The organism is Citrobacter sp. CK195 (assembly GCF_030333365.1).
Taxonomy (GTDB): Bacteria; Pseudomonadota; Gammaproteobacteria; order Enterobacterales; family Enterobacteriaceae; genus Citrobacter_B; species Citrobacter_B koseri.
On the sequence record NZ_JAOWGB010000026.1, the window covers coordinates 643,967 to 701,637 of the forward strand.

The 57,671-nt window shown below is 55.7% G+C and carries 45 protein-coding genes (2 of these 45 running past the window's edge); 17 read left to right on the forward strand and 28 right to left on the reverse strand.

Going from position 1 to position 57,671, the window contains the following annotated elements; genetic code table 11:
- From aroB to OGX93_RS20525, 7 genes are all read right to left on the reverse strand, one after another.
- Positions 1-539 carry the 5' portion of a 3-dehydroquinate synthase gene (gene aroB, locus OGX93_RS20495; RefSeq protein WP_012135497.1) on the reverse strand. It extends 550 nt beyond the left edge of the window, so the window shows 539 of its 1,089 coding nt (coding positions 1-539); the start codon lies at positions 537-539; its stop codon lies off the left edge, out of view.
- 58 nt (positions 540-597) lie between these two features.
- Positions 598-1,119 carry a shikimate kinase AroK gene (gene aroK, locus OGX93_RS20500; protein ID WP_012135498.1) on the reverse strand — a complete coding sequence of 174 codons (522 nt, stop codon included), beginning with the start codon at positions 1,117-1,119 and terminating at the stop codon, positions 598-600.
- Positions 1,120-1,427: 308 nt separating this feature from the next.
- A complete protein-coding gene (hofQ, locus tag OGX93_RS20505) occupies positions 1,428-2,666 on the reverse strand; it encodes a DNA uptake porin HofQ (protein ID WP_286448941.1) in 1,239 nt (412 codons plus the stop codon).
- The gene (locus OGX93_RS20510) at positions 2,578-2,979 is read right to left on the reverse strand and encodes a DUF2531 family protein (RefSeq protein WP_110493721.1); all 402 of its coding nucleotides are present in this window, start codon (positions 2,977-2,979) and stop codon (positions 2,578-2,580) included. The genes hofQ and OGX93_RS20510 overlap by 89 nt, the downstream gene beginning before the upstream one ends.
- Positions 2,972-3,442, reverse strand: a complete 471-nt coding sequence (locus tag OGX93_RS20515) for a HofO family protein (RefSeq protein WP_110493720.1) — start codon at positions 3,440-3,442, stop codon at positions 2,972-2,974. Before OGX93_RS20515 ends, OGX93_RS20510 begins: the two co-directional genes overlap by 8 nt.
- Positions 3,426-3,965 (reverse strand): PilN domain-containing protein, encoded by a 540-nt coding sequence (locus tag OGX93_RS20520; RefSeq protein WP_181421281.1) that lies wholly within the window; start codon positions 3,963-3,965, stop codon positions 3,426-3,428. The genes OGX93_RS20515 and OGX93_RS20520 overlap by 17 nt, the downstream gene beginning before the upstream one ends.
- Positions 3,965-4,744 carry a type IV pilus biogenesis protein PilM gene (locus tag OGX93_RS20525; protein WP_110493718.1) on the reverse strand — a complete coding sequence of 260 codons (780 nt, stop codon included), beginning with the start codon at positions 4,742-4,744 and terminating at the stop codon, positions 3,965-3,967. The genes OGX93_RS20520 and OGX93_RS20525 overlap by 1 nt, the downstream gene beginning before the upstream one ends.
- Before the next feature lie 120 nt (positions 4,745-4,864).
- Between OGX93_RS20525 and mrcA the strand changes: the two genes are divergently transcribed.
- Complete coding sequence (gene mrcA / locus OGX93_RS20530) at positions 4,865-7,417, forward strand: peptidoglycan glycosyltransferase/peptidoglycan DD-transpeptidase MrcA (protein WP_047460696.1); 2,553 nt, start codon at positions 4,865-4,867, stop codon at positions 7,415-7,417.
- 93 nt (positions 7,418-7,510) lie between these two features.
- Here mrcA and nudE read toward each other — a convergent pair whose 3' ends face one another.
- Positions 7,511-8,071 (reverse strand): ADP compounds hydrolase NudE, encoded by a 561-nt coding sequence (nudE, locus tag OGX93_RS20535; protein WP_012135506.1) that lies wholly within the window; start codon positions 8,069-8,071, stop codon positions 7,511-7,513.
- A gap of 322 nt (positions 8,072-8,393) precedes the next feature.
- Here nudE and igaA point away from each other — a divergent pair, with 322 nt between their 5' ends.
- The 5 genes from igaA (at position 8,394) to pckA (ending at position 14,628) form a co-directional block, all read left to right on the forward strand.
- The gene (igaA, locus tag OGX93_RS20540; protein WP_047460690.1) at positions 8,394-10,526 is read left to right on the forward strand and encodes an intracellular growth attenuator protein IgaA; all 2,133 of its coding nucleotides are present in this window, start codon (positions 8,394-8,396) and stop codon (positions 10,524-10,526) included.
- A gap of 81 nt (positions 10,527-10,607) precedes the next feature.
- Entirely contained in the window at positions 10,608-11,276 is a 669-nt protein-coding gene (gene yrfG / locus OGX93_RS20545; protein WP_012135508.1) for a GMP/IMP nucleotidase, read from the forward strand.
- 10 nt (positions 11,277-11,286) lie between these two features.
- Positions 11,287-11,688 (forward strand): ribosome-associated heat shock protein Hsp15, encoded by a 402-nt coding sequence (gene hslR, locus OGX93_RS20550; RefSeq protein WP_049012025.1) that lies wholly within the window; start codon positions 11,287-11,289, stop codon positions 11,686-11,688.
- 24 nt (positions 11,689-11,712) lie between these two features.
- The gene (hslO, locus tag OGX93_RS20555) at positions 11,713-12,591 is read left to right on the forward strand and encodes an Hsp33 family molecular chaperone HslO (RefSeq protein WP_024131015.1); all 879 of its coding nucleotides are present in this window, start codon (positions 11,713-11,715) and stop codon (positions 12,589-12,591) included.
- 417 nt (positions 12,592-13,008) lie between these two features.
- Entirely contained in the window at positions 13,009-14,628 is a 1,620-nt protein-coding gene (gene pckA / locus OGX93_RS20560) for a phosphoenolpyruvate carboxykinase (ATP) (RefSeq protein WP_012135511.1), read from the forward strand.
- A gap of 206 nt (positions 14,629-14,834) precedes the next feature.
- Here the strand turns inward: pckA and envZ are convergent, their stop codons facing one another.
- Complete coding sequence (envZ, locus tag OGX93_RS20565) at positions 14,835-16,187, reverse strand: two-component system sensor histidine kinase EnvZ (RefSeq protein ID WP_012135512.1); 1,353 nt, start codon at positions 16,185-16,187, stop codon at positions 14,835-14,837.
- Positions 16,184-16,903 carry an osmolarity response regulator transcription factor OmpR gene (gene ompR / locus OGX93_RS20570; protein WP_001157751.1) on the reverse strand — a complete coding sequence of 240 codons (720 nt, stop codon included), beginning with the start codon at positions 16,901-16,903 and terminating at the stop codon, positions 16,184-16,186. The genes envZ and ompR overlap by 4 nt, the downstream gene beginning before the upstream one ends.
- A 226-nt stretch (positions 16,904-17,129) precedes the next feature.
- Between ompR and greB the strand changes: the two genes are divergently transcribed.
- The 5 genes from greB to feoC all read left to right on the forward strand — a co-directional run bounded on the left by greB (position 17,130) and on the right by feoC (position 23,272).
- Entirely contained in the window at positions 17,130-17,603 is a 474-nt protein-coding gene (gene greB / locus OGX93_RS20575; protein WP_012135514.1) for a transcription elongation factor GreB, read from the forward strand.
- 97 nt (positions 17,604-17,700) lie between these two features.
- Positions 17,701-20,034, forward strand: a complete 2,334-nt coding sequence (locus tag OGX93_RS20580) for a Tex family protein (RefSeq protein WP_286448939.1) — start codon at positions 17,701-17,703, stop codon at positions 20,032-20,034.
- A gap of 425 nt (positions 20,035-20,459) precedes the next feature.
- Entirely contained in the window at positions 20,460-20,687 is a 228-nt protein-coding gene (gene feoA / locus OGX93_RS20585) for a ferrous iron transporter A (protein ID WP_012135516.1), read from the forward strand.
- Positions 20,688-20,705: 18 nt separating this feature from the next.
- On the forward strand, positions 20,706-23,024 hold the full coding sequence (gene feoB / locus OGX93_RS20590; protein WP_200096949.1) for a Fe(2+) transporter permease subunit FeoB: 2,319 nt from the start codon (positions 20,706-20,708) through the stop codon (positions 23,022-23,024).
- Between the two features lie 11 nt (positions 23,025-23,035).
- Complete coding sequence (feoC, locus tag OGX93_RS20595; protein WP_012135518.1) at positions 23,036-23,272, forward strand: [Fe-S]-dependent transcriptional repressor FeoC; 237 nt, start codon at positions 23,036-23,038, stop codon at positions 23,270-23,272.
- An 83-nt stretch (positions 23,273-23,355) separates the two neighbouring features.
- Here the strand turns inward: feoC and bioH are convergent, their stop codons facing one another.
- On the reverse strand, positions 23,356-24,126 hold the full coding sequence (gene bioH, locus OGX93_RS20600; RefSeq protein WP_047460677.1) for a pimeloyl-ACP methyl ester esterase BioH: 771 nt from the start codon (positions 24,124-24,126) through the stop codon (positions 23,356-23,358).
- 37 nt (positions 24,127-24,163) lie between these two features.
- On the opposite strand from bioH, the gene gntX reads away from it, so the two are divergent.
- The 3 genes from gntX to gntT all read left to right on the forward strand — a co-directional run bounded on the left by gntX (position 24,164) and on the right by gntT (position 27,147).
- A complete protein-coding gene (gene gntX / locus OGX93_RS20605) occupies positions 24,164-24,847 on the forward strand; it encodes a DNA utilization protein GntX (RefSeq protein WP_112001448.1) in 684 nt (227 codons plus the stop codon).
- Between the two features lie 58 nt (positions 24,848-24,905).
- Positions 24,906-25,481 (forward strand): Fe-S biogenesis protein NfuA, encoded by a 576-nt coding sequence (gene nfuA, locus OGX93_RS20610; protein ID WP_012135521.1) that lies wholly within the window; start codon positions 24,906-24,908, stop codon positions 25,479-25,481.
- A 349-nt stretch (positions 25,482-25,830) separates the two neighbouring features.
- On the forward strand, positions 25,831-27,147 hold the full coding sequence (gene gntT / locus OGX93_RS20615; RefSeq protein ID WP_012135522.1) for a gluconate transporter: 1,317 nt from the start codon (positions 25,831-25,833) through the stop codon (positions 27,145-27,147).
- Positions 27,148-27,278: 131 nt separating this feature from the next.
- On the opposite strand, the gene malQ is transcribed toward gntT, so the two are convergent.
- Together malQ and malP are read right to left on the reverse strand one after the other, a co-directional pair.
- Positions 27,279-29,366, reverse strand: coding sequence for a 4-alpha-glucanotransferase (gene malQ / locus OGX93_RS20620; protein ID WP_275165920.1), 2,088 nt, complete (start codon positions 29,364-29,366; stop codon positions 27,279-27,281).
- A gap of 9 nt (positions 29,367-29,375) precedes the next feature.
- Positions 29,376-31,769 (reverse strand): maltodextrin phosphorylase, encoded by a 2,394-nt coding sequence (gene malP / locus OGX93_RS20625; RefSeq protein WP_286448937.1) that lies wholly within the window; start codon positions 31,767-31,769, stop codon positions 29,376-29,378.
- A 617-nt stretch (positions 31,770-32,386) separates the two neighbouring features.
- Between malP and malT the strand changes: the two genes are divergently transcribed.
- On the forward strand, positions 32,387-35,092 hold the full coding sequence (gene malT, locus OGX93_RS20630; protein WP_012135526.1) for an HTH-type transcriptional regulator MalT: 2,706 nt from the start codon (positions 32,387-32,389) through the stop codon (positions 35,090-35,092).
- Between the two features lie 44 nt (positions 35,093-35,136).
- Here the strand turns inward: malT and OGX93_RS20635 are convergent, their stop codons facing one another.
- The 3 genes from OGX93_RS20635 to glpE all read right to left on the reverse strand — a co-directional run bounded on the left by OGX93_RS20635 (position 35,137) and on the right by glpE (position 37,243).
- Complete coding sequence (locus OGX93_RS20635) at positions 35,137-35,895, reverse strand: DeoR/GlpR family transcriptional regulator (RefSeq protein WP_134768973.1); 759 nt, start codon at positions 35,893-35,895, stop codon at positions 35,137-35,139.
- Positions 35,896-36,010: 115 nt separating this feature from the next.
- Complete coding sequence (gene glpG / locus OGX93_RS20640; RefSeq protein WP_012135528.1) at positions 36,011-36,841, reverse strand: rhomboid family intramembrane serine protease GlpG; 831 nt, start codon at positions 36,839-36,841, stop codon at positions 36,011-36,013.
- Between the two features lie 75 nt (positions 36,842-36,916).
- Positions 36,917-37,243: a thiosulfate sulfurtransferase GlpE gene (gene glpE / locus OGX93_RS20645; RefSeq protein ID WP_012135529.1), complete on the reverse strand. Its 327-nt coding sequence runs from the start codon at positions 37,241-37,243 to the stop codon at positions 36,917-36,919.
- Between the two features lie 202 nt (positions 37,244-37,445).
- Here glpE and glpD point away from each other — a divergent pair, with 202 nt between their 5' ends.
- Positions 37,446-38,954: a glycerol-3-phosphate dehydrogenase gene (gene glpD / locus OGX93_RS20650; protein WP_012135531.1), complete on the forward strand. Its 1,509-nt coding sequence runs from the start codon at positions 37,446-37,448 to the stop codon at positions 38,952-38,954.
- Between the two features lie 136 nt (positions 38,955-39,090).
- Here glpD and glgP read toward each other — a convergent pair whose 3' ends face one another.
- The 6 genes from glgP to asd all read right to left on the reverse strand — a co-directional run bounded on the left by glgP (position 39,091) and on the right by asd (position 49,929).
- A complete protein-coding gene (gene glgP, locus OGX93_RS20655; RefSeq protein ID WP_248622800.1) occupies positions 39,091-41,538 on the reverse strand; it encodes a glycogen phosphorylase in 2,448 nt (815 codons plus the stop codon).
- A gap of 19 nt (positions 41,539-41,557) precedes the next feature.
- Positions 41,558-42,991, reverse strand: a complete 1,434-nt coding sequence (glgA, locus tag OGX93_RS20660; protein ID WP_012135534.1) for a glycogen synthase GlgA — start codon at positions 42,989-42,991, stop codon at positions 41,558-41,560.
- On the reverse strand, positions 42,991-44,286 hold the full coding sequence (gene glgC / locus OGX93_RS20665; protein WP_024131017.1) for a glucose-1-phosphate adenylyltransferase: 1,296 nt from the start codon (positions 44,284-44,286) through the stop codon (positions 42,991-42,993). Before glgC ends, glgA begins: the two co-directional genes overlap by 1 nt.
- 17 nt (positions 44,287-44,303) lie before the next feature.
- A complete protein-coding gene (glgX, locus tag OGX93_RS20670; RefSeq protein WP_286448935.1) occupies positions 44,304-46,277 on the reverse strand; it encodes a glycogen debranching protein GlgX in 1,974 nt (657 codons plus the stop codon).
- Entirely contained in the window at positions 46,274-48,460 is a 2,187-nt protein-coding gene (gene glgB / locus OGX93_RS20675) for a 1,4-alpha-glucan branching enzyme (protein WP_286448933.1), read from the reverse strand. The genes glgX and glgB overlap by 4 nt, the downstream gene beginning before the upstream one ends.
- A gap of 362 nt (positions 48,461-48,822) precedes the next feature.
- Entirely contained in the window at positions 48,823-49,929 is a 1,107-nt protein-coding gene (asd, locus tag OGX93_RS20680; protein WP_012135538.1) for an aspartate-semialdehyde dehydrogenase, read from the reverse strand.
- A 191-nt stretch (positions 49,930-50,120) separates the two neighbouring features.
- Here asd and yhgN point away from each other — a divergent pair, with 191 nt between their 5' ends.
- On the forward strand, positions 50,121-50,714 hold the full coding sequence (gene yhgN, locus OGX93_RS20685; RefSeq protein ID WP_286448932.1) for an NAAT family transporter YhgN: 594 nt from the start codon (positions 50,121-50,123) through the stop codon (positions 50,712-50,714).
- Positions 50,715-50,797: 83 nt separating this feature from the next.
- On the opposite strand, the gene gntU is transcribed toward yhgN, so the two are convergent.
- From gntU to ggt, 6 genes are all read right to left on the reverse strand, one after another.
- Entirely contained in the window at positions 50,798-52,138 is a 1,341-nt protein-coding gene (gene gntU / locus OGX93_RS20690) for a gluconate transporter (protein ID WP_047460635.1), read from the reverse strand.
- On the reverse strand, positions 52,138-52,668 hold the full coding sequence (gene gntK, locus OGX93_RS20695; RefSeq protein WP_024131019.1) for a gluconokinase: 531 nt from the start codon (positions 52,666-52,668) through the stop codon (positions 52,138-52,140). Before gntK ends, gntU begins: the two co-directional genes overlap by 1 nt.
- 139 nt (positions 52,669-52,807) lie before the next feature.
- Positions 52,808-53,803 carry a gluconate operon transcriptional repressor GntR gene (gene gntR, locus OGX93_RS20700; RefSeq protein WP_024131020.1) on the reverse strand — a complete coding sequence of 332 codons (996 nt, stop codon included), beginning with the start codon at positions 53,801-53,803 and terminating at the stop codon, positions 52,808-52,810.
- Positions 53,804-54,099: 296 nt separating this feature from the next.
- A complete protein-coding gene (gene yhhW / locus OGX93_RS20705) occupies positions 54,100-54,795 on the reverse strand; it encodes a quercetin 2,3-dioxygenase (protein WP_012135544.1) in 696 nt (231 codons plus the stop codon).
- Between the two features lie 123 nt (positions 54,796-54,918).
- Positions 54,919-55,956, reverse strand: a complete 1,038-nt coding sequence (locus tag OGX93_RS20710; protein WP_049012101.1) for an oxidoreductase — start codon at positions 55,954-55,956, stop codon at positions 54,919-54,921.
- A 576-nt stretch (positions 55,957-56,532) separates the two neighbouring features.
- Positions 56,533-57,671, reverse strand: the 3' portion of a protein-coding gene (gene ggt, locus OGX93_RS20715; RefSeq protein WP_286448931.1) for a gamma-glutamyltransferase. It continues 607 nt past the right edge of the window; 1,139 of the gene's 1,746 nt are visible here — the last part of the coding sequence; its start codon lies off the right edge, out of view; it ends in the stop codon at positions 56,533-56,535.

A 57,671-nucleotide genomic window follows, 5' to 3' on the forward strand; every position in this document is an offset into this window, starting at 1 on the left:
GATGCCAGCTCACGCGCAGGAAGCGTTTTCAGACAGTCGAGATCCACCACCACAGAAGCAGGCTGGTAGAACGCGCCGATCATGTTCTTGCCGAGGGGATGGTTTACAGCGGTTTTCCCGCCTACGGAGGAGTCGACCTGCGACAGCAATGTCGTCGGGACCTGGATAAAGCGCACGCCACGCTGATAGCTGGCGGCGGCGAAACCGGTAAGGTCGCCAATCACACCGCCGCCGAGGGCAACCAGCGTGGTATCGCGACCGTGCGGTTTTTGCAGTAACGCGGTGAAAACCGTATCAAGTACCGTCAGGCTTTTATACTTTTCGCCATCGGGCAGGGTAACGCTATCTACGTTAACCCCCGCCTGTTCAAGTACGCTACGGATCTTATCAAGGTAAAGGGGAGCCAGGGTTTCGTTGGTCACCAACATAACCTGATCGCCCGATTTCAGCGGTAAGAATGAAGCTGGTTCGTTAAACAAACCAGCCGCGATGGTGATAGGGTAACTACGTTCCCCGAGAGTAACTGTAATCCTCTCCATGACGCGACATCCACCTTAGTTACTTGTACCCGCTTACCGAGTATGTATTAAGCCAGAATCAGTTGCTTTCCAGCATATGAATAATCTGGTTTGCCACGACCTTAGCGCTCTGATCGTCGGTACGAATGGTCACGTCGGCAATCTCTTCATACAGAGGATTGCGTTCGTTGGCCAACGCTTCCAGAACTTCACGAGGCGGAGCTTCTACCTGCAACAGCGGGCGTTTCTTGTCGCGCTGCGTACGCGCAAGTTGTTTTTCGATTGTCGTTTCAAGATACACCACGACGCCACGCGCGGAGAGACGGTTACGCGTTTCACGTGATTTTACAGAGCCACCGCCGGTTGCCAGCACAATACCCTGTTTTTCCGTCAACTCGTTGATGACTTTTTCTTCGCGATCACGGAAGCCGTCTTCACCTTCTACATCGAAGACCCAGCCCACATCAGCTCCGGTTCGTTTCTCAATCTCTTGATCAGAATCGTAAAATTCCATATTGAGTTGTTGAGCTAACTGGCGCCCAATAGTGCTTTTTCCGGCACCCATAGGCCCAACCAGAAAGATATTGCGTTTCTCTGCCATTTTTTCGGTACTACTAAGACAATTCGTTAATGATAAACCCGCGTCGCAGACACCTTGCGCAGCAGGACATGAACTGAAACCTCATAAGATATTGCGAGAGTCAGACTGAAAATTATCTCAATACTCCAACGGGTTTGGCAACTGAATAAATTACCAAGACATATTGTAGACAACCCCGGAGGCAGCGTCGCCGGATAGCGACGAGAAGAACCAACTCTCAAATCGGTACTCCTTGTATGCTAAATACACCCCCACGTCAAATCCCTGAAACGTGTTCAGTGCAAAAACAGCGCGATTTCAGGCATAAATTATTCTGCCGCAACCAGTCTGGGGGTAATGAACACCACCAGTTCGCGCCGCTCGTTCTCTTTTCCATCATGGCTGAAAAGGGAACCAAGCCAGGGGATATCGCCTAACAGCGGGACGCTATCTTTAGCGGATTTGTTCTTGCGTGAAAAGATGCCGCCCAGCGCCAGCGTTTCGCCGCTTTTAACCTCGAACTGCGTGTCGATCTCCTGCTTATCGATCGCCAGCACTTCGCCATCCGCCTGCTGTAGCACCTGACCGGGAACGTTCTGGCTGATGTGAAGTTTCAGGCGAATGCGCCCCTTCGGCAAAACGGTGGGCGTCACCTCCATCCCCAGCACCGCTTCTTTAAACTCCACGGACGTCGCCCCGCTCTCGCCGCTGGAGACCTGATACGGGATTTCGCTCCCCTGCTTAATACTGGCGGGTTGCAGGTGCGAAGCCAGCAGTCGTGGACTGGCGATAATATCAAGTTGCTGCTTCTGCTCCAGGGCGGAAAGCTCAAGATCCAACAAGCGACCGTTGATGCGCCCGATGTTAAACCCGACGCGAGACGTGGCGGCCGCGACGGACAGATCGCTGGCAAGCGACGTCACCTGCCCTGGCGACCCGGCCTGTTGCGCGTCCGCCAGCGTCCACTTTACCCCCAGCTCACGCAGACTTTTTTCATTTATGGTGACGATATGCGCCGCCAGTTCAACCTGCTCAACGGGGAGATCCATTTGCGCCGCCCACGTTTCCAGCGCCGCCAGCGCAGCGTTGTTATCCCGAAGCAATAACCGGTTGGTGCGCTTATCTACCGTCATACTGCCTTTGGCGCTCAGCAGCTTTTCTCCCGCTTTTGCCAGTTCGGAGGCATCGGCGTATTGCAGAGAAATACTGCGATCCTCCAGCGGTAAGTTGGCCCGAAGCCTTGCCTGCTCGGCCTCCTGCCGCGCGGCGTTTTCGTTTTGCCAGTGAACCGAGTGAACATGCAGAATATTCCCCTCCTGGCGCAGCACCAGCCCGGCGCTTTTTATGACCGTCTGCACCGCCTGCTTCCACGGCACATCCGTCAGACTCAGCGACAGCGAACCGCTGACGTCAGGCGAGACCACCAGATTCTTCTTCTCCTGCGCGGCAAGCGCCTGCAATACCTGAACAACAGGAACATCATCCACCACCAGCGTCACGTTTTGCGCTTTCCCCGCCTGTACGGCGGGCATCACGGCGATCAACACTGCGGCTATCCATCGCTTCATTCACTTCTCCTTGTCGTTGCCACCGCCACTGCGACGGTTCACAGCCTTTACCGGTCTCAAGCGTTATGCTGTCTGCCGTCAGTCGGGAAATCGTCCAGCCGTTCTCCAGCACCTGATATTGTTCGACGCGCCGCCACTTCTGCTGGCTATCTTTGAGAATGCCAGTCAGGTGCTCTCCCTGACTCACCACGCCCTGGTAACGCCACATCGGCAGTTCAGCGATCCGGCATCGGTCCTCCGGCGATTTGAAGGGGTCGCGCATTCCGGTCAGCATCAGCAGGCAGCTACAGACCAACAGCCAGCGCTTAGTCATCAGTCAGCCGCTCCAGCTGTAGCGTCAACAGCAGTTCCGTCTCCTGCGGAACAAGCGAAAAGCGGTTGATGCGCATGCCACGCTCCGCCAGCCGACTGAACAGTTGTGGAACCGCCTCCCAGGTGGATGACAGCGCCAGCTCGCCTCCCTGCGCGGAAGGCTGCCAGTGAAGAAGGCGTACCGGAGAGCGCTGAAAATCCAGAGGGGAAAAAGGCACGCGCTTGCTGGCCGACGCTAAACGAGACATATCCATTGATGCGGCGATCTGGCGCAGGCTTCGCCACTGCCGGTCGATAGCCGCCCGCTGTTGCGCCAGCGCCGTTCGTTGCCGCTCCTGTTGCTGCGCGCCCGAAGAAAACGTGTATAAACACGCCAGTAATCCCAGCCCCAGGCTCCAGCCTAACCAGCAGAAGAGGCGGGTTCGCGGCAATAACCCGCACCAGAGGTCAAAAAGCGCGGCCATCTGCGAGGCTCCTTTTTAACGGGTAATGAAATTGCCAACGTCCCTGCGCATCCTGCTGCGTTGCCCCACTCCCGGCTAACGGGAAATCAGGATGACGACGCAGCGCGGTTTCCAGCGTGTTTAACGCGAGAAATGTCGTCGCGTATCCCTCAAGTTCCAGCGTTCCCTGCTGCCAGGATAACCGGGTTAGCCACGCCTGCTCGGGCAACAGCGCCGCCATCCCTTCCAGCACGCTCTGCCAGCGCCGCGTCTGCTCATATTCCGTTTGCCGCTGCAACGCTTGCTGCCACGCGGTCTGCCGCTGCTGTAAGCGGGGTTGGATCGCCAGCAGCGCGGCCGCGCGCTCTTTCTCTGCGATCGACCACTGCGCATCCACCCGCTTTTGCGCCGTGAGCGTAACCTCATGGATGCACCCCAGCGCGATGGTCAGCAGCAGTGAACCGCTGAACATGACGCTCCAGAATCGCAGACATTCGCGCCGCCGGGACTGACGCCAGGGCAAAAAGTTGACCGGATGACTCATCAGCGCGGCGCCCCCATTGCTAATCCCAGCGCGATGGCAAAGGTATGGCCTTCCGGCGGAACGGGAGGCTGGCGAATGGCAACCGCGCACCAGGGTTCGAAGCCGCCCGCGCCGCACACCGTCAGACTTTCCGGCGCAATGGACAACGTCGCGGCAAGGCTGTCGGCGCAGGCCGCCTCTTGTAGCGGTTTACGCCCCCACGCATAGCGCGTCGCCCACAGCCACTGTTCTTCGTCACGCCAGGCCAGACACTGCTGGTGCGCCAGCAGATAAGGAATAAAGCGCTGTAATGCGCAGGCATCCGGCGTAATCGCCGTCACCTGCATTTTCAGTTTTTGCGCCAGCGTTAATAAGGTCGCCACCTCCTTGCTTTGGGCGGCGGTCACGTTAAATGCCGGAGTCAGGGTATCTTCGCGATAGTCAAAGCGCAGGGCGTCGGGGGGCATATCCAGCTCACGCGCCATCGCGCCGGTCAGCCACGCCGTTTGTTCACGTTCGCGCAGCGCCATTTCCGGGCGCGGAAAATGCTTTTGCAGCGTCCGGCTGGCAGGGAAAGAGAGATAAATATGATGCCGGTGAGGAAGCGAACGACGCCACGGAAGCAACGCATCGACGAGCTGTTCAGGCTCGCGGAGATGTCCGTCAACGAAGGTGCGTTCCGCCAGCGGCACCCGCCACCAGCGTTGTAAAGACCAGCCTGACGCGCCGCGAACCACGGCGACAGCCAGCGCCTCATGCTGCTGAATATGAAGGCCAATTTGCCAGAACCTGAAAGCCATTGCTTATGATCTCCTTATCAATGGTCGCTCTTACGGGTATATCAATGCGTCTGGCTTGCCTTTATACTACCGCGCGTTTGTTTATAAACTGCCCAAATGACACTAAATGGGAAATCTCCAGTGAAGTTCGTAAAGTATTTATTGATCCTTGCAGTATGTTGCATCCTGCTGGGAGCAGGCTCGATTTATGGCCTCTACCGCTATATCGAGCCGCAACTACCTGACGTCGCGACCTTAAAAGACGTGCGTTTGCAGATTCCGATGCAGGTTTACAGCGCGGATGGCGAGCTGATCGCGCAGTATGGCGAGAAACGTCGTATCCCGGTCACGCTTGACCAGATGCCGCCGGAAATGGTTAAAGCCTTTATCGCTACGGAAGACAGCCGCTTTTACGAGCATCATGGCGTCGATCCGGTAGGGATCTTCCGTGCGGCCAGCGTCGCGCTGTTCTCAGGCCATGCCTCACAGGGGGCAAGTACCATCACCCAGCAGCTGGCGAGAAACTTCTTCCTGAGCCCGGAACGCACGCTGATGCGTAAAATTAAGGAAGCGTTCCTGGCAATCCGCATTGAGCAGATGCTGAGCAAAGATGAGATCCTCGAACTTTACCTGAACAAGATCTACCTCGGCTACCGTGCCTACGGCGTCGGCGCGGCGGCGCAGGTCTATTTCGGTAAGACGGTCGATCAGCTCACCCTGAGCGAAATGGCGGTGATTGCCGGTCTGCCGAAAGCCCCTTCCACATTTAACCCGCTCTACTCGATGGATCGGGCGACGGCGCGTCGTAACGTGGTGCTGTCTCGTATGTTGAGCGAAGGCTACATCACCCAGGCGCAGTACGATCAGGCGCGCGGCGAAGCGATTGACGCCAATTACCATGCGCCGGAAATCGCGTTCTCAGCGCCGTATCTGTCGGAAATGGTGCGCCAGGAAATGTACAGCCGTTATGGCGAAAGCGCCTATGAAGACGGGTATCGCATTTACACCACGATCACCCGCAAAGTACAGCAGGCGGCGCAGCAAGCCGTGCGTAACAACGTGCTGGACTACGACATGCGCCACGGCTATCGCGGGCCGTCGAACGTGCTGTGGAAAGTAGGCGAAACCGCCTGGGACAACAAAAAAATCACCGACACGCTGAAAGCCCTGCCAACCTACGGGCCGTTGCTGCCTGCCGTCATTACTGGCGCGAATCCGCAGGAAGCCACCGCGATGCTCGCTGATGGCACCTCCGTGTCGCTGCGGATGGAAGGCGTACGCTGGGCGCGCCCTTACCGTTCGGATACCCAACAGGGCCCGACGCCGCGTAAAGTGACCGACGCCGTACAGACAGGCCAACAAATCTGGGTTCGCCAGATGGGTGATGCCTGGTGGCTGGCGCAAGTCCCGGATGTGAACTCGGCGCTGGTCTCCATCAACCCGCAAAACGGCGCGGTTCTGGCGCTGGTCGGCGGTTTTGACTTCAACCAGAGTAAATTCAACCGCGCCACGCAGGCGCTGCGTCAGGTCGGGTCGAACATCAAACCGTTCCTCTATACCGCCGCGATGGATAAAGGTCTGACGCTGGCGAGTATGCTGAACGACGTGCCGATTTCCCGCTGGGACGCAGGCGCCGGTTCCGACTGGCGGCCAAAAAACTCCCCGCCGCAGTATGCCGGGCCAATCCGCTTACGTCAGGGTCTGGGTCAGTCGAAAAACGTGGTGATGGTGCGGGCGATGCGCGCGATGGGCGTGGATTACGCCGCAGAGTATCTGCAACGCTTCGGTTTCCCGGCGCAGAACATCGTGCATACCGAATCGCTGGCGCTGGGCTCCGCGTCCTTCACCCCGATGCAGGTGGCGCGCGGTTATGCGGTAATGTCTAACGGCGGCTTCCTGGTAGACCCGTATTTCATCAGCAAGATAGAGACCGACCAGGGCGGCGTGATCTTCGAAGCGAAGCCGAAAATCGCCTGCCCGGATTGCGATATCCCGGTCATTTACGGTGATACCCAAAAATCCAACGTGCTGGAAAACAATAACGTTGAAGATGTCGCCATCTCTCAGGAGCAGCAAAACGCCACCGTGCCGATGCCAAAACTGGAGCAGGCTAACCAGGCGTTAGTGGCGCAAAGCGGAATGCAGGAATATGCTCCACATGTGATCAACACGCCGCTGGCCTTCCTGATTAAGAGCGCGCTGAACAGCAACATCTTCGGCGAACCCGGCTGGATGGGCACCGGCTGGCGCGCGGGCCGCGACCTGCAACGTCATGATATCGGCGGAAAAACCGGGACCACTAACAGCTCGAAAGATGCCTGGTTCTCCGGTTACGGCCCGGGCGTGGTGACTTCCGTGTGGATCGGCTTTGACGATCACCGTCGCGATCTGGGGCGCACTACCGCGTCCGGGGCGATCAAAGACCAGATTTCTGGTTATGAAGGCGGCGCGAAAAGTGCGCAACCCGCATGGGATGCTTACATGAAAGCCGTGCTGGAAGGGGTTCCTGAAGAGCCGCTGACGCCGCCTCCGGGCATTGTGACGATCAATATCGACAGAAGCACCGGGCAACTGGCAAACGGCGGTAACAGCCGCGCGGAATACTTTATCGAAGGCACTCAGCCAACGCAGCAGGCGGTGCATGAGGTGGGCACCACCATTATCGATAACGGTGAGACACACGAACTGTTTTGATCTTTTGCCGGATGGCGACGCCTGAGACGTCTTATCCGGCCTACGTTTTGTTGTAGGCCAGGTAAAACGTCAGCCGCCATCCGGCAATATAAATTACAACCGCCCCTGCCCCTTCAGCCACTCACGGACCAGGAACAGCGCGCTGACGTTTCGCGCTTCACTGAAATCCGGTTCTTCCAGCAGATCCATTAAATGCGTCAGCGGCCAGCGCACCTGCGGCAGCGGTTCCGGCTCGTCGCCTTCCAGTGATTCAGGATAAAGGTCTTCCGCTATCACAATGTTCATTTTGCTGGAAAAATAGGACGGCGCCATGCTGAGCTTTTTGAGGAACGTCAGATCGTTCGCGCCAAACCCAACTTCTTCTTTCAGTTCCCGGTTCGCCGCTTCAAAAACGGTTTCGCCAGGGTCGATCAACCCTTTGGAGAACCCCAGCTCATAAGACTCCGTGCCCACGGCATATTCACGAATCAGAATCAGGTGATCGTCTACGATCGGCACAATCATTACCGCTTCACGAGTGGACGGACGCATACGCTCATAGACGCGGCGCACGCCGTTGCTGAATTCGAGATCCACACTTTCGACGTTAAACAGCCGGGATTTCGCGACAGTTTCAACTTTCAAAATGGTGGGTTTTTGTAATGATTTGCTCATCGTGAGAATCTATGCAGTGAAATCTGGTGCCATTGTGCGATATACAGCACGGTTTCGGCAATGTGAATTGCCGTTTATTTACATTTATGTAACGTAGTAAAAATTAATTCCCATTTAAAATTAAAAGTCAATAGGTTGAAATAACTCCAGGAATTTGCTGATATTCCGCTTTTGGTGGGTTTGCTATGATCCGCGTTCACTGGGATGCGCGTAAAAATGCTCAAGTTCAACTCCACGCTTGCCGATAGCCAACCACAGCATCACATTTATTCGACAGGGTGCGACTGACCACGCCTGACAGACTTAGTAAGATGGGGAAAGCATGAGCACCATTTTGATTTTCTTAGCTGCTTTGCTGGCCTGCTCTCTACTGGCAGGATGGCTACTCAGAGTAAGAGCCAGGCGGCAGAATCTGCCCTGGATCAGCGCCTTTTCAGACGCCGCGACGCGCAAGCTAACGCCGGAAGAGCGCAGTGCGGTTGAAAACTATCTCGACAACCTCAGTCAGATTCAGCAGGTGCCGGGGCCGACAGGCGCCAGTACCGCTCCCGTGTCGTTAACGCTGAATGCCCAGAGTAATAACGTCATTATTCTGACCCATTCCATTACGCGTTACGGCATTACGACCGACGATCCCAATAAATGGCGATATTACCTTGATTCCGTTGAGGTTCATTTACCGCCGTTCTGGGAACAGTACATCAATGACGAAAATAACGTTGAGCTGATCCATACCGATACGCTTCCTTTGGTCATCTCGCTTAACGGCCACACGTTGCAGGAGTACATGCAGGAGACGCGCGGCTATGCGCTACAGCATACCTCCTCCACCCAGGCGTCGATTCGTGGCGAAGAGAGCGAGCAAATTGAACTGCTGAACATTCGTCAGGAAACTCACGAAGAGTATGCGCTCAGCCGCCCTGCTGGGCTGCGCGAAGCATCGCTGATTGTGGCCTCATTCCTGCTGTTCTTCTGTTGCTTAATTACGCCGGATGTCTTCGTGCCGTGGATTGCGGGTGGCGCAATTCTGCTGCTCGCCGCAGGTCTCTGGGGGCTGTTCGCTCCGCCATCTAAAACCTCGCTGCGGGAGATTCACTGCCTGCGGGGAACCCCGCGTCGCTGGGGGCTGTTTGGCGAAAACGATCAGGAGCAGATCAACAATATTTCGCTGGGGATTATTGACCTGATTTACCCTGCCCACTGGCAACCCTATATCGCACAGGATCTCGGGCAGCAAACGGATATTGATATCTATCTGGATCGCCACGTCGCGCGGCAAGGGCGTTTTCTCTCCCTGCATGACGAGGTGAAAAATTTCCCGTTGCAGCACTGGCTGCGTAGCGCCGTTATTGCGGGCGGATCGCTGCTGGTGCTGTTTATGCTGCTCTTTTGGATCCCGCTGGATATGCCGATCAAATTCACCTTGTCGTGGATGAAAGGCGCGCAAACCATTGAGGCCACCAGCGTTAAACAGCTCCACGACGCCGGAGTTCGCGTGGGCGATACGCTGCATCTGAGCGGCAAAGGCATGTGTAATATCCATCAGCCTGGTAGCTGGACTGCGCAGCCGAACTCCCCTTTTATGCCGTTTGATTGCTCGCAAATCATCTGGAATGACGCGCGGACGCTGCCGCTGCCCGAGTCCGATCTCGTCAACAAAGCCACAGCGCTGACCCAGGCCATCAACCGCCAGCTGCACCCGAAGCCGGAAGATGACTCCCGCGTTAGCGCGTCGCTGCGTTCGGCGATTCAAAAGTCCGGGATGGTATTGCTGGATGATTTCGGCGACATCGTATTAAAGACCGCCGATCTGTGCGCCGCCGAAGACGAATGCGTGCGCCTGAAAAACGCGCTGGTGAACCTCGGCAACAGCAAAAACTGGGCCGCGCTTGTCAAACGCGCGAATGCGGGCAAACTTGACGGCGTGAACGTTCTGCTGCGCCCCGTCAGCGCGGAGTCGCTCGATAACCTGGTGACGACCTCAACCGCGCCGTTTATCTCCCGTGAAACCGCGCGCGCCGCACAGGCGCTTAACAGCCCCGCGCCGGGCGGCTTCCTGATTATCAGCGATGAAGGCAGCGATCTGGTTGATCAGCCGTGGCCGTCGATGTCCCTGTACGATTACCCCGCGCAGGAACAGTGGGGCGCATTCCAGCGCCTGGCGCAGATGTTAATGCAAACGCCGTTTAGCGCCGAAGGGATCGTCACCCGTGTCTACACCGACGCCAACGGCACGCAGCACATCGGCCTGCACCGCATCCCGGATCGTTCCGGTTTATGGCGCTACCTTGGCACGACGTTGCTGATGCTCACCATGCTGGGCTGCGCCGCTTACAACGGCATTCAGGCGTTCAGACGTTATCAGCGTAACCGCACCCGTATGGCGGAAATTCAGGAATATTATGAAAACTGCCTGAATCCAAAGCTGATCGCCTCCCCGGAAAGCCTCATCTGACAGCTCACGGTATGCTACCCTGTAGCGCATATCCGGCAAAAGCCGCCAGGATTTGGCGGCAATCTCATCTGGAGAATTCCCATGCATATTGATATTGCCTGGCAGGACGTCGATACCGTTTTGTTGGACATGGACGGCACGCTGCTCGATCTGGCATTCGATAACTATTTCTGGCAGAAACTGGTGCCGGAAACCTATGGCGCACAGCAGGGAATCACTGCACAGGAAGCCCAGGACTATATTCGCCAGCAGTATCATGCCGTGCAGCATACGCTAAACTGGTACTGTCTTGATTACTGGAGCGAGCGGCTGGGTCTGGACATTTGCGCCATGACGACGGCACAGGGGCCGCGCGCCGTGCTGCGCGAAGATACCGTGCCGTTTCTGGATGCGTTAAAAGCCCGCGGTAAACGCCGCATTCTGCTGACCAACGCGCACCCGCATAACCTGGCGGTGAAGCTGGAACATACCGGTCTGGCATCACACCTTGATTTATTACTTTCCACCCACACATTTGGTTATCCCAAAGAGGATCAGCGGTTATGGCACGCAGTGGCTGAAGAAACGGGAATAAGCGCAGAGAAAACGCTGTTTATCGACGACAGCGAACCGATTCTCGACGCCGCCGCCCAATTCGGCATTCGTTACTGCCTCGGCGTGACCAATCCCGACTCCGGCATTGCGGAAAAGCAGTATGCACGCCATCCGTCGTTGAATGATTACCGCCGACTGATCCCCTCACTGATGTGAAGGAGACGCCATGAAAGAAAAGCCCTCTGTTGAGGTCCGACTGGATAAATGGCTGTGGGCCGCACGCTTTTATAAAACCCGTGCATTGGCCCGCGAAATGGTTGAAGGCGGTAAGGTGCACTATAACGGGCAGCGCAGCAAGCCGGGCAAGATTGTCGAGCTGAATGCGACGCTGACCCTGCGCCAGGGCAACGACGAGCGGACGGTAATCATTAAAGGCATTACCGAGCAGCGCCGTCCGGCGAGCGAAGCCGTTACGCTGTATGAAGAAACAGCGGAGAGCGTGGAAAAACGCGAAAAAATGGCGCAGGCACGCAAACTTAACGCATTAACCATGCCGCACCCGGACAGGCGACCGGATAAAAAAGAGCGCCGCGACCTGTTACGATTTAAACACGGCGACAGTGAGTGACTGTCACCCGCAAGAGAGATGATTATGCCGCAACATGACCAATTACATCGTTATCTGTTTGAAAACTTTGCCGTGCGCGGCGAACTGGTGACCGTATCGGAAACCCTGCAACAGATCCTCGAAAACCACGCCTATCCGCAGCCGGTCAAAACCGTGCTGGCCGAGCTGCTGGTCGCCACCAGCCTGCTGACCGCCACGCTGAAATTTGCCGGTGACATTACCGTGCAGCTACAGGGCGACGGCCCGCTGAGCCTGGCGGTGATCAACGGCAATAACAACCAGCAGATGCGCGGCGTCGCTCGCGTACAGGGCGAAGTGCCGGAAAACGCGGATCTGAAAACGCTGGTGGGCAACGGCTATCTGGTGATCACCATTACGCCGGAAGAAGGCGAGCGTTATCAGGGCGTGGTCGGTCTGGAAGGCGACACGCTGGCAGCGTGTCTGGAAGATTACTTCCTGCGTTCCGAACAGCTGCCGACACGCCTGTTCATCCGCACTGGCGAGGTGGAAGGCAAACCGGCGGCGGGCGGAATGCTGCTACAGGTAATGCCCGCGCAGAACGCGCAGGCGGACGACTTCGATCACCTGGCGACGCTGACCGGAACCATCAAAACCGAAGAGTTGCTGACCCTTCCGGCTAACGATGTGTTGTGGCGTTTGTACCATGAAGAAGAGGTCACGCTTTACGACCCGCAGGACGTTGAGTTCAAGTGTACCTGTTCTCGTGAACGCTGTGCGGGCGCGCTGAAAACGCTACCGGATGAAGAAGTGGACAGCATCCTGGCGGAAGAAGGCGAGATCGATATGCACTGCGATTACTGCGGCAGCCACTATCTGTTCAACGCGATGGACATTGCGGAAATCCGCAACAACGCCTCCCCTGCCGACCCGCAGGTGCATTAATCACTAGTAAAAAGCCTGATGGCGAATCGCTCACCAGGCTTACTCATTTACAGGTCGGATAAGACGCATCCGCGTCGTCATCCGGCCTGCTCCGCAAAATTCCGCACTTTTTGTTCATTTTTTCCTTCGTGGTGAATCGATATTTTATATGTAAGGGTTTCGTAAATTTCTTACATGAATGCGATTACACTCACAACATTCCCGCAGAATACACTCATTTTTAACGTTTTAAGAACATTTTCCACAACAAAAAAGGGTTCTCTGCCATAATAAGCGCCGCTTCGTGACAGGAGTCACAGCGTTTTCGGTCAATCGTGATTTTGTCCAGATACGTAAATCTATGAGCCTCGTCGCGGTTAACAAACCCTAAAAAACCCTACAATTTCAGGTAATACATATTGGCTAAGGAGTAGTGACATGCGCGTTAACAGCTTAACCCCGCAAGATCTCAAGGCTTATGGTATCAATGACGTTCAGGATATCGTTTACAACCCCAGCTACGACCTGCTGTACCAGGAGGAACTCGATCCTACTCTGGAAGGTTACGAGCGCGGCGTATTAACGAATCTGGGCGCCGTTGCCGTTGATACTGGTATCTTTACCGGACGTTCGCCGAAGGATAAATATATTGTCCGTGACGACACCACGCGTGACACGCTCTGGTGGTCCGACAAAGGCAAAGGCAAGAACGACAACAAACCGCTGTCCCAGGAAACCTGGCAGCACCTGAAAGGGCTGGTAACTCAGCAACTCTCCGGCAAACGCCTGTTCATCGTTGACGCCTTCTGCGGCGCTAACGCGGATACCCGTCTCTCCGTTCGCTTCATCACGGAAGTCGCCTGGCAGGCGCATTTTGTCAAAAACATGTTCATCCGTCCTGCGGACGAAGAACTGGTGGATTTCAAACCAGACTTTATCGTGATGAACGGCGCGAAATGCACCAACCCGCAGTGGAAGGAACAGGGGCTGAACTCTGAAAACTTCGTGGCCTTCAACCTGACTGAACGCATTCAGTTAATTGGCGGCACCTGGTACGGCGGCGAAATGAAAAAAGGGATGTTCTCCGTCATGAACTACCTGCTGCCGCTGAAAGGCATTGCTTCCATGCACTGCTCCGCCAACGTGGGTGAGAAAGGCGACGTCGCGGTCTTCTTCGGGCTTTCCGGCACCGGGAAAACCACCCTATCCACCGACCCGAAACGCCGTCTGATCGGCGATGACGAACACGGCTGGGATGACGACGGCGTGTTTAACTTTGAAGGCGGCTGCTACGCGAAAACCATCAAGCTGTCTAAAGAAGCCGAACCGGAAATCTACAACGCTATCCGTCGCGATGCGCTGCTGGAAAACGTCACCGTTCGCGAAGATGGCTCCATCGATTTCGACGATGGTTCCAAAACCGAGAACACCCGCGTCTCCTACCCGATTTATCATATCGATAACATCGTTAAGCCGGTATCAAAAGCGGGCCATGCAACCAAAGTCATCTTCCTGACTGCCGACGCTTTCGGCGTGCTGCCGCCGGTTTCTCGCCTGACGGCTGACCAGACGCAGTACCACTTCCTGTCTGGCTTTACCGCTAAACTGGCCGGTACTGAGCGCGGCGTTACCGAACCGACGCCAACCTTCTCTGCCTGCTTCGGCGCGGCGTTCCTGTCGCTGCACCCGACGCAGTACGCTGAAGTGCTGGTCAAACGCATGCAGGCATCCGGCGCACAGGCGTATCTGGTAAACACCGGCTGGAACGGCACGGGCAAACGTATCTCCATCAAAGATACGCGCGCGATTATCGACGCCATCCTGAACGGCTCTCTGGATAATGCGGAAACCTTTAATCTGCCGATGTTTGACCTGGCGATCCCGACCGAGCTGCCGGGCGTAGAGACACGTATTCTTGACCCGCGTAACACCTACGCGTCACCGGAACAGTGGCAGGAAAAAGCCACCGCGCTGGCGAAACTGTTTGTCGAGAATTTCGAGAAATACACCGATACCCCAGCCGGTGAAGCGCTGGTCAGCGCCGGGCCGAAGCTGTAAAAAAACACGCCGGATGGCGGCTGCGCCTTATCCGGCCTACGGAGCATACGCTGTTGTAGGCCCGGTAAGCGTAGCGCCACCGGGCGCAATGCCGGATGGCGGCGGCGCCTTATCCGGCCTACGGAGCATACGTTATTGTAGGCCCGGTAAGCGTAGCGCCACCGGGCGCTGAGAAACGAAAAGGGAGGCATTTCGCCTCCCTTTTCTTATGCGTCTTTCGTCGAACCCGGCACGCGAGCGACCGGAATCGGCAGCCAGGCGCGAATAGAAAGCCCACCGCGCTCACTGGAGCCAATCTCCAGCATACCGTTATGGTTATCCACAATACGCTGCACAATCGCCAGCCCCAACCCGGTGCCGCTGGTGCTGCGCGCGCTGTCGCCACGTACAAACGGCTGGAACAGGTGCTTACGCTGTTCCGGCTTAATGCCCGGCCCATCGTCCTCAACCTGGAACCAGGCGCGATGCGGTTCCGTACCGCTGCTGACCTTGATCCAGCCATTGCCATAACGGGCGGCATTGACCACCATATTGGCGATCGCGCGTTTAATCGACAACGGATGCATTTTCACCTGAATACTGCCCGGTTGCAGCGCGGTATCAATTTCCCGCTCGTAGCCGCTTTCCGCCGCAATGACCTCACCCAACACGGCATTCAGATCGGCCATCTCCATCGGCATTTCCTGACCGGTACGCAGGTAATCAATGAATTGTTCGATAATGGCATTGCACTCTTCGATGTCCTTATTAATGGACTCCGCGAGATAGCCGTCCTCTTCACCCATCATTTCGGTAGCCAGGCGGATACGCGTCAACGGTGTGCGCAAATCGTGGCTCACGCCCGCCATCAGCAAGGTACGGTCATCAGCCAGTTGCTTCACACCCGCCGCCATATGGTTGAAGGCGCGGGTCACAGAGCGCACCTCCGACGCGCCATACTCGCGCAGCGGCGGCGGAATCATGCCTTTCCCCACCTGCAACGCGGCATGTTCAAGATCGACCAGCGGTCGGTTCTGGATACGAATAAACAACCATGCGCCGCCTATCGCCAGCAGCATAATCGCCAGCGTATAGCGGAACAGCGGGGAGAAATCGCCCTGATGGATTTCCGTCAGCGGCACGCGCACCCAGATATTGGGCGACAGCCAGGTTTTCAGCCAGACCACCGGCGAGCTTTTGTTGACCTCAACGCGCACTTCCGTCGGGCCGCCCAGCTGCTGCGCCATCTGATGGCTTAAGAATTCATAGTGTTGCGCCCAACGCAGCCCGGCCTCTTCGGCAGCCTCGTTGGAATAGAGAGAAATCCCCAGCTCACGATAGATTTCCCGGCGGAACGCAGGCGGCACCACCAGTTGCGTGCCGTCCTCCAGTTGCAGCTTGTCGGTCATCAGCATACGAACTTCGTAGGCCAGAACCTTATTAAACTGCTGGAGGCTCGGCAGAATCGCAAAGTTCAGCACCACCAGATAAGTCGTCACCAGGCTGACGAACAGCAAGGTGACGATGAGCAGTAGCGTGCGGGCAAATGAACTTCGCGGTGAGAAGCGCATTCGCCTCATGCTTTAGAACCGTCCGGTACAAAGACGTAGCCCAGGCCCCAGACGGTCTGAATGTAACGCGGATGCGCCGGATCTTCTTCCACCATGCGGCGCAGACGGGAGATCTGCACGTCGATGGAGCGTTCCATCGCAGAGTATTCACGACCGCGCGCCAGGTTCATCAACTTATCGCGGGAGAGCGGTTCGCGCGGGTGGCTGACCAGCGCTTTCAGTACCGCAAATTCACCGCTGGTGAGCGGCATCGGTTCGTCTTCGCGGAACATTTCGCGGGTGCCGAGGTTCAGCTTGAACTTACCGAAGGCGATTACCGCTTCTTCCTGCGAAGGCGCGCCCGGCAGTTCGTTCGCCTGACGGCGCAGCACAGCGCGAATACGCGCCAGCAGTTCACGCGGGTTGAACGGCTTCGGAATGTAGTCGTCAGCACCGATCTCCAGGCCCACAATGCGGTCCACTTCTTCGCCCTTCGCCGTCACCATGATGATCGGCATAGGGTTGCTCTGGCTGCGCAGACGGCGGCAAATTGACAGGCCATCTTCGCCAGGCAGCATGAGGTCCAGTACCATAAGATGGAAGGACTCACGGGTCAGCAGACGATCCATTTGCTCGGCGTTTGCCACGCTTCGAACCTGGAAGCCCTGCTCGGTCAGATAACGTTCCAGTAGCGCGCGCAGGCGCATATCGTCATCCACCACCAGAATCTTATAATTCTCTTGCATTGTTTTACTCCCAAAGGTTCGCAACAATTGAATGTGTGTATTCTTAAAAAAGCTTACGTTCGTCACCAGCGAATTCTGGTATAAATTCCAGGCTAAATTGTTACAAAGCATATTTAACAGCAGCTTAAGTATACAATTAATCTTGCGACACATTATTTATTCTGCTGCGGCGATCACGTAATACGTATTGTGCGCATCGCCAAATAGTCAAAGGTAAATCAACGAGATGAAAACGCCCCTGATTACCCGGGAAGGGTACGAAAAACTCAAACACGAGCTGAATTATCTCTGGCGGGAAGAGCGCCCGGAAGTCACCAAAAAAGTGACCTGGGCTGCGAGTCTTGGGGACCGCAGCGAAAATGCCGACTATCAGTATAATAAAAAGCGCCTGCGTGAGATCGACCGTCGTGTTCGTTATCTGACCAAATGCATGGAAAACCTGAAAATCGTCGATTATTCCCCGCAGCAGGAAGGCAAAGTGTTCTTCGGCGCGTGGGTGGAGATCGAAAACGATGAGGGCGATATCCGCCGCTTTCGCATCGTCGGCTACGATGAAATTTTCGGTCGTAAGGATTACATCTCCATCGACTCGCCTATGGCGCGGGCGTTGCTGAAAAAAGAAGTGGGCGATCTCGCGGTAGTACACACGCCCGCCGGCGAGGCCAGCTGGTACGTTAATGAGATCGAATACGTAAAATAGCGCCGGAACAATCCGAAGCCCCCGCTGATGACTGGCAATTTTGCCAGTCAATCCGTATAACTATCCCCTGATTTTTTACTCAGATGAAACTAAATCCATGATGAATGATTCTTTCTGCCGCATTATCGCGGGTGAAATTCAGGCACGCGCCGAACAGGTAGACGCTGCCGTTCGCCTGCTTGACGAAGGGAACACCGTGCCGTTTATCGCACGTTATCGTAAGGAGATCACCGGCGGGCTGGATGACACGCAGTTGCGTAATCTGGAGACCCGTCTGGGATATCTGCGTGAACTGGAAGACAGACGTCAGGCCATTCTCAAGTCCATTTCCGAGCAAGGCAAGCTGACCGATGAGCTGGCTAACGCCATCAACGGCACGTTAAGTAAGACCGAACTCGAAGACCTCTACCTGCCCTACAAACCCAAGCGTCGCACGCGCGGGCAAATCGCCATCGAAGCCGGACTTGAACCGCTGGCCGACCTGCTGTGGACAGACCCGTCCCACACCCCGGAAACGGAAGCGGCAAAATACATCGACGCTGACAACGGCGTGGCGGACGCCAAAGCAGCCCTTGATGGCGCGCGCTATATTCTGATGGAGCGTTTTGCCGAAGACGCGGCGCTGCTGGCGAAAGTGCGCGATTATCTGTGGAAGAACGCCCATCTGGTCGCGACCGTCGTAAGCGGCAAAGAGGAGGAAGGGGCGAAATTCCGAGATTACTTCGATCATCACGAACCGATCGCCACCGTCCCTTCACACCGTGCGCTGGCGATGTTCCGTGGCCGCAACGAAGGCGTGCTGCAACTGTCGCTGAATGCCGACCCGCAATTCGATGAGCCGCCCAAAGAGAGCCACTGCGAGCAGATCATCCAGGATCACCTCGGCCTGCGTCTGAACAACGCTCCGGCGGATAGCTGGCGCAAAGGCGTGGTGAGCTGGACATGGCGTATAAAAGTCCTGATGCATCTCGAAACCGAACTGATGGGCACCGTGCGTGAACGCGCGGAAGATGAAGCCATTAACGTCTTTGCCCGCAACCTCCACGATCTGCTGATGGCGGCGCCTGCTGGCCTGCGCGCGACTATGGGTCTCGATCCGGGTCTGCGTACCGGCGTGAAGGTCGCCGTAGTGGACGGCACCGGTAAACTGGTCGCCACCGACACCATTTATCCACATACCGGTCAGGCGGCTAAAGCTGCGGTGGTGGTTGCCGCGCTGTGCGAAAAACACAACGTTGAGCTGGTGGCGATTGGTAACGGCACGGCGTCGCGCGAAACCGAGCGCTTCTTCCTCGACGTGCAGAAACAGTTCCCGAAAGTGACGGCGCAGAAAGTGATCGTCAGCGAAGCCGGAGCATCGGTGTATTCCGCTTCCGAGCTGGCGGCGCTGGAGTTCCCGGATCTGGACGTTTCGCTGCGCGGCGCGGTCTCTATCGCCCGTCGTCTGCAAGACCCGCTGGCGGAGCTGGTGAAAATCGATCCGAAATCCATCGGCGTCGGCCAGTATCAGCACGACGTCAGCCAGACCCAGCTTGCCCGTAAGTTGGATGCCGTTGTGGAAGACTGCGTAAACGCCGTCGGCGTCGATCTCAATACCGCGTCCGTACCGTTGCTGACCCGCGTGGCAGGCTTAACGCGCATGATGGCGCAGAATATCGTCGCCTGGCGTGATGAAAACGGTCAGTTCCAGAACCGCCAGCAGTTGCTGAAAGTGAGCCGTCTGGGGCCGAAAGCCTTTGAACAGTGCGCGGGCTTCCTGCGCATCAACCACGGCGATAACCCGCTGGATGCCTCTACCGTTCACCCGGAAGCCTACCCGGTGGTCGAGCGTATTCTTGCCGCCACCCAACAGGCGCTGAAAGCGCTGATGGGCAACAGCAGCGAGCTACGCAATTTGAAAGCGGTGGATTTCACCGACGACAAATTCGGCGTGCCAACCGTTACCGACATCATCAAAGAGCTGGAAAAACCGGGCCGCGACCCGCGTCCAGAGTTCAAAACCGCGCAGTTTGCTGATGGCGTAGAAACCATGAACGATCTGCAACCGGGCATGATTCTGGAAGGCGCCGTAACCAACGTCACCAACTTTGGCGCGTTTGTGGATATCGGCGTACATCAGGACGGTCTGGTGCACATCTCTTCCCTGTCGAATAAGTTCGTCGAAGATCCACACACCGTGGTGAAAGCGGGCGACATCGTGAAGGTGAAAGTGCTGGAGGTTGACCTGCAACGTAAGCGCATCGCGCTGACCATGCGTCTGGACGAGCAGCCGGGTGAAACCAACGCCCGTCGCGGCGGCGGCGGCAACGATCGCGCCCAGGGCAACCGCCCGGCGGCAAAAGCGGCGAAGCCGCGTGGTCGTGATGCGCAGCCTGCGGGCAACAGCGCCATGATGGACGCGCTGGCAGCCGCAATGGGTAAAAAACGCTAATCAAGCCTTATGCTTGTAGGCCGGATGAGGTATCTATACCGCCATCCGGCCGTTATATTTGAAATTAACAATTAAATCTTACGAATTAAATTGCTTAATTCATTACCCGCCTGTTGCCAGCACTGGTAATTATCAATTCATTAACAGATGAAACCTTAATTAAACATTAGCAACGCTGAATAATGTTTAAATCAACACGTTCTTTTTAAGACGAATAAATGTTGAGCCATGTCAAAACTGACTCAATTTATTATCCATTTCTACATTCCGTCACATTTTAATCATTGATGATAAAAACCATTCTCATTATCATTGTCTTGTTGATTATTTAATCTTTCTTTCGTTGGCTAATCATCTGGTCTTATGCCGCCTTCTGAGCGCGCATGAGGTATACGTCCAGTTAGCGAGAAACAAGTAGGCCCCCTATGCAATTCATTCCAGACACGGCGTGGAAAATTACCGGCTTTTCCCATGAAATCAGCCCGGCATACCGTCAGAAACTGCTTTCACTCGGCATGTTGCCAGGTTCTTCATTTAACGTAGTGCGCGTCGCCCCATTAGGCGATCCTATTCATATCGAAACTCGCCGCGTGAGCCTGGTATTACGTAAGAAAGATCTGGCGTTATTAGAAGTGGAAGCGGTTTCCTGTTAATTCGGTGAGTCTATAAAAATGAAAAAATTAACCATTGGTTTAATTGGTAATCCAAATTCCGGCAAGACAACATTATTTAACCAGCTCACCGGCGCGCGTCAGCGTGTGGGGAACTGGGCGGGTGTTACCGTTGAACGCAAAGAAGGTCAGTTCGCAACAACCGACCATCAGGTCACGCTGGTCGATTTACCCGGCACCTATTCACTGACCACCATTTCGTCACAAACCTCCCTCGATGAACAAATCGCCTGCCATTACATTCTGAGCGGCGACGCAGACCTGCTGATCAACGTGGTGGATGCCTCTAACCTTGAGCGCAACCTCTACCTGACGCTGCAACTGCTTGAGCTGGGCATTCCCTGCATTGTGGCGCTCAACATGCTCGACATCGCGGAGAAACAGCAGGTTCGCATTGATATCGACGCGCTGTCCGCACGCCTTGGTTGCCCGGTTGTGCCGTTGGTTTCCACACGCGGCCGTGGGATTGAAGCCCTGAAACTGGCTATCGATCGCTATAAAGAAAACGAAAACGTTGAGCTGGTACATTATGCTCAGCCGTTGCTGCGCGAGGCCGAATCGCTGGCCGATGTCATGGCGGCGGATATGCCGGCGCAACAGCGCCGCTGGCTGGGCTTGCAGATGCTGGAAGGCGATATCTACAGCCGCGTTTACGCCGGTAATGCCGCGAAAAGCCTTGAGGCGTCGCTCACTCGCCTGAGCAAAGAGATGGATGACCCGGCGCTGCACATCGCCGATGCGCGTTATCAGTGCATCGCCGCAATTTGCGACGTGGTCAGCAACACCCTGACGGCGGAACCCAGCCGTTTCACCGCAGCGGTAGATAAGGTCATCCTGAACCGTTTCCTCGGGTTGCCGATTTTCCTGTTCGTCATGTACCTGATGTTCCTGCTCGCCATTAACATTGGCGGCGCGCTGCAACCGCTGTTCGACGTGGGTTCCGTGGCGCTCTTTATTCACGGCATCCAGTGGATCGGCTACACGCTGCATTTCCCGGACTGGCTCACCATTTTCCTCGCGCAGGGGCTGGGCGGCGGTATCAATACCGTTCTGCCGCTGGTGCCGCAGATCGGCATGATGTACCTGTTCCTCTCTTTCCTGGAGGACTCCGGCTACATGGCGCGTGCGGCGTTCGTTATGGACCGTCTGATGCAGGCGCTGGGGTTGCCGGGTAAATCGTTCGTGCCGCTGATTGTCGGCTTTGGCTGTAACGTCCCGTCCGTGATGGGCGCCCGTACCCTGGACGCGCCGCGTGAACGTCTGATGACCATTATGATGGCGCCGTTTATGTCCTGCGGCGCACGTCTGGCGATTTTCGCCGTGTTTGCCGCCGCGTTCTTTGGGCAAAACGGCGCGCTGGCGGTTTTCTCGCTGTATGTGCTGGGTATCGTGATGGCGGTACTGACCGGCCTGATGCTTAAACACACGATTATGCGCGGCGAAGCCTCTCCGTTCGTGATGGAACTGCCGGTCTACCATGTGCCGCACATCAAAAGTCTGGTGATCCAGACCTGGCAACGCCTGAAAGGCTTCGTGCTGCGTGCCGGTAAGGTCATCATCATCGTCAGTATTTTCCTCAGCGCGTTTAACAGCTTCTCCCTGAGCGGAAAAATCGTCGATAACATCAACGACTCTGCGCTCGCGTCCATCAGCCGCGTGATTACGCCTGTCTTTAAACCGATTGGCGTTCATGAAGATAACTGGCAGGCGACCGTTGGCCTGTTCACCGGCGCAATGGCGAAAGAGGTGGTGGTAGGGACGCTGAACACCCTCTATACCGCTGAAAATATTCAGGAAGAAGAGTTTAATCCGGCTGACTTCCATCTCGGCGACGAGCTGCTGGGCGCGGTCGATGAAACCTGGCAAAGCCTGAAAGACACCTTCAGCCTTAGCGTACTGGCTAACCCAATCGAAGCCAGCAAAGGCGACGGTGAAATGGCGACCGGGGCGATGGGCGTGATGGACGCGAAGTTTGGCAGCGCCGCTGCCGCATACAGCTATCTGATTTTCGTTCTGCTGTATGTACCGTGCATCTCGGTGATGGGGGCTATCGCGCGTGAATCCAGCCGCGGCTGGATGAGCTTCTCGATTCTGTGGGGGCTGAATATCGCCTACTCACTGTCTACCCTGTTCTATCAGGTTGCAAGCTTTAGCCAGCATCCGACCTATAGCCTGGTCTGCATTCTGGCGGTCATTCTGTTTAACATCGTGGTGCTGGGGCTGTTACGGCGCGCTCGCAGCCGGGTGGATATCGAACTGCTGGCAACGCGTAAAACGGCCAGCGCCTGCTGCGCAAGCCCTGCCGGCAACTGTCACTAAGGTTGAGAACAATGGCGTCACTTATTCAGGTTCGTGATTTACTGGCTTTGCAGGGGCGTATGGAGGCAATGCAGATTAGCCGCACGCTGCATACGCCGCAGCCGATGATCGACGCGATGCTGAATCAGCTGGAGAATATGGGCAGGGCCGTGCGGATTCAGGAAGATCCCGACGGCTGCCTGTCCGGTAGCTGCAAAAGCTGCCCGGAAGGAAAAGCCTGTCTCCGGGAGTGGTGGACGTTGCGTTAACGTTCTGCCGGATGGCGAACGGCAGCTAACCTGTAGGCCGGATAAGGCGTTTACGCCGCTATCCGGCACTGCATAGACAATAATTATATCTTCTGCTTTAACGCCATCAACGCCTGACAAAATTCGCCGGGATGCGAAATAAACGGCGCATGGGCGGCCTTTGCAAACACCTGCGATTCACTCTCCGGCCATGCGGCATCCAGCATCGGCACGACTTTGCGCGGCACCAGACCATCCAGATAACCATACAGACGCAGGAACGGCATGGTCAGCGATTTAAGCGGCTCTCGCAGGTCGGCCGTTTTCAATATCTCCAGCCCACCGTTCAGTACCGCAACCTCCGGCATCGGCAACGCCAGCACGGCACTTTTCAGCGTGCGGGCATCCTGACGCGCGGTTTCGGTGCCTAACGTTTGCAGCGCCAGAAAACGTTCCACCGTACGCTGGAAATCTTCGCTGAGCTGCTGTTGAAATCCCGCCAGGATATCCGGCTTAATACCCGGCCACGCTTCGCGAGCGCTGAAACAGGGCGATGACGCGACAGTCACCAGCGCCTGAACGCGTTCAGGATGGGTTAACGCCACCTGGCTCGCCACCAGCCCTCCCAGACTCCAGCCAAGCCAGACGGCTTTATCAGGCGCCTGTTTCAGCACATGCTCCGCCATCTGCTCCAGCGACATCGCGCCAAAACCCTGGCTGCGGCCAAATCCGGGTAAATCGACAAGATGCAGCGTGAAATGCGCGCTGAGTTCCTCACGAATGCAATTCCACACTTCCGCATTCAGTCCCCATCCGTGCAGCAGCACAAGATGGCAATTTCCCTGACCTTCAGTCTGCCACCAGATGTCATTCATCAGTTACTGTTCTCTTTTGGCTAACAAGGATGAACATATGCTAACAGTACCGGGATTATGCTGGCTATGCCGAATGCCGCTGGCGTTGAGTCACTGGGGGATTTGTTCGGTTTGCACGAGAGCGGCGCGTCGCCGCGTCAGTCTGTGCCCGCAGTGTGGATTACCCGCTGCGCACACCGCCATTCCCTGCGGGCGTTGTCTGCAAAAACCCCCGCCGTGGCAGCGTCTGGTGACGGTCAGCGACTACGTACCGCCGCTGAGTTTACTTATCCACCAGCTAAAATTCTCTCGCCGCAGCGACGTCGCCGCCGCCCTTTCACGCCTGCTGTTGCTGGAAGTCTTACACGCGCACCGCGCATCGACGCTTCCGCTACCGGATCGCTTAGTCAGCGTGCCGCTCTGGCAGCGCCGTCACTGGCGCAGGGGATTTAACCAAAGCGATCTGCTGTGTCGCCCCCTGGCGCGCTGGCTGGGCTGCGGCTGGGACAGCCGAAGCGTCACGCGCCTTCGCGCCACCGCCACTCAGCACCATCTCAGCGCCCGATTGCGCAAACATAACCTGAAAAATGCGTTTCGCCTTGAATTGCCGGTACAGGGACTCCATATGGTCATTGTGGATGATGTCGTCACTACCGGAAGTACCGTCGCGGAGATCGCGCAGCTGCTTTTGCGCAACGGCGCGGCGACTGTCCAGGTATGGTGCCTGTGTCGAACCTTGTAGAGCCTCGATGATGGGCGTATTATAACCAAGTAAAATAGTCAACTATTAGGCCATTACTATGATCCATATTTCCGATGCTGCACAAGCGCACTTTGCCAAACTGCTGGCAAATCAGGAAGAAGGGACACAAATCCGCGTATTTGTGATCAATCCCGGTACGCCTAACGCTGAATGCGGCGTTTCTTATTGTCCGCCGGACGCCGTGGAAGCAAGCGACACTGCCCTGAAATTTGACCTTCTGACCGCTTATGTTGATGAACTGAGCGCGCCGTATCTGGAAGATGCCGAGATCGATTTCGTCACCGATCAATTGGGTTCTCAGCTGACGCTGAAAGCGCCAAACGCCAAAATGCGTAAGGTTGCTGATGATGCGCCGCTGATGGAACGTGTGGAGTACATGCTGCAATCGCAGATCAACCCGCAGCTTGCCGGTCACGGCGGTCGCGTCTCTCTGATGGAGATCACCGACGAAGGCTACGCCATTTTGCAGTTTGGCGGCGGCTGTAACGGTTGCTCGATGGTCGATGTGACCCTGAAAGAAGGGATCGAGAAGCAGCTGCTGAATGAATTCCCTGAACTGAAAGGCGTTCGCGATCTGACCGAACACCAGCGCGGCGAGCACTCTTACTACTAAGATTCTGCCCGGTGGCGCGTCGCTTACCGGGCCTACAATGTATATCCCGTAGGCCGGATAAGGCGTTTACGCCGCCATCCGGCGTGATGATATCTTCCGCTTTTCCCCTTCGATAACATGACCTGCCTCTCATAATTTAAATTTTGCCTGCCAGGGTGATTCTCAATCGCTATATGTTACCCGTATCATTCATATGGGCACCAAACATCCCCATAACAGCCGACTAAACCAGATAGTGTTAAAGTCAATCAGTGTTGGTGCCGTTACGCTTCTGTTCCCGGTTGGGGCAAGCGGAATTTTTCGTCGACACACCGACGTTACCCATAACAAATGAAAGGCCAGGTAAATCATGCCATTAGTCATCGTCGCTATCGGTGTAATTTTGTTATTACTCCTGATGATCCGCTTCAAAATGAACGGTTTCATCGCTCTCGTCCTGGTGGCACTTGCTGTTGGATTGATGCAAGGAATGCCGCTGGATAAAGTCATTGGCTCTATTAAAGCTGGTGTTGGTGGTACTCTTGGTAGCCTCGCCCTGATTATGGGTTTCGGCGCCATGCTGGGCAAAATGCTGGCAGACTGCGGCGGCGCACAGCGCATCGCGACCACGCTGATTGCCAAATTTGGTAAAAAACACATCCAGTGGGCAGTGGTATTAACCGGCTTCACGGTAGGTTTCGCACTGTTCTATGAAGTGGGCTTCGTGCTGATGCTGCCGCTGGTATTCACCATCGCAGCGGCGGCCAGCATTCCTTTGCTGTATGTCGGCGTACCGATGGCGGCAGCGCTGTCCGTTACCCACGGCTTCCTGCCTCCGCACCCGGGCCCGACCGCCATCGCCACGATCTTCCACGCCGATATGGGTAAAACCCTGCTGTTCGGTACGATTCTGGCTATCCCGACCGTAATTCTCGCTGGCCCGGTATTTGCCCGCTTCCTGAAAGGCATCGATAAGCCGATCCCGGAAGGTCTGTACAGCGCAAAAAACTTTACTGAAGAAGAGATGCCTGGCTTTGGCGTCAGCGTCTGGACTTCTCTGGTGCCGGTTATTTTAATGGCCATGCGCGCCGTTGCAGAAATGGTGCTGCCAAAAGGTCATGCCTTCCTGCCGGTTGCTGAGTTCTTTGGCGACCCGGTAATGGCAACGCTGATTGCGGTACTGATTGCGATGTTCACGTTCGGTCTGAACCGTGGCCGCTCAATGGATCAGATTAACGACACGCTGGGTTCCTCAATCAAAATCATCGCGATGATGCTGCTGATCATCGGCGGCGGCGGCGCATTCAAGCAGGTACTGGTTGATAGCGGCGTAGACAAATACATCGCGTCCATGATGAACGAAACCAACGTTTCTCCGCTGTTCATGGCATGGTCCATCGCAGCCGTACTGCGTATCGCGCTCGGTTCTGCCACCGTGGCCGCGATTACCGCGGGTGGTATCGTGGCGCCGCTGATTGCGACGACGGGCGTAAGCCCTGAACTGATGGTTATCGCCGTCGGTTCCGGTAGCGTCATTTTCTCTCACGTAAACGATCCAGGCTTCTGGCTGTTCAAAGAGTATTTCAACCTGACCATCGGCGAAACCATCAAGTCCTGGTCAATGCTGGAAACCATTATCTCCGTCTGCGGCCTGATTGGGTGTCTGCTGCTGGGAATGGTGGTGTAACCGAGACGATTTGTAGGCCGGATAAGGCAAAGCCGCCATCCGGCAATGTGCGCCAGAATCGCCTGATGGCGCTGCGCTTATCAGGCCTACATGTTGTCACCATAAAAAAGCCGGGAAATTCCCGGCTTTTTTTACTTCTTCTTCGCGGCCGCTTTTCGCCGTTTGTCCAAATCTTTAAGCAGTTTATTCACCTTGTCATCGGCAAACATCTTCTCAAGCGTCGTGGACAACTTGCGCCGCCAGTTCTTGTACTGGTCGCTGGTGCCTGGAATATTGACCGGCTCCGCCATGTCCAGCCAGTCTTCCGGCTGCAACCCCAGCAATGCGCTATGGCTGTCCGCGATATAACGCTGCATTCCACGGTTGAGGATCGGCGTCATCGACATCAGCGACGCCTTATGCCCGGCGCGTTTCGGCAGGCAACCGTATTTGTGCAGCGCGTCCAGCAGACCCTGCTTCGCCAGCTCACGATCCTGATACAGCCCACGCAATATCACTTCATCCGGGTAAAGCCCCAGCGTTTTGCCGAGCGTCAGGTCGCCGCTGTCCCAGTAGCCACGCAGCGTAGGAAGGTCATGCGTCGTCGCGACTGCCATTGATTGTTCCGGGTACGCTTTCGGCGCGCGGAAGTTCTTCTCATGATCATTCTCGAAATAGAGCACTTTATACGAGTAAACGCCGCTGTCGCGCAGTTTACCCACGATTTCCACCGGCACCGTCCCCAGATCTTCGCCAATCACCATGCAGCGATGACGTTTACTTTCCAGCGCCAGAATAGAGAGCAGGGCGTCCACCGGGTAATGCACATACGCCCCGTGATCCGCCGTTTCACCGTAAGGAATCCACCACAGACGCAGCATCGACATAACATGATCGATACGCAAAGCGCCGCAGTTCTGCATATTGGCGCGCAGCAGTTCAATAAACGGCTCATAGGCGCGGGCGGCGATGATGTGCGGATCCATCGGCGGCAGTCCCCAGTTCTGCCCCAGCGGGCCGAGGATATCCGGCGGCGCGCCCACCGACGCTTTCAGGCAATACAGCTCACGATCGCACCAGGTTTCCGCCCCGCCCTCCGCAACCCCTACCGCAAGATCGCGATACAGGCCAATCGGCATATCATAACCCTGGCATACCGCCCAACAGGCGGCAAACTGGGTATACGCCAGCCACTGTAACCAGAGGTAAAAGTCCACCTCATCACGGTGATCTTCACAGAACTGTTTCACTTCCGGCGAGTTCACTGACTGATACGCTTCCGGCCAGACCGGCCAGCCCCAGCGCAACTCATCTTCCTTCACCTGATGCGCGTGCAGCGCGTCAAATGCCGCCTGCCAGTACAGGCTGTCGCCTTCCTGGGCGACAAAGTGGCGAAACGCCGCCATCTGCTCGTCATCACGAAGCGCAAAACCTTTCCATGCCATCCGCAGGGCGGTCATTTTCAGCGCGGTAACAGCAGAATAATCAACCCATTCGGCGTCCCGTGCGCGCTGCAATGTCTGCTGCGTCGTCGGCATGTTCCACCAGGCCTGCGCCTCTTTGCTCAACCGGAAATCGTCAACGGCATTCACGTCGATATAAATGACATTCAGCCAACGGCGGGATGAGGGGCTGTACGGGCTGGCGCTCTCCGGGTTTGCCGGGTAGAGGGCGTGAATCGGGTTCAGGCCAATAAATGCGCCGCCGCGTTTCGCAACATCCGTCAGCATCGACTGGAGATCGCCAAAGTCGCCAATCCCCCAGTTTTTTTCCGAACGCAGGGTATAAAGCTGAACGCACGCCCCCCACAGCTTCTGTCCGGTCAGCAGCGCCTGCGGCTCATAGCAGCGTTTCGGCGCCACGATGATCCGGCAGTGCGTGCGCTGTTCGCCCTGAGTCAGGGTCAGCGTGTGATACCCCTCCGGCAGCTTTGCCGGAAGCGTAAAGGCTTTACCACCGGTGGCGTGCCCCTTGTGCTGTACGCCCTCCTCGGTGGTCAGCAGCCAGCTAAAATCGCCGCTGCCTTCTACCGCCAGCGGCATCTTCTTGCCTGCGGTATACACCATCACATTCGGCACTGGCGTCACCGCCACCTTCGTGGCGGCGGTGGCGCGGTGCATCGCATCAAGCAAACGCCGTTTGGTTTCGGCGCCAATCGACTGCGGTTTACCGTGGGCATTGATGTAATTGGGGCTGATCCCCGCCGCCAGCGCGGCATTATCCAGACGTTTGCGTTCCATGGCGCTTCCTTAGCGTTTTGCCTGCCAGATACGAGCCTGATAATCGCGGATGGAGCGATCCGAGCTGAACATCCCGCAACGCGCGGTGTTCAGGATCGTCGCCCGGGTCCAGGCATCCTGGTCGCGATACAGCACGTCCACCTGCTTTTGTGCCGCAACGTAGGCGGCAAAGTCCGCCATCACCAGGTACGGATCGCCCCCCTGTTTGCCAATGCTGTGCAGCATCTGATCAAAAGCGTGCTTGTCGCCGTTGCTGTATTTGCCGCTTTCCAGCTCCTTCAGCACCGCGTCCAGCACTTTGTCTTTCTTACGCCATTTCACCGGGTCGTAGCCCTTGGCCTTCAGCCGTTTCACCTCTTCCACGGTATGACCGAAGATAAAGATGTTCTCGTCCCCGACCTGTTCGGCGATCTCAACGTTCGCCCCATCCAGCGTACCGACCGTCAGCGCACCGTTCAACGCCAGCTTCATATTGCCGGTGCCGGAGGCTTCTTTACCGGCAGTAGAGATCTGCTCAGAGACGTCCGCCGCCGGGATCAGCATTTCCGCCGCCGAAACGCAGTAGTCCGGCAGGAAGACCACTTTCAGCTTATCGCCGACTTTCGGGTCGTTGTTGATGGTTTCCGCCACCTTGTTAATGGCGAAGATGATGTTTTTCGCCAGATAGTAGCCCGGCGCCGCTTTTGCGCCAAACAGGAACACGCGCGGCACGCGGTCTGCTTTCGGATTTTCGCGGATCTCTTTGTACAGCGCCAGAATATGCAGCAGGTTCAGGTGCTGGCGCTTATATTCGTGCAGGCGCTTAATCTGGATATCGAAAATCGCCTGCGGGTTGATTTCAATCCCGGTGTGCATTTTCACAAATTCGGCCAGGCGGACTTTATTCGCCTGTTTAATCTCACGATACGTTTTGCGGAACGCCGCGTCGTCGGCGAATTTCTCCAGGTTGATCAGTTGATCGAGGTCGTTAGCCCACTCTTTCTTCAACGACTTATCCAGCAGCGCCGCAAGTGCCGGGTTGCACTGTTTGATCCAGCGACGCGGCGTAATGCCGTTGGTCACGTTGTGGAATTTGTTCGGCCACAGCTGGTGGTATTCCGGGAACAGATCCTTCACCACCAGATCGGAGTGCAGCGCCGCAACGCCGTTGACCGCAAAGCCGCTGACCACGCACATATTGGCCATCCGCACCTGCTTGTCGTGCACTACCGCCAGCTTCGCCCACACCTGCTTATCGCCCGGCCAGGTTTTATCAACCTGTTTCTTAAAGCGGTCATTAATCTCTTTGATGATCTGCATATGGCGCGGCAGCAGCGCTTTCACCAGTTTCTCATCCCAGCACTCCAGCGCTTCCGGCATCAGCGTATGGTTGGTGTAGGCGAACGTTTTACTGGTGATGGCCCAGGCGTCGTCCCAGCTTAGCTGGTGCTCATCGAGCAGCACGCGCAGCAGTTCAGGGATAGCGATGGTCGGGTGAGTATCGTTGAGTTGAATGACCTCATACTCCGCCAGCTCATGCAGTTTGCGCCCCGCCAGGTGGTGACGACGCAGAATATCCGCTACCGAGCAGGCGCACTGGAAATACTGCTGCATCAGGCGCAGCTTTTTGCCTGCGGTGTGGTTGTCGTTCGGATAGAGGACTTTCGTCAGTTTTTCCGCATCGATACCCTGCTGCTCCGCGCGCAGGAAATCGCCGTCGTTGAATTTGGTCAGGTTAAACGGATGCGCATGCGCGGCCTGCCACAAACGCAGCGGCTGTGCGACGCCGTTCCGGTAGCCAAGCACCGGCAAGTCCCACGCCTGCCCGGTGATCACAAAACCCGGTTCCCAACGCCCGTCCTTCGTCACTTTACCGCCAATACCGACCTGAACATCAAGCTGTTCATTGTGACGGAACCACGGGTAGCTACCGCGATGCCAGTCATCCGGCGCTTCCATCTGTTGCCCATCGACAAAAGACTGACGGAACAGCCCATACTGGTAGTTCAGGCCATAGCCCGTTGCGGACTGGCCTACCGTCGCCATAGAGTCCAGGAAACATGCCGCCAGACGCCCTAAACCACCGTTGCCCAGCGCAGGATCAACCTCTTCCTCCAGCAGGTCGGTCAGGTTGACGTCGTGCGTTTTCAGCACATCGCTCACCGCCTGATACCAGCCCAGATTCAACAGGTTGTTCCCGGTCAGGCGGCCAATCAGGAATTCCATCGAGATGTAGTTAACATGACGCTGGTTTTTAGCCGGTTTCGCCGCAGGTTGCGCTCTGAGCAATTCAGCCAGTGCGCCGCTAACGGCCTGCCACCACTGGCGAGATGTCATCTCATGAGCCGACAGTAAACCGAAACGCTGCCACTGACGCATCAGGGCAGCCTGAAAGTGATCTTTGTTGAAGGTAGGCTGTGACATAGAAATTCCGAATCCTCAGGTAATAAAACAACGTTATCGTTAGTTTGCCTGGCTCGATGTTGACCTTCCTCATCCCACCCGGGATTAGGCAGGGAGGAGTAGTGGGGATGAGCATAAAAGTGTGATCGCCGCCACTTAAAGGTAGTGGATTGCCGGTGAATACGTCGAATTACCGCACAGCATACCTGCGACTGCACGCCGTTTTACGCACGATGACACAAATAATTAAATCGCGGAGGTTTATTGAAAGTGAATATGTAAATGCGGAAATAGTTTCTAACCTGAAATATCAAACCCATTCAGTTATTTCCGTTCCTGAATAATTCCCTGAGTTCATTACTTCCTGACTTTCATTAAAAAGTACAGTAACCACACAGAGGAAACGGCATTATTTGGGGCAGGCAGGATCGGGCACCATCCCAGTCTCCACGCACACTCAGACCGTGCTAAACCGTTTCTTGCAATGGATATTTAGAATTGTGACAGAGTGCAAATTCAGACACACAAAAAACTTGCATAGCTTGCATTAAACCGGTTTCTGTCCGACCTTATATCTATTAATTACGAAGCGCAAAAAAAATCGCATTTCCCCATTTCCTCACAGTGAAGTGATTACTATGTTGATTCCGTCTAAATTAAGTCGTCCGGTTCGACTCGACCATACGGTGGTTCGTGAGCGCCTGCTGGCTAAACTTTCCGGCGCGAACAATTTCAGGCTGGCCCTGGTAACAAGCCCTGCGGGCTATGGGAAAACCACGCTTGTTTCACAGTGGGCAGCCGGGAAAAACGAGTTAGGCTGGTTCTCGCTGGATGAAGGCGACAACCAGCAGGAGCGATTCGCCAGTTATTTAATTGCCGCGCTTCAGCAGGCAACGGGCGGGCATTGCTCCACCAGTGAAGTCATGGTGCAAAAACGCCAGTACGTCAGCCTGACCTCCCTTTTCGCGCAACTCTTTATTGAGTTGGCTGAGTGGCATCGCCCGCTTTATCTGGTCATTGATGATTACCATCTGATCACAAACCCGGTGATCCACGACGCGATGCGCTTTTTCCTGCGTCATCAACCCGAAAATCTCACGCTGGTCGTGCTGTCGCGTAATTTACCGCAGCTCGGCATCGCTAATCTGCGCGTTCGCGATCAGCTGCTGGAAATCGGCAGCCAGCAATTAGCCTTTAACCATCAGGAAGCAAAACAGTTCTTTGACCGTCGTCTGTCCTCGCCTATCGAAGCCGCAGAGAGCAGCCGGATGTGCGACGACGTCGCCGGTTGGGCAACCGCGCTACAGCTTATCGCCCTTTCCGCCCGCCAGAACAATAACTCCGCGCACCAGTCCGCGCGACGCCTGGCGGGAATCAACGCCAGCCATCTGTCCGATTACCTGGTCGATGAAGTGCTGGACAACGTGGACGTGAGTACCCGGCATTTTCTGCTGAAAAGCGCCATCCTGCGTTCGATGAACGATGCGCTGATCGTGCGCGTGACGGGCGAAGAGAACGGGCAGATGCGTCTGGAGGAGATTGAGCGTCAGGGGCTGTTCCTGCAACGCATGGACGATACGGGCGAATGGTTCAGCTATCACCCGCTGTTTGGCAGTTTCCTGCGTCAGCGTTGCCAGTGGGAACTGGCGACCGAGCTGCCGGATATCCACCGCGCTGCCGCCGAAAGCTGGATGGCGCAAGGTTTCCCCAGCGAAGCCATTCACCATGCCCTGGCGGCGGGCGATGCGCATATGCTGCGCGATATCCTGCTGAATCATGCGTGGGGGCTGTTTAACCACAGTGAGCTGGCGCTGCTGGAAGAGTCGTTAAAGGCCCTGCCGTGGGAAAGTTTGCTGGAAAACCCGCGGCTGGTTCTGTTGCAGGCATGGCTGATGCAAAGCCAGCACCGCTACAGCGAAGTGAATACCCTGCTGGCGCGCGCTGAGCAAGAAATTCAGGGCATGATGGACGGTACGTTGCATGCGGAATTTAACGCCCTGCGCGCTCAGGTCGCGATTAACGACGGCAACCCGGATGAAGCGGAACGGCTGGCAAAACTGGCGCTGGATGAGCTGCCGATCGCCTGGTTTTACAGCCGTATTGTCGCCACCTCCGTACACGGCGAAGTGCTGCACTGTAAAGGCGATCTCTCCCGTTCACTGTCGCTGATGCAGCAAACTGAGCAAATGTCGCGTCATCATGACGTCTGGCATTACGCCCTCTGGAGCCTGCTCCAACAAAGTGAAATTCTCTTCGCCCAGGGCTTTTTGCAGGCCGCCTGGGAAACCCAGGAGAAAGCGTTCCAGCTGATTAAAGAGCAACATCTCGAACAGTTGCCGATGCACGAGTTCCTGATGCGCATTCGCGCGCAGCTTCTGTGGGCATGGGCGCGTCTTGACGAAGCGGAAGCCTCCGCCCGCAGCGGTATTGATGTGCTTTCCGCATTCCAGCCGCAGCAGCAATTGCAGTGTCTGGCGCTGCTGGTGCAGTGCTCGCTGGCGCGCGGCGATCTGGATAATGCCCGCACGCAGTTGAACCGTCTGGAGAACCTGCTGGGCAACGGCCAGTATCACAGTGACTGGATTTCCAATGCCGATAAGGTTCGCGTGATTTACTGGCAGATGACGGGCGATAAGAAGTCCGCCGCCAACTGGCTGCGTCATACGCCGAAACCAGAATTTGCCAACAACCACTTCCTGCAAGGCCAGTGGCGTAATATCGCCAGGGCGCAGATCCTGCTGGGTGAGTTTGAATCCGCAGAGATTGTGCTGGAAGAGCTAAACGAGAACGCCCGTAGCCTGCGTTTAATGAGCGATCTTAACCGTAACCTGCTGTTGCTTAATCAACTGTACTGGCAGGCCGGACGTAAAAACGACGCCCAGCGGGTGTTGCTTGATGCGCTGCAACTGGCGAACCGTACCGGTTTCATCAGCCACTTTGTGATTGAAGGCGAAGCGATGGCGCAGCAACTGCGTCAGTTGATTCAGTTGAATACGCTGCCGGAGCTTGAACAACATCGCGCACAGCGCATCCTGCGGGAAATTAACCAGCACCATCGACATAAGTTCGCCCATTTTGACGAAGGCTTTGTGGAGCGGCTGTTAAATCACCCGGACGTACCGGAGCTGATCCGCACCAGCCCGCTAACGCAGCGTGAGTGGCAGGTTCTGGGGCTGATCTATTCCGGCTACAGCAACGAGCAAATCGCCGGCGAGCTGGCGGTTGCGGCCACGACCATCAAAACGCACATTCGCAATTTATATCAGAAGCTCGGCGTCGCGCATCGTCAGGACGCCGTACAACATGCGCAGAGGCTTTTGAAAATGATGGGGTACGGAGTGTGATGATTGCCCGGTGGCGCTTACGCTTACCGGGCCTACAATCACGATCAGCACAACTCTAACTGAATATGGTGGTCGGTAAGCACCTGCAATACCCCTACTGGCGGCGTCATATCGGTATAGACGGCATCCACCAGGCTAATGCTGCCCATATTCACCATCGCATTACGACCAAACTTAGAGTGATCCACAACCAGCATCACATGGCGTGAATTTTCAATAATCGCGCGTTTCGTGCGTACTTCGTGATAATCAAATTCCAGCAGCGACCCGTCGCTGTCGATACCGCTGATCCCCAGAATGCCAAAATCCAGGCGGAATTGAGAGATGAAATCGAGCGTCGCTTCGCCAATAATGCCGCCGTCACGGCTGCGAAGCTCACCGCCAGCGAGAATAATGCGAAAATCCTCTTTCACCATCAGCGTGTTCGCCACGTTGAGATTGTTGGTCACAATGCGCAGGTTACTGTGATCCAACAAGGCATGCGCCACCGCTTCCGGCGTCGTGCCGATATCGATAAACAGCGTTGAACCGTTGGGGATTTGCGTGGCGACTTTCCGCGCAATACGTTCCTTCTCCGCCGTTTGCGTCGCTTTACGATCGTGCCACGGCGTGTTTACCGAGCTGGAAGGCAACGCCGCGCCGCCGTGGTGGCGCAGGATCATATTCTGCTCCGCCAGGTCGTTGAGATCCCGACGGATGGTTTGTGGACTGACGGAGAAATGTTCCACCAGTTCTTCAGTGCTGACGTATCCCTGCTTTTTTACCAGTTCGATGATAGCGTCATGACGTTGTGTCTGTTTCATTGTTATTCCCTGGAATTTTGCCGGATGGCGACGCCTGGCGTTTTATCCGGCCTACCGACCGTGCATTTTTAGTAGGCCGGATAAGGCGTTTCGCCGCCATCCGGCGCAACCCCAATCATGTTCGTTTTCGCGCATTCACCGTGTCAGCAAATGCCATCGCCAGCCCCACGGCCAGCCCGGCGATGTGCGCACCGTTCGCCATCGACATGCCAAACACATCAAACCACCCGGCAACAATCCAAATCAACGCAAAAGCAATAAGCCCACGCTGTAGATATATGCCGCTTTGCGGATCGCGTTCACCACGTAGCCAGGCGTAGCCCATCAGCGCGTAAACCACGCCGGAAAGCCCACCAAACCACGGGCCGCTGAACTTCTGCTGTACATAACCGCTCAGCAATGCGCTGATGACGGTAATAACAATCAGTTTTCCGCTGCCCAGACGCTTTTCCACCGCCCCGCCGATATACCACCACCACAACAGGTTGAAGAGGATATGCATTAACGAGAAGTGCATAAACGCATGGGTGAAATAGCGCCAGAACTCAAATTTCAGTGACGGATCAAACGGCCACGCCAGCCACACCATGACGCTCTGCGCGCCGACGATGCTCATCACAACGAACACCAGGATACAGGCGATCATAATAAGCCAGGTGACCGGGCCCGCCCTCTCGCGCAATGTGGCGATAAACGGGAAACGGCGATAGTGCAGCCCGCTGCCGGTATGACCGGACTGCCAGCTTGCCGCCAGATAACGCGGATCGGCGGGATTTTCCAGAAAGCGCGCCAGCTCCGCCCGCACGCGCTCGGCCTGAGATTCGTCCGCCAGCCAGACATCGCTTTGATGATGTTGTTGAATTGTCAGGATAACGCCCTGCGTCGCCATGTAATCAACAAATGCCTGCGCCACGCGGGGGTTAGCAAAAGAGGTAATCATCAACATTGTTGCTGTCGCTTAGTCCACACAAAAGAGGACAGTATATAGGCCCTTCCGGCTTCAGGCTGCATCTTTGTGGGCTTAAGCGCCAAATGCCACCTCTGAGGGGAAATGGCGGTGCCAGGCATCAAACCCGCCATCAATACTGTAAACCGCGTCATAACCCTGTTGTAGCAGGTACTGTGCCGCGCCTTTGCTGCTATTGCCGTGATAGCACATCACCATCACCACGGTATCGAAATCATGGTCGCGCATAAACGCGCCCAGCGTATCGTTGGTCAGATGGAACGCCTGCGGCGTGTGGCCCATCGCATAGCTTTGCGGATCGCGGATATCCACCAGCACCGCCGTTCCCTGGTGCAGCTTCTGGTGAGCTTCTTCGACATTAATACATTCAAACTGATCCATGAGTCTCTCTTTCTTTTATATGCAGGCTTTATATGCAGATGGCTATTTTACCGTTCAGTGTACGTCGCCGGGGTAAGTAAACGCCATAATGTTATATGTATCACTCTAAAATGTTTTTTCGATGTTACCACCAGCTCGTTTTTTTGCTATTATGCTCGATAACGAACATTTTTGAGCTTTAACGAAAGTGCAAGAGGGTAGCATGGAAACCAAAGATCTGATTGTGATAGGCGGGGGCATTAACGGTGCGGGTATCGCGGCAGACGCCGCCGGACGTGGTTTATCCGTGCTCATGCTGGAAGCGCAGGATTTGGCCTGTGCAACCTCTTCCGCCAGCTCTAAATTAATTCACGGTGGCTTACGCTACCTTGAACACTACGAATTCCGCCTGGTCAGCGAAGCGCTGGCCGAACGTGAAGTGCTGCTGAAAATGGCGCCGCACATCGCCTTCCCGATGCGCTTCCGCCTGCCTCACCGCCCGCACCTGCGCCCGGCATGGATGATCCGAATTGGTCTGTTTATGTACGATCATCTGGGCAAACGCACCAGTCTGCCCGGTTCAACCGGTTTGCGTTTTGGCGCAGATTCGGTGCTGAAACCTGAGATCGTGCGCGGTTTCGAATATTCTGACTGCTGGGTAGACGATGCGCGTCTGGTTCTGGCAAACGCCCAAATGGTGGTGCGTAAAGGCGGGGAAGTGTTAACCCGTACCCGAGCGACCTCTGCCCGTCGTGAAAACGGTCTGTGGATCGTAGAAGCGGAAGATATCGATACCGGTAAAAAGCACACCTGGCAGGCGCGTGGTCTGGTCAACGCCACGGGGCCGTGGGTAAAACAGTTCTTCGACGACGGTATGCACCTGCCTTCACCCTATGGCATTCGTCTGATCAAAGGCAGCCACATTGTGGTGCCGCGCGTGCATACGCAGAAACAGGCTTATATCCTGCAAAACGAAGATAAGCGTATCGTATTTGTGATTCCGTGGATGGATGAGTTCTCAATCATCGGCACCACTGACGTGGAGTACAAAGGCGATCCGAAAGCAGTGAAAATTGATGAAAGCGAAATCAATTACCTGTTGAAGGTCTATAACGCGCACTTCAAGAAACAACTGGGCCGAGACGATATCGTCTGGACCTACTCCGGCGTGCGTCCACTGTGCGACGACGAGTCCGATTCTCCGCAGGCGATCACCCGTGACTACACGCTGGATATCCACGATGAAAACGGCAAAGCGCCGCTGCTGTCGGTATTCGGCGGTAAGCTGACCACTTATCGTAAGCTGGCCGAACACGCGATGGAAAAACTGTCGTCCTATTACCAGGGCATTGGCCCGGCCTGGACTAAAGAGTGCGTGCTTCCTGGCGGGGATATCGGCGGCGATCGTGAAGATTACGCGGCCAAACTGCGCCGCCGCTATCCGTTCCTGACGGAGTCGCTGGCGCGTCATTATTCCCGTACCTACGGCAGCAATACCGAGTGGATACTCGGCGAAGCCACCTCCGTTGCCGAGTTAGGTGAAGATTTCGGTCACGAACTTTACGAAGCGGAGCTGAAGTATCTGGTAGATCACGAATGGGTACGTCGTGCGGACGACGCGTTGTGGCGCCGCACCAAAGAAGGGATGTGGCTCAACGCCGAGCAGCAGTCCCGCGTGAGCCAGTGGCTGGCGGAATATATTGGCAAACGTCAGTTGTCGCTGGCGTCGTAATGACAATGCCGGATGGCGGCTACGCCTTATCCGGCCTACAAAACAGTCCACAGGCCCGGTAAGCGTCAGCACCACCGGGCCTTTTGCCGGATGGCGGCTAACGTCTTATCCGGCCTACAGCTAGTCCTGCCCCGTGTTACAACCTTACCGAATCAATGTGCCAGATATTTTCGGCATACTCCTTGATCGTCCTGTCGGAAGAGAAATACCCCATATTGGCGATATTGAGCATCGCTTTCGCGGTCCACTCTTCGGGATGACGATACAATTCATCCACCTTATCCTGGCAATCAACATAGCTACGATAATCCGCCAGCACCTGATAGTGGTCGCCAAAGTTAATCAATGAATCCACCAGATCACGGTAGCGCCCCGGCTCTTCCGGGCTGAACACGCCGCTGCCGATCTGCGTCAGCACCTGGTGCAGCTCCGCATCTTTTTCGTAATACTCGCGCGGTTTATAGCCCTGCTTGCGCAGTTCTTCCACCTCTTCCGCCGTATTGCCAAAGATAAAGATATTCTCCGCCCCCACATGCTCCAGCATCTCGACGTTTGCGCCGTCCAGCGTACCGATGGTCAGCGCGCCGTTGAGCGCAAACTTCATGTTACTGGTGCCAGACGCCTCCGTACCCGCCAGCGAAATCTGCTCAGACAGGTCGGCGGCAGGAATAATGACCTGCGCCAGGCTCACGCTGTAGTTCGGGATAAACACCACTTTCAGCTTATCGCCAATCTGCGGATCGTTGTTGATCACCTTAGCAACGTCATTGATCAGGTGAATAATGTGCTTCGCCATGTAATAGGCCGAAGCCGCCTTACCGGCAAAGATATTCACGCGCGGCACCCATTCCGCCTCAGGATCTTCCTTGATGCGGTTATAACGCGTAATCACATGCAGCACATTCATCAACTGACGTTTGTACTCGTGAATACGTTTAATCTGCACATCAAACAACGCCTTCGGATTGACCACCACGTTCAACTGCTGAGCGATGAGTATTGCCAGCCGTTTTTTGTTTTCCAGCTTCGCCTGGCGCACCGCGTGATTCACCAGCGGGAAATCGCAATGCTGCTGTAGTTCGCTTAGCTGGCTGAGATCCGTACGCCAGGTGCGCCCGATATTTTCGTCCAGCACCTCAGAAAGCGACGGGTTCGCCAGCGCCAGCCAGCGGCGCGGCGTCACGCCGTTGGTCACGTTGCAGAAGCGGGTCGGGAAGATACTCGCAAAATCAGCAAACAGCGACTGCACCATCAGGTTAGAGTGCAGCTCCGACACGCCATTCACTTTATGGCTCACCACTACCGCCAGCCACGCCATACGGACGCGACGACCGTTGGACTCATCGATAATCGACGCCCGCCCCAGCAGAGCGGTATCGTTGGGATACTGCTCCTGCAACGTTTTCAGGAAATAGTCGTTAATCTCAAAGATGATCTGCAAATGACGCGGCAGGATTTTACCCAGCATATCCACCGGCCAGGTTTCCAGCGCTTCGCTCATCAGCGTGTGGTTGGTGTAGGAGAAGACCTGGCAGCACACCTCAAACGCATCGTCCCAGCTGAATTTGTGCTCATCAATCAACAAGCGCATCAGTTCCGGGATCGACAGCACCGGGTGGGTATCATTGAGGTGAATGGCGATTTTATCCGCCAGGTTGTCATAGGTTTTATGCAGCTGGTAGTGACGGCTCAGAATGTCCTGTACCGTTGAGGAAACCAGGAAGTACTCCTGACGCAGGCGCAGCTCGCGTCCCGAATAGGTGGAGTCATCCGGGTAAAGCACGCGGGATACGTTTTCAGAGTGGTTTTTGTCCTCTACCGCCGCGAAGTAGTCGCCCTGGTTAAATTTACCAAGGTTGATTTCGCTACTGGCCTGAGCGCTCCACAGGCGCAGCGTGTTGGTGGCGTCGGTATCATAACCCGGGATAATCTGGTCATAGGCCACCGCCAGAATCTCTTCGGTTTCAATCCAGCGGGCTTTCTTGCCTTCCTGCTGAATTCGCCCGCCGAAACGCACTTTGTAGCGCGTATTATGGCGTTTGAACTCCCACGGATTGCCGTATTCCAGCCAGTAGTCCGGGGACTCTTTCTGCCGCCCCTCGACAATGTTCTGCTTGAACATGCCGTAGTCGTAGCGAATTCCATAGCCGCGCCCCGGCAGGCCCAGGGTCGCCAGCGAATCAAGGAAGCACGCCGCCAGACGGCCAAGACCGCCGTTGCCAAGACCGGGGTCGTTCTCTTCATCAATCAGTTCTTCGAGATCCAGCCCCATCGCTTCCAGCGCCCCTTTAACATCGCCGTAAATACCCAACGATAACAAGGCATTGGAGAGGGTTCGGCCAATCAAAAATTCCATCGACAGGTAATAGACCTGACGGGTTTCCTGCGACAGTTGAGCACGGTTAGAACGCAGCCAGCGTTCCACGAGGCGATCGCGCACCGCGAACAGCGTGGCGTTCAGCCATTCATGTTTATTGGCAATGACCGGATCTTTACCAATCGTGAACATCAGTTTGTAGGCAATAGAATGCTTAAGCGCTTCTACGCTAAGAGTGGGCGATGCATAAGTAAATGGAGCATTCATATAGGTGATTCCTGGATAACTATTTCAAGCGATAGTAAAGCTCGCGGTAAGACTTCGCCGCGACTTGCCAGCTAAAATCCATGGCCATAGCCTGGCGTTGCACAAACCGCCAGAGCGAAGGTCGGGACCACAACACGAAAGCACGCCGGATCGCCCGTAACAGAGACCAGGCATTACTATCTTCAAATACAAACCCACTGGCGATGCCGTCCGCCAGGTTTTCCAGCGAACTGTCCGACACCGTATCAGCAAGCCCACCGGTACGCCGCACCAGCGGCAGCGTGCCGTACTTCAGTCCGTATAACTGCGTTAAGCCGCACGGCTCAAAGCGGCTGGGCACCAGAATGACATCCGCCCCGCCCATGATGCGGTGAGAGAAGGCTTCGTGATAGCCGATCTGCACGCCCACCTGGCCTGGGTGTTCCGCCGCCGCCGCTAAAAATCCTTCCTGCAATACCGGATCGCCCGCGCCCAGCAGCGCCAGTTGCCCGCCCTGCTCCAGCAATCCCGGCAACGCCTCCAGCACCAGATCCAGCCCTTTCTGGCTGGTCAGACGGCTGACCACGGCGAACAGCGGCGCTTTGTCATCCACTTTCAGCCCCATCGCAATCTGTAGCTGGCGCTTGTTCTCCGCTTTCTCCTCCAGCGAATCACGCGTATAGCGCGCCGCCAGCAGCAGATCCGTTTCCGGGCTCCAGATTTTCTCATCCACGCCATTCAGCACGCCGGACAGACGCCCTTCCTGATGACGCTGACGCAGCAGGCCTTCCATCCCGTACGCGAACTGCGGCTCGGTAATTTCACGCGCATAGGTCGGGCTCACCGCCGTAATATGGTCGGCGTAATACAACCCCGCCTTCAGGAATGAAATCTGCCCGTTAAACTCCAGACCATGCATGTTATAGAACGACCATGGCAGTTGGATGTCATCCATGTGATGTGCATAAAACATGCCTTGATAGGCCAGGTTGTGTACGGTAAACACCGATTTCGCCGGACGCCCGCGCGCGGCCAGATACGCAGGCGCCAGGCCTGCATGCCAGTCGTGCGCATGCACCACATCCGGGCGCCAGAATGGATCAAGCCCGCAGGCCATTTCACATCCCACCCATCCCAGCAGCGCAAACCGCAGGACGTTATCGGTATAGGCGAATAAATTCGTATCGTGATAAGGGCTTCCCGGACGGTCATACAGATGCGGCGCATCAATCAGGTAGATTCCCACGCCGTTATAATGCCCGAACAGGAGCGTAATTCTTCCCGCAAAGGTATCGCGCCGGGTCACTACCTGCGCATCCGGGATGCCCCGACGAATATCAGGAAATGCAGGAAGCAGCACACGAGCATCCACACCATCCGCAATCTGTGCCGCAGGCAACGCGCCAATCACATCCGCCAGACCACCTGTTTTTAGCAGGGGGAACATCTCTGAACATACATGTAAAACCTGCATTATCGCTCCTGTTTGACCTGCAATTTGCGCAGCATTTCACGCGTGACCAGCACAATGCCTTCCTCTGAACGGTAGAAACGACGGGCATCTTCTTCCGCGTTTTCACCAATCACCATACCTTCCGGGATTACGCAGGCGCGATCGATGATGCAACGACGCAAGCGGCATGAGCGTCCAACCCAGACCTCTGGCAGCAGGACTGCCGAATCGATGTTACAGAATGAGTTCACCCTCACGCGCGGGAACAGGACGGACTGCACCACCACCGAACCGGATATAATGCACCCGCCGGAGACCAGCGAGTTAAGCGTCATACCGTGGCTGCCGGAGCGATCCTGAACAAATTTCGCAGGCGGCAGAGACTCCATGTGCGTGCGGATCGGCCAGTCCTGATCATACATGTCGAGTTCCGGCGTCACCGAGGCCAGGTCGAGGTTGGCTTTCCAGTAGGCTTCCAGCGTACCCACATCGCGCCAGTAAGGTTCAGATTCGGGATCGGACTGCACGCAGGACAGCGGGAATGGATGCGCATATGCCATACCGGCTTTGGTGATTTTTGGGATGATATCTTTACCGAAATCGTGGCTGGAGGTGTCGTCTTTGTCGTCCTCCTCCAGCAACTCATACAGATAATCGGCGTTGAAAATGTAGATCCCCATGCTGGCGAGAGATTTCGTCGCATCACCAGGCATGGCTGGCGGATTCGCCGGTTTTTCAACAAACTCGATGATCTTGTCGCTCTCGTCCACCGCCATCACGCCAAACGCGGTGGCCTCTTCAATCGGCACCGGCATACACGCCACGGTGCAGCGCGCTCCTTTTTCGAAGTGGTCGATCAGCATGCGCGAGTAGTCCTGCTTGTAGATATGATCGCCCGCGAGGATCACCACATATTCCGCTTTATAGCGACGAATGATGTCCAGGTTCTGGGTCACGGCATCCGCCGTTCCACGATACCAGTTTTCACCCTGCATCCTTTGCTGGGCGGGAAGCAGGTCGACGAATTCGTTCATCTCTTCGCTGAAGAATGACCAGCCGCGCTGAATATGCTGTACCAGAGTATGAGACTGGTATTGCGTGATCACGCCAATGCGGCGGATCCCGGAGTTAATACAGTTGGATAAGGCAAAATCGATGATGCGGAACTTACCGCCAAAGTGCACGGCAGGTTTGGCACGTTTGTTGGTTAAATCTTTCAGGCGTGTACCACGGCCACCGGCCAGGATCAGGGCAACAGATTTTAATGGCAGCTGGCGCGCCAACATTACACGATCGTTCTTCTCTAAACTCACCATGACTAACTCCTTTTTTATCATCTCTGGAACACACACAGTCCGTGCGCAGGTCCCTGCCAGACAGCCGTAATCACCGGATTATCCTCTCCAGCGAATGGGGGAATAGCGTGCCACTCCCCTTCAGGTAAAACGATATCTGTCACCTCAAGCGTGGCGTTTATCGCGATAAGGAAGCGGTCTGAAAGCAGGATCTGCATCTGTTTCGGCCCGTTCTCCCACTCGCCCGCGCTTAAGGGCTCTGCATTTTTATTCAGCCAACGAACATTGCCGTCACTTTCTTCCCACCAGCGATTTCCCACTAATGCCGGTATCTGCTGGCGAAGATGAATCAATGCAGCGGTAAAGGTGGTTAGCCCACTGTTTGCCTGCTGCCAGTCCAGCCAGGTTAATGCGTTATCCTGGCAGTAAGCGTTATTGTTGCCGTGCTGGCTATGGCCGTGTTCATCGCCCGCCAGCAGCATCGGCGTTCCCTGAGAGAGCAACAACGTGGTCAGCAGGGCGTGAATGCTGTCGCGCCGCCGTTCAATCAGATCCAGCGTGCCGCCTAATCCCTCTTTACCATGATTATCACTGTAATTGTTGTTGGTGCCGTCCCGATTTTCCTCACCGTTCGCCTCATTGTGTTTCTGATTGAAACAAACACAGTCGCGCAGCGTAAAACCGTCATGCGCGGTGATCAGATTGACGGACGCATTGGGCAGGCGATCGTGGCGTTTAAACACATCGCTGGAACCGGCGAAACGTCCGGCAAACTCACCGAGGGGCAGATTGCGTTGCAACCAGAAGCGGCGGGCCGCGTCACGGAAATGGTCGTTCCACTCGGCAAACGGCGGCGGGAAATTCCCTACCTGATAGCCGCCTTCGCCGATATCCCAGGGCTCAGCAATGAGCTTCACGCTCGACAATACCGGGCAATTGTTGATGGCGGTAAACAGCGGCGCATCCTGACGGAACGCCGGGGTGCGCCCCATCACGGAGGCCAGATCAAAACGAAAACCGTCCACATGGCATGTTTCAACCCAGTAGCGCAGGCACTCGCACGCAAACTCCACCACACCGGGATGGCTCAGATTGAGGGTGTTGCCGCAGCCGGTCCAGTTGTGATAGTCGCCATCCTCCTTGATCCAATAATAGCTACGGTTGTCGATTCCGCGCAGGGAGAAGAGCGGCCCGTCGAGATCCAGCTCCGCGCTATGGTTCAGCACAATATCAAGAATGACTTCAATACCGGCTTTATGCAGCGCTTTGATGGCATCGCGAAACTCATCCAGCGCCGTTTCCGGGGAGCAGGCATAAGCCGGATGCAGCGCGAACATCGCCACCGGGTTATAGCCCCAGTAATTCGACAGCCCCAGGCGCTGTAAGCGCGGTTCACTGGCAAAATGCGCCACCGGCAACAGCTCCAGCGCGGTAATGCCCAACTGCTTGAAATACGCGATCATCACCGGATGGCCCAGCGCCTTCCAGGTGCCGCGAATCTCTGACGGGATCGCCGGATGCAGGTACGTCAGCCCCTTCACATGCGCTTCGTAGATGACCGTGTTGCCCCACGGCGTGCGCGGCGGGGCGTCATCTTCCCAGTCATAGCGGTCGGCGGTGACAACGCACTTCAGGGCAACGGCGGCATTATCACGATGATCCGGCTCGTCGTACCCGCCGTGCAGCAGCGGGTTATCCTTCAGCTCTCCTTCAACGCGGCGAGCGCAGGGATCGATAAGCAGTTTTGCCGGGTTAAAGCGGTGCCCTTGCGCGGGTTGCCACGGGCCGTGTACGCGATACCCGTAGCGCAGGCCGGGCCTGGCGTCGGCAAGGTAGCCGTGCCAGACATCGCCGCTACGCCCCGGCAGGTCATACCGCTGCTCATTGCCGAGCGCATCAAACACGCACAGTTCAACGCGCTCCGCATGCGCCGAAAAAAGCGTGAAGTTGACGCCATGACCGTCATACGTCGCGCCATGCGGTGTCGCTTTGCCGGTTGCCAGTTGCGTCATTCACCCTCCCGCACAAGCCAGATGGTGGCCAGCGGCGGCAGCGTCAGACTCAATGAGTGCTGGCGGCCGTGGCTGGCGATCTCGTCGCTGTGCACCACCCCGCCGTTGCCGGTATTGCTGCCGTGGTAGTGCATGGAGTCGGTATTCACAATCTCCCGCCATTGCCCTGGCTGATTGATGCCAAAACGATAGTCATGGCGCGGCACCGGGGTAAAGTTGCTGGCGACGATGATTTCATTGCCGACTTTATCGCGGCGGACAAAAATCAGCACCGAACGTTCGTTATCATCCACCACCAGCCATTCAAAACCGTAAGCATCAAAATCAAGTTCATGCAGCGCCTTATGGTGGCGATAGGTATGGTTGAGATCGCGCACCAGCCGCTGTACGCCGTGGTGCCAGTTGTCGCCGCCTTCCAGCAGATGCCAGTCAAGGCTGGCGTCGTGGTTCCACTCGCGCCCCTGGGCGAACTCGTTGCCCATAAACAGCAGTTTCTTACCGGGGAACGCCCACATCCAGCCGTAATAGGCGCGCAGGTTGGCGAATTTCTGCCAGGCGTCGCCAGGCATACGGTCGAGAATCGATTTTTTGCCATGCACCACTTCGTCATGCGACAGCGGCAGGACAAAGTTTTCGGTGTAGTTGTAGAGCATGCCGAAGGTCAGCTTATCGTGATGATACTGGCGATGAACCGGGTCCAGCTTCATGTAGTCCAGCGTGTCATGCATCCAGCCCAGGTTCCATTTGTACCAGAAACCCAGTCCGCCCATATCCTGTGGTCGGGACACGCCAGCGAAGTCAGTGGACTCCTCGGCCATGCTCACCGCGCCAGGCACCTGCTCTCCCAGAATACGGTTGGTATTGCGTAAGAACTCAATGGCTTCCAGGTTCTCACGCCCGCCGAACTCGTTGGGGATCCACTCACCTTCTTTGCGGCTGTAGTCGCGGTAAATCATCGACGCCACGGCGTCTACACGCAGCGCATCAATGCCGAAACGCTCAATCCAGTAAAGCGCGTTCCCGACCAGATAGTTGCTGACTTCACGGCGCCCGTAGTTATAGATAAGCGTGTTCCAGTCCTGGTGATACCCTTCGCGCGGGTCGCTGTGCTCATACAGTTTGGTGCCGTCGAAATCCGCCAGACCAAAATCATCCGACGGGAAGTGGCCCGGCACCCAGTCAAGAATGACGTTCAGACCCGCCTGATGAGCGGCATTGATGAAATAGCGGAAGTCATCGCGCGTGCCGAAACGGCGGGTCGGCGCATACAGCCCGGTCGGCTGGTAGCCCCAGCTGCCATCAAAGGGATGTTCATTAACAGGAAGCAGTTCGAGGTGGGTAAAGCCCATCCATTTTACGTATGGAATAAGCTGATCCGCCAGTTCGCGGTAGCTCAGCCAGAAATTGTTATCGGTATGACGACGCCACGAGCCCAGATGCACTTCATAGATGGAGACTGGCGCATCGAACCGGTTGGCTTGTTTGCGCTCTTCCGTCTGCACCACTTTTTCCGGTAGACCGCAGATCAGCGAGGCCGTTTCCGGGCGCATTTGCGCTTCAAACGCATACGGGTCGGCTTTGATTCTCAGCTTGCCATGCGCATCGATCATCTCGAACTTGTACAACTGACCGTGTTGCGCGCCGGGAATAAACAGCTCCCAGATACCGCTCTCTTTGCGCAGGCGCATCGGGTGGCGGCGGCCATCCCAGTAGTTGAATTGCCCAACGACAGAGACGCGCTGGGCATTCGGCGCCCAGACGGAAAAACGGGTTCCAGTAACGCCGTCCATTGTGTCGGCATGTGCGCCCAGCGTTTCATACGGGCGTAAATGCGTGCCTTCAGACAGCAACCAGGCATCCATTTCCTGGATCAGCGGGCCAAAACGGTAAGGATCGTCAATCAGATTCTGCTGTCCATGCCAGACAACAGCGAGCTGATAGCGAAAGAAATTTTTGCGTCGGGGGAGCACACCGCTAAAAAAACCGCGTGAGTCGATACATTCCAGTTTGCCGACTTTACGTCCGGTTTTCGGTTCAATCACCCACACTTCGGTGGCATCAGGCAATAGGGCGCGGACTTCCAGTCCCGCGGTGGTTTGGTGCATACCAAGTACGGAAAAAGGGTCCGCAAAATGGCCCGCAATTAGCGCATTAATCACGTCTCTATCGATACGATCGGACATGGCTGTCTTCCTGTTTTATGGTGTCACCCCTTCCAACTGATCTTCGACATCAGGTTGTGACACTTCTTTGACCTGAACGGCGCAGCACCAATGTGCATCCTCTCTGCCCCGTCCCACCTTCAGGCTAAGGCTTAATACCTCCGGTATTAAGACACCCTTAAAGAATAGCCAATGCTTTATCTTACTCCTGGTAAATATTGGAACATCTGCGCTTACTCCTGTATTACGCAAAAAAAAGGGTGACTCAGCACCCAACATTTAAACTCTGTTTTGTTTACCGGATGGCGGCGATGCGTTATCCGGCCTGATGATTCACGTTATTGGTGGGCCTGATGAGCGTCGCGCTACCAGGCCATCCACAATTACGCCAGCTGACGCAGCATACGGCGCAGCGGTTCTGCCGCGCCCCAAAGCAGCTGATCGCCAACGGTAAAGGCGGAGAGGAACTCCGGCCCCATGTTCAGCTTACGCAGGCGGCCAACCGGCGTGGTGAGCGTGCCGGTAACGGCAGCCGGGGTTAACTCACGCAGGGTAATATCACGATCGTTGGGTACCACTTTCGCCCACGGGTTGTGCGCGGCCAGCAGTTCTTCCACGGTCGGAACAGACACGTCTTTTTTCAGTTTAATGGTGAACGCCTGGCTGTGGCAGCGCAGCGCGCCGACGCGCACGCACAGACCATCCACCGGGATCACGGAAGAGGTGTTGAGAATTTTGTTGGTTTCCGCCTGGCCCTTCCACTCTTCGCGGCTCTGGCCGTTATCGAGCTGTTTGTCGATCCACGGAATCAGGCTGCCCGCCAGCGGTACTCCAAAGTTATCAACCGGCAGGTCGCCGCTGCGGGTCAGGGTCGTCACTTTGCGCTCAATGTCGAGGATCGCGGAAGAAGGGGTCGCCAGCTCATCGGCTACGTGACCGTACAAGTGGCCCATCTGCGCCAGCAGTTCGCGCATATGACGCGCGCCGCCGCCGGACGCCGCCTGGTAAGTCGCAACAGAAACCCAGTCCACCAGGTCATTAGCAAACAGACCGCCCAGCGACATCAGCATCAGGCTGACGGTACAGTTACCGCCGACGAAGGTTTTAATGCCGTTGTTCAGGCCGTCGGTAATGACATCCTGGTTAACCGGATCAAGAATAATGATGGCGTCGTCTTTCATGCGCAGCGAGGATGCCGCGTCAATCCAGTAGCCCTGCCAGCCGCTTTCACGGAGCTTTGGATAGATTTCGTTGGTATAATCGCCGCCCTGACAGGTCACAATGATATCAAGCGCCTTCAGCGCGTCGAGATCAAAGGCATCCTGAAGTGTGCCGCCGGGCGTACCGCCGAACGTCGGCGCTGCCTGCCCAAGCTGGGAAGTAGAAAAGAAAACAGGGCGAATGGCATCGAAGTCGCGCTCTTCAACCATGCGTTGCATGAGTACAGAGCCGACCATACCGCGCCAGCCGATAAAACCAACATTTTTCATAGCGTTTTTTTCCTGCAAAGATGTGTGCTGTGTATGCAAACCAGTGTCCTACTGGTTCTTCCTTCACCATACAAAAAGCAGCCAAAGTCGCAAGTGAAATTAATCAATGATAGCGAAGCCATCAGTAATGCGACTTATCCCGCTTCCTAAGCAAGCAGAAAGTCCGCAGTAATTATCAGGGAATTTGAGTTATGAATGAAATCATTTCAGCGGCAGTTTTATTGATCCTGATTATGGATCCACTCGGAAACCTGCCCATTTTCATGTCCGTACTGAAACATACCGAACCAAAGCGCCGCCGGGCGATTATGGTTCACGAGCTGTTTATTGCGCTTTTACTGATGCTCATTTTCCTGTTTGCGGGCGAGAAAATTTTGGTCTTTCTCAACCTGCGGGCGGAAACCGTGTCGATCTCCGGGGGGATTATTCTGTTCCTGATCGCCATTAAAATGATTTTCCCCAGCGCATCAGGCAACAGCGCCGGACTCCCGGCGGGCGAAGAACCGTTTATCGTACCGCTGGCCATCCCTCTGGTGGCGGGCCCGACCATCCTGGCGACGCTGATGCTGTTATCGCATCAGTATCCGAACCAGATGGGGCATCTGGTCATCGCTCTGCTGATCGCCTGGGGCGGCACGTTTGTGATTCTGCTGCAATCGTCGCTGTTCCTGCGTCTGCTGGGCGAGAAAGGGGTTAACGCGCTGGAACGTCTGATGGGGTTGATTCTGGTGATGATGGCGACCCAGATGTTCCTGGACGGCATTCGGATGTGGATGAAAGGCTAGCCGGGTGGCGCTTACCCGGCCTACGGTGTGGATATGTGCTCACTTGTAGGCCCGGTAAGCGGCGCGCCACCGGGCAACAAGACTCAGCTCAGAAGCTGGAACGCAATCATACCGACAATCGCGCCGACGGTGCCGAGAATGGTTTCCATCATCGTCCAGGTCTTCAGCGTTTGCGCTTCGGTCGCGCCAGTGAATTTACCGAACAGCCAGAAACCGGCGTCGTTTACATGGCTGACCACGATAGAACCGCCCGCGATACAGATAGACAATGCCGCCATCTGCGCGCCGGAGAAGTTCAGTTGTTCCACCACCGGCATCACCAGCCCCACCGCCGTTAAGCACGCGACGGTCGCGGAACCCTGAATGATACGCACCGCTGCCGCCAGCACGAAGCAGGTGATAGCAATCGGCAAGCCCATACCGGTTAACGCTTCGCCCAGCGCCGGGCCAACGCCGGAATCCACCAGAACCTGCTTGAACACGCCGCCTGCGCCAATCACCAACAGAATAATGCCCGCCGGTTGCAGCGCCTGACCGCAGATCGCCATGACTTTATCTTTCGCCATCCCCTGACGCACCGCCAGGCCATAGATTGCCACCAGGCACGCCACCAGAATCGCGGTGAACGGGTGGCCGATAAACTCAAACCATTCGTAAGCGCTGGAACCTTCCGCGACAAAGCGCGCGGCGATCGTTTTCAGCCCTACCAGCACCAGCGGCAGCAGGATCAGCGAGAGGCTGAAGCCAAACGACGGCATTTTACCTTCGCCCAGATGCGGTTCGGTAATGTCGTCCGGGACGTGCAGTTCCACATAGCGGCCAATGAAATTACCAAACAGCGGCCCGGCGATGATCATGCCAGGGATTGCCGCGCACAGACCAATCAGGATCATCCAGCCAAAATCAGCGTGCATTTGAGACGCCAGCAGCATCGGCGCAGGCCCGGGCAGCAGAAACGCCGCAGCCGCCGCCACGCCCGCAAACAGCGGAATGACCAGCTTCACAAGGTTTGTTCCGGTATGGCGCGCCATAGAGAATGCGACGCTGATCAGCAGCACAATGGCGACTTCAAAGAACAGCGGCAGCGCGCAAATCAGCCCCGCCAGACCAATCGCGTAATGCGCGCGGCTGTGGCCGAAAGATTTGAGCATTTTGACGGCAATCTGATCGACTGCGCCCGTCTCATGCAAAATTTTGCCGAACATGGCGCCCAGTGCGACGACAATCGCCAGGAAGCCAAGCGTACCGCCCATCCCTTTTTCCATCGTCGCCGCGATTTTATCGAGCGGCATACCGGAAAAGAGACCTGCGCCAATAGACACCACCATCAAAGCAACGAAGGCGTGCATACGCGCCTTCATCACTAAAAACAGCAGCAGTAAAACAGAACCTACTGCTGTTAAAACAAGCGTTAATGTACTCACTACTTACTGCCTTTGTTAATGACCTCAATGGTGCTTGCCACGACACCTTCCAGCGGCTGATCGATATTCACCACCAGTACATCGCTCTCGTCAGCGCCCGGCTCTTCCAGCGTGTCAAACTGAGTTACCAGCATCTGCGTTTTAAAGAAGTGGCCTTTACGTGCCTTCAGGCGGCTTTCGATAACGTCAAAATCCCCTTTCAGGTAGATGAAAGACAGGTTTGGGTTACCGTCGCGCAGCAGGTCGCGATAGTGTTTTTTCAGTGCGGAACAGACAATCAGCGATACCTTATTGGTTCGCTGCATCGCAAACGCCGCATCGTTCAGCGCCTGTAACCACGGCTTGCGGTCGTCGTCATTCAACGGCTCGCCGGAGGCCATTTTCATGATGTTGCAACGCGGATGGAGAAAATCGCCATCAAGAAACGCGGCATGCAGCTGATGCGCCACTTCGCTGGCGACAGCGGATTTGCCACTGCCTGATACGCCCATCAGAACGTAAATGTGGTGATCATGGTTAGTCGTGCTCAAAGTGGTGCCCCCACAGTACAAGGATCAGGAATTGTTACGGGTAACTGTTATCGGTAACATTGTCCAGCCGGACCAGAATAGAAGCAATATCCATTCGTGGCAGAAGTGAATAAGTGTGAGCTACTTCAAATTTGTTGGACTAAATAGATCCACCCGGTGACAAGGTGAAACCTAAATCTAACATTTTAGGCGTCACCGCTTCACCGCGTATGCGCGCCAGCAGGCGCTCTGCGCCGATACTGCCCATCCGCTCACGCGGCGTAAGTACGCTGGCCAGACGCGGTTCCATCACCTGACCAATGTCGTGGCCGTGGAAACCGGCAATCGCCATATCATCAGGAATTTTGAGCCCTAAACGCTGGCATTCGAACGCCGCCCCGACGGCAAGGTCATCGTTGGTACAGAAAATACCGTCCAGTTGTGGGTATTCACGTCTTGCCTGGCGGATCAGCTCAATCCCGGAAGAGTAAGACGACGATTGCTCCACCATCACGCTGTAGGGCACCAGCCCGGCGTCCAGCATGGCCTGTTCATAGCCCTTCTGTTTGATGATAGTACGTTCGTCGAGGCGCGCCCCCAGATAGGCGATATGACGATGGCCGCGCGCGATAATCGCGGCGGTCATCTGACGCGCGGCTTCAAAGTTGTCAAAACCGACGGCGATATCGAGGCATGGCGATTTGCTGTCCATCAGCTCCACCACCGGAATGCCCGCGACTTCAATCATTTTGAGCGTGCGCGGCGTATGGGTACGTTCAGTGAGGATTAACCCGTCAATGTTCCATGACAGCATCGACTCCAGACGTTCCTGTTCCATTTCCGGCTTATAGCCGTAGTGCGCCAGCATCGTCTGGTAGCCGTGGGCATCGGTGACGGTCTCAATTCCGCGTAACACCTCGGCGAAAACCTGGTTGGTTAACGACGGCAGCAGAACGCCCACCGCACGGCTGGTCGCGTTAGAAAGAATATCGGGAGCACGATTGGGAATGTAACCCAGTTCATCAAGTGCAGCAGCGATCTTGCCCCGCAGCGCGACGGAGACCTGCTCCGGGTTACGCAGAAAACGGCTGACCGTCATTTTGGTCACGCCTACGCGGTCAGCCACATCCTGAAGTACGGGTCTTTTCTTTTTCATCGTCCTGAAAGGCATAAAAGGGATAGATTTCCCCAGTTTACCACGGACGTGCATGAACCTTCGCAGAGAAAACTAAGGTTGTTTTTGTATTGTGAGAAATACACTAAATCATTCGAGTTGCATCAAGGCGGCGACGCAGTGACAAATTCGTCAGGAACGAATTTGAACAACCGAAGGTTGCCTCTGGTGAGGGACAAGGATGTCCCTCATTAAATCCCCGGAAGCGTACATCAAGTACGCGACCAGGGTAAGCCAGGAAGCCAACAAAGATGCGGCTTGAAGGATGACGTGTATTTTTAAACTGGCGGCAGGTCGAACAGTAACACTTCGCTATCGCTGTCGGCATGGATGGAGATCGCCTGCTCATCCCAAATCGCCAGACCGTCGCTGGTAGACGCTTTGGTGCCGTTAATGGTGACGTTACCTTTCACCACCTGAATCCAGATGCGGCGTTCGGCGGAGATCTGGTGTACCGACTGTTCGTCTTTCAGCAGCGCCCAACGGTACAGCTCCATATCCTGATTCACTTTCAGCGAACCGTCGCGCGCATCCGGCGACAGCACCAGCTGTTTGCCCTGTACGGCGTCAAAACGACGCTGCTCGTAACGCGGCGTAATCCCGTTTTCCTGCGGCATGATCCAAATCTGATACAAACGCAGGCGGTCGGTATTGCTCGGGTTGTATTCCGAGTGACGAATGCCCGTCCCGGCGCTCATTATCTGGAACTCACCGGCAGGAACCTGCTCTTTGTTACCCATACTGTCCTGGTGTTCCACTGCGCCTTCCAGCACATAGGTCAGGATTTCCATGTCTTTATGCGGGTGCGTCCCAAAGCCCTGTCCTGCTTCAATAACGTCATCGTTAATCACGCGCAGTGCCGAGAAGCCCATAAAGTTAGGGTCATAGTAGTTTGCAAAAGAGAAAGTATGCCAGGAATCCAGCCAGCCATGATTCGCATGACCACGGTCGTTTGCTTTGCGTAAGTAGATCATTGTATTCACCCCCAGATGTTTTCGATGGAGTAAGTGTGAACCCAATCCAGACGGGATCATAGAGGGTGAAAATTGACTCCTCTGTTCAAAAATTATGAACAAGCCCAGAGGCGTTGATTTTGTTTATTTCGCAAGGGTTACAGTGGCCGGAGACGCCTGTTCAAACGCCCGCTCAAGGATCTCAAGGTTGGTGAGAACGTCAGATTCCTTGACGTAATTCGGCACGCCATGCGTAATGGTCTCGAACAGGGCGTCATAAACGCGGCCATAGTCGCCGACCTCCGGTTTCATCTCTTCTTTCACCGTCACGCCTTCGTCATTAACGTATTCCAGCAGGCCGACAGAATCATCCGCCGCAAACCCCGGTTCGCCGGGCATGATATTGGCCTTCAGGCTGGTTTCCTGCTGGTCGATGCCGTACTTCACAAACGAGCCTCTGGTGCCGTGAACGATAAATTTCGGGTAATCGATCTTCACTAAATGGCTGGTTTTAACGATGGCTTTCAGATCGCCGTAAAACAGCTGCGCTTCGAACGTATCATCCGGGTTGGCTTTATTGCGCAGGCTGCGGATGTCATAGGCCACATGGTCCGGGCGTCCGAACAGCGAAATAATTTGATCCATCGTATGCACGCCGAGGCCGTAAAACGCGCCGTCCTGCGGCAGGCCAGGTTTGGTTTCCGCAACCGGTCGGTAGTAATCAAAGTGGCTTTCAACTTCAACAATCTCGCCCAGTTTGCCGCTCTCAATCGCTTTTTTGGCGGTCAGGAAACAGGAGTCAAAGCGGCGGTTCTGGTACGGCGTGACGGTCAGCCCTTTGCTCCGCGCCAGTTCGAACAACACTTTCGCCTCGGCAAGCGTTGGCGTAAACGGTTTTTCCACCAGCACGTTTTTTCCCGCCTCCAGCGCGCGCCGGGCGTAGTCAAAATGGCTGTCCGCATGGGTACAGACGATCACCAGTTTTACCTGCGGATCGTTCAGCACTTCATCAAGATCGCTGGTGAAGTGAATATGCGAGTAGATCGGCGCCTGCTCCTCCGGCTTCGCGTGACGGCGGAAGATATGCGCAACATGCCAGCTGCCTTTACGGTTAAGAACATACGGCAGATGATAGCGGGTGGTGCTTTTACCAAAGCCAATAAATGCGCAGTGTAAGGTCATGGGAGTGTCCTTTTTGAAAGGTGATTGCATACACCATAGCGCAAACAACATGTGGGAAATAGCGGTGAAACGATCGTAGGCCGGATAAGCATAAGCGCCATCCGGCGTCACAAGAACCATTGCCGGATGACGGCTTTGCCTTATCCGGCCTACAACCTCAAGATCGGTCGTCGGCGTCGCGGTCAGATCGTAGGCCGGATAAGCATAAGCGCCATCCGGCATCACAAGCGCCATTGCCGGATGACGGCTTTGCCTTATCCGGCCTACAAAACTGACCAGCAAACCAGCCCGAAACTGAGCCAAAAAAAAAGCCAGCACCCGGCTGGCTAAAGTAATACTGGAAGCAATGTGAGCAATGTCGTGCTTTCAGGTTCTCCGCAAGGGTCTCCCTGAACGCAGAGCAATAATAATCATTCTCATTCGCACTTGTCCAATACTTTTTGCAAAAAAATGCAGTTGACTCCGTTTTTAAAGTCAATGATGTTTAAAAGGACTTTTAATCTGCTAAGGGTGCAGAGAAGCATGGCTTTGAAATTGAAGGCACCGGCAAGCGTAACGCTACCGGGCAATTTCACCTCAATACCCTACCGTTAAATCATCGACTGAGCGCGGGTCAGACGCACCGTACAGCGAACCATCCGGCCCGACCATGATGCTCTGGGTGCTGCCCATCGCTTCTTTCAGCGCGACTTTTTGCCCACGCTGTTCCAGGAGTTTCAGCGTATCCGGGCTAAAGCCCTTTTCCACGCGCAGCTCATCCGGCAGCCACTGATGATGGAAACGCGGTGCGTTGGTCGCCTCAGCGACATTCATCCCGAAATCAATGCTGTTGACCACCATTTGCAGCACGGTGGTAATAATCCGGCTACCGCCAGGGCTACCTGTCACCAGCCAGGTTTTACCGTCTTTCACCACAATGGTTGGCGACATTGACGACAGCGGACGTTTCTTCGGCCCTACGGCGTTAGCATCGCCGCCCACCAGACCGTAAACGTTTGGTACGCCAGGTTTCGCGGAGAAGTCATCCATCTCATTGTTGAGCAGAATCCCGGTGTTTCCCGCCACAATCCCGGTGCCAAACGTGGTGTTCAGGGTGTAGGTGACGGCCACCGCGTTGCCGTCTTTATCCACCACCGAGAAATGGGTGGTCTGATTGCTTTCATACGGCGCCAGTTTACCGGGGCGAATCTCGCTGGACGGTTTGGCTTTAGTGATATCTATCTGATCGGCAATGGATTTCGCATACGCTTTACTGGTCAGCGCCTGCCATGGCACCTTCACAAAATCCGGGTCGCCGAGATACTCCGACCGATCGGCATAGGCATATTTCTCCGCTTCAGCCATTATCTGCATGGCATCGGCGCTGCCAAACCCGTATTTCTTCATGTCGAAGTTTTCAAGGATATTGAGGATCTGCACGATATGAATGCCGCCGGAGGACGGAGGCGGCATCGAAAAGACCTGATACCCGCGATAGTCGCCGCTAATCGGCGTGCGTTCTACCGCTTTGTAAGCCGCCAGATCCTCTTTGGTGATAAGCCCCCCGTTCTTCTGCATCTCCTGTGCGATCTGGTCGGCTATTGCCCCTTTGTAGAAGGCATCCGGGCCATTCTCAGCAATCATCTCCAGACTTTTCGCCAGGTTTTTCTGCACCAGCTTGTCGCCCTTCTTCAGCGGTTCGCCGTCTTTCCAGAAAATGGCCTTGCTGTTTTCAT

What these genes read in the sequence shown, in the direction of transcription:
- OGX93_RS20515 (WP_110493720.1), bottom strand. Translation starts at nt 3,442, where the DNA reads ATGGCCGCGCTTTTTGACCTCTGGTGCGGGTTATTGCCGCGAACCCGC.
- aroK (WP_012135498.1), bottom strand. Translation starts at nt 1,119, where the DNA reads ATGGCAGAGAAACGCAATATCTTTCTGGTTGGGCCTATGGGTGCCGGA.
- feoC (WP_012135518.1), top strand. Translation starts at nt 23,036, where the DNA reads ATGGCGTCACTTATTCAGGTTCGTGATTTACTGGCTTTGCAGGGGCGT.
- glpG (WP_012135528.1), bottom strand. Translation starts at nt 36,841, where the DNA reads ATGTTGATGATTACCTCTTTTGCTAACCCCCGCGTGGCGCAGGCATTT.
- gntX (WP_112001448.1), top strand. Translation starts at nt 24,164, where the DNA reads ATGCTAACAGTACCGGGATTATGCTGGCTATGCCGAATGCCGCTGGCG.
- OGX93_RS20635 (WP_134768973.1), bottom strand. Translation starts at nt 35,895, where the DNA reads ATGAAACAGACACAACGTCATGACGCTATCATCGAACTGGTAAAAAAG.
- hofQ (WP_286448941.1), bottom strand. Translation starts at nt 2,666, where the DNA reads ATGAAGCGATGGATAGCCGCAGTGTTGATCGCCGTGATGCCCGCCGTA.
- glgC (WP_024131017.1), bottom strand. Translation starts at nt 44,286, where the DNA reads ATGGTGAGTTTAGAGAAGAACGATCGTGTAATGTTGGCGCGCCAGCTG.
- OGX93_RS20580 (WP_286448939.1), top strand. Translation starts at nt 17,701, where the DNA reads ATGATGAATGATTCTTTCTGCCGCATTATCGCGGGTGAAATTCAGGCA.
- greB (WP_012135514.1), top strand. Translation starts at nt 17,130, where the DNA reads ATGAAAACGCCCCTGATTACCCGGGAAGGGTACGAAAAACTCAAACAC.
- glgB (WP_286448933.1), bottom strand. Translation starts at nt 48,460, where the DNA reads ATGTCCGATCGTATCGATAGAGACGTGATTAATGCGCTAATTGCGGGC.
- malQ (WP_275165920.1), bottom strand. Translation starts at nt 29,366, where the DNA reads ATGGAACGCAAACGTCTGGATAATGCCGCGCTGGCGGCGGGGATCAGC.
- gntT (WP_012135522.1), top strand. Translation starts at nt 25,831, where the DNA reads ATGCCATTAGTCATCGTCGCTATCGGTGTAATTTTGTTATTACTCCTG.
- OGX93_RS20520 (WP_181421281.1), bottom strand. Translation starts at nt 3,965, where the DNA reads ATGAGTCATCCGGTCAACTTTTTGCCCTGGCGTCAGTCCCGGCGGCGC.
- malP (WP_286448937.1), bottom strand. Translation starts at nt 31,769, where the DNA reads ATGTCACAGCCTACCTTCAACAAAGATCACTTTCAGGCTGCCCTGATG.
- OGX93_RS20710 (WP_049012101.1), bottom strand. Translation starts at nt 55,956, where the DNA reads ATGACCTTACACTGCGCATTTATTGGCTTTGGTAAAAGCACCACCCGC.
- OGX93_RS20510 (WP_110493721.1), bottom strand. Translation starts at nt 2,979, where the DNA reads ATGACTAAGCGCTGGCTGTTGGTCTGTAGCTGCCTGCTGATGCTGACC.
- hslR (WP_049012025.1), top strand. Translation starts at nt 11,287, where the DNA reads ATGAAAGAAAAGCCCTCTGTTGAGGTCCGACTGGATAAATGGCTGTGG.
- bioH (WP_047460677.1), bottom strand. Translation starts at nt 24,126, where the DNA reads ATGAATGACATCTGGTGGCAGACTGAAGGTCAGGGAAATTGCCATCTT.
- hslO (WP_024131015.1), top strand. Translation starts at nt 11,713, where the DNA reads ATGCCGCAACATGACCAATTACATCGTTATCTGTTTGAAAACTTTGCC.
- ompR (WP_001157751.1), bottom strand. Translation starts at nt 16,903, where the DNA reads ATGCAAGAGAATTATAAGATTCTGGTGGTGGATGACGATATGCGCCTG.
- envZ (WP_012135512.1), bottom strand. Translation starts at nt 16,187, where the DNA reads ATGAGGCGAATGCGCTTCTCACCGCGAAGTTCATTTGCCCGCACGCTA.
- gntR (WP_024131020.1), bottom strand. Translation starts at nt 53,803, where the DNA reads ATGAAAAAGAAAAGACCCGTACTTCAGGATGTGGCTGACCGCGTAGGC.
- glpE (WP_012135529.1), bottom strand. Translation starts at nt 37,243, where the DNA reads ATGGATCAGTTTGAATGTATTAATGTCGAAGAAGCTCACCAGAAGCTG.
- glgP (WP_248622800.1), bottom strand. Translation starts at nt 41,538, where the DNA reads ATGAATGCTCCATTTACTTATGCATCGCCCACTCTTAGCGTAGAAGCG.
- feoB (WP_200096949.1), top strand. Translation starts at nt 20,706, where the DNA reads ATGAAAAAATTAACCATTGGTTTAATTGGTAATCCAAATTCCGGCAAG.
- glpD (WP_012135531.1), top strand. Translation starts at nt 37,446, where the DNA reads ATGGAAACCAAAGATCTGATTGTGATAGGCGGGGGCATTAACGGTGCG.
- glgX (WP_286448935.1), bottom strand. Translation starts at nt 46,277, where the DNA reads ATGACGCAACTGGCAACCGGCAAAGCGACACCGCATGGCGCGACGTAT.
- glgA (WP_012135534.1), bottom strand. Translation starts at nt 42,991, where the DNA reads ATGCAGGTTTTACATGTATGTTCAGAGATGTTCCCCCTGCTAAAAACA.
- yhgN (WP_286448932.1), top strand. Translation starts at nt 50,121, where the DNA reads ATGAATGAAATCATTTCAGCGGCAGTTTTATTGATCCTGATTATGGAT.
- nudE (WP_012135506.1), bottom strand. Translation starts at nt 8,071, where the DNA reads ATGAGCAAATCATTACAAAAACCCACCATTTTGAAAGTTGAAACTGTC.
- OGX93_RS20525 (WP_110493718.1), bottom strand. Translation starts at nt 4,744, where the DNA reads ATGGCTTTCAGGTTCTGGCAAATTGGCCTTCATATTCAGCAGCATGAG.
- malT (WP_012135526.1), top strand. Translation starts at nt 32,387, where the DNA reads ATGTTGATTCCGTCTAAATTAAGTCGTCCGGTTCGACTCGACCATACG.
- igaA (WP_047460690.1), top strand. Translation starts at nt 8,394, where the DNA reads ATGAGCACCATTTTGATTTTCTTAGCTGCTTTGCTGGCCTGCTCTCTA.
- pckA (WP_012135511.1), top strand. Translation starts at nt 13,009, where the DNA reads ATGCGCGTTAACAGCTTAACCCCGCAAGATCTCAAGGCTTATGGTATC.
- yrfG (WP_012135508.1), top strand. Translation starts at nt 10,608, where the DNA reads ATGCATATTGATATTGCCTGGCAGGACGTCGATACCGTTTTGTTGGAC.
- nfuA (WP_012135521.1), top strand. Translation starts at nt 24,906, where the DNA reads ATGATCCATATTTCCGATGCTGCACAAGCGCACTTTGCCAAACTGCTG.
- yhhW (WP_012135544.1), bottom strand. Translation starts at nt 54,795, where the DNA reads ATGATCTACTTACGCAAAGCAAACGACCGTGGTCATGCGAATCATGGC.
- asd (WP_012135538.1), bottom strand. Translation starts at nt 49,929, where the DNA reads ATGAAAAATGTTGGTTTTATCGGCTGGCGCGGTATGGTCGGCTCTGTA.
- feoA (WP_012135516.1), top strand. Translation starts at nt 20,460, where the DNA reads ATGCAATTCATTCCAGACACGGCGTGGAAAATTACCGGCTTTTCCCAT.